The organism is Cellulosimicrobium sp. RS (assembly GCF_046159675.1).
In the GTDB taxonomy this organism is placed as follows: Bacteria; Actinomycetota; Actinomycetes; order Actinomycetales; family Cellulomonadaceae; genus Cellulosimicrobium; species Cellulosimicrobium funkei.
On the sequence record NZ_JBJXVU010000002.1, the window covers coordinates 282877 to 338508 of the forward strand.

General features: G+C 75.6%; 53 protein-coding genes (1 of these 53 only partly in view). 23 read left to right on the forward strand and 30 right to left on the reverse strand.

Annotation, left to right across the window (positions count from 1 at the left end):
• The 4 genes in view from ACI769_RS04445 to ACI769_RS04460 are tightly spaced (at most 32 nt apart) and all read right to left on the reverse strand, a layout consistent with a single transcriptional unit that may run on beyond the window.
• Positions 1 to 331, reverse strand: partial view of a VWA domain-containing protein gene (locus tag ACI769_RS04445; RefSeq protein ID WP_085386744.1) — the beginning only. It extends 764 nt beyond the left edge of the window; only the first 331 of its 1095 coding nucleotides appear in the window; the start codon lies at positions 329 to 331; the stop codon falls past the left edge of the window.
• Positions 325 to 828 carry a hypothetical protein gene (locus tag ACI769_RS04450; protein ID WP_034654434.1) on the reverse strand — a complete coding sequence of 168 codons (504 nt, stop codon included), beginning with the start codon at positions 826 to 828 and terminating at the stop codon, positions 325 to 327. Before ACI769_RS04450 ends, ACI769_RS04445 begins: the two co-directional genes overlap by 7 nt.
• Positions 815 to 1702: a DUF58 domain-containing protein gene (locus ACI769_RS04455; protein WP_085386743.1), complete on the reverse strand. Its 888-nt coding sequence runs from the start codon at positions 1700 to 1702 to the stop codon at positions 815 to 817. Before ACI769_RS04455 ends, ACI769_RS04450 begins: the two co-directional genes overlap by 14 nt.
• Positions 1703 to 1734: 32 nt before the next feature.
• Positions 1735 to 2733 carry a MoxR family ATPase gene (locus ACI769_RS04460; RefSeq protein ID WP_043659061.1) on the reverse strand — a complete coding sequence of 333 codons (999 nt, stop codon included), beginning with the start codon at positions 2731 to 2733 and terminating at the stop codon, positions 1735 to 1737.
• A gap of 204 nt (positions 2734 to 2937) precedes the next feature.
• Here ACI769_RS04460 and ACI769_RS04465 point away from each other — a divergent pair, with 204 nt between their 5' ends.
• From ACI769_RS04465 to ACI769_RS04480, 4 genes are all read left to right on the forward strand, one after another.
• A complete protein-coding gene (locus ACI769_RS04465) occupies positions 2938 to 3447 on the forward strand; it encodes a PPOX class F420-dependent oxidoreductase (protein WP_085386742.1) in 510 nt (169 codons plus the stop codon).
• Between the two features lie 41 nt (positions 3448 to 3488).
• Entirely contained in the window at positions 3489 to 5597 is a 2109-nt protein-coding gene (locus ACI769_RS04470; protein WP_085386741.1) for a cytochrome c oxidase assembly protein, read from the forward strand.
• 214 nt (positions 5598 to 5811) lie between these two features.
• The gene (locus ACI769_RS04475; RefSeq protein WP_198163118.1) at positions 5812 to 6753 is read left to right on the forward strand and encodes a type IV toxin-antitoxin system AbiEi family antitoxin domain-containing protein; all 942 of its coding nucleotides are present in this window, start codon (positions 5812 to 5814) and stop codon (positions 6751 to 6753) included.
• A gap of 137 nt (positions 6754 to 6890) precedes the next feature.
• Positions 6891 to 9254 (forward strand): prolyl oligopeptidase family serine peptidase, encoded by a 2364-nt coding sequence (locus tag ACI769_RS04480; RefSeq protein ID WP_085388563.1) that lies wholly within the window; start codon positions 6891 to 6893, stop codon positions 9252 to 9254.
• A 176-nt stretch (positions 9255 to 9430) separates the two neighbouring features.
• On the opposite strand, the gene ACI769_RS04485 is transcribed toward ACI769_RS04480, so the two are convergent.
• Positions 9431 to 9637: a hypothetical protein gene (locus ACI769_RS04485; protein WP_061267027.1), complete on the reverse strand. Its 207-nt coding sequence runs from the start codon at positions 9635 to 9637 to the stop codon at positions 9431 to 9433.
• 131 nt (positions 9638 to 9768) lie between these two features.
• Positions 9769 to 10506 carry an alpha/beta fold hydrolase gene (locus tag ACI769_RS04490; protein WP_085386739.1) on the reverse strand — a complete coding sequence of 246 codons (738 nt, stop codon included), beginning with the start codon at positions 10504 to 10506 and terminating at the stop codon, positions 9769 to 9771.
• Between the two features lie 61 nt (positions 10507 to 10567).
• Here ACI769_RS04490 and ACI769_RS04495 point away from each other — a divergent pair, with 61 nt between their 5' ends.
• Positions 10568 to 11458: a YafY family protein gene (locus ACI769_RS04495; protein ID WP_157446520.1), complete on the forward strand. Its 891-nt coding sequence runs from the start codon at positions 10568 to 10570 to the stop codon at positions 11456 to 11458.
• Between the two features lie 7 nt (positions 11459 to 11465).
• On the opposite strand, the gene ACI769_RS04500 is transcribed toward ACI769_RS04495, so the two are convergent.
• Positions 11466 to 11831, reverse strand: coding sequence for a VOC family protein (locus ACI769_RS04500; protein ID WP_085386738.1), 366 nt, complete (start codon positions 11829 to 11831; stop codon positions 11466 to 11468).
• Positions 11832 to 11873: 42 nt separating this feature from the next.
• On the reverse strand, positions 11874 to 12575 hold the full coding sequence (locus ACI769_RS04505) for a TetR/AcrR family transcriptional regulator (protein WP_157446519.1): 702 nt from the start codon (positions 12573 to 12575) through the stop codon (positions 11874 to 11876).
• A gap of 129 nt (positions 12576 to 12704) precedes the next feature.
• Between ACI769_RS04505 and ACI769_RS04510 the strand changes: the two genes are divergently transcribed.
• The 4 genes from ACI769_RS04510 to ACI769_RS04525 all read left to right on the forward strand — a co-directional run bounded on the left by ACI769_RS04510 (position 12705) and on the right by ACI769_RS04525 (position 19720).
• The gene (locus ACI769_RS04510; protein ID WP_085386736.1) at positions 12705 to 15716 is read left to right on the forward strand and encodes an MMPL family transporter; all 3012 of its coding nucleotides are present in this window, start codon (positions 12705 to 12707) and stop codon (positions 15714 to 15716) included.
• The gene (locus ACI769_RS04515; RefSeq protein ID WP_085386735.1) at positions 15713 to 18142 is read left to right on the forward strand and encodes a YhgE/Pip domain-containing protein; all 2430 of its coding nucleotides are present in this window, start codon (positions 15713 to 15715) and stop codon (positions 18140 to 18142) included. The genes ACI769_RS04510 and ACI769_RS04515 overlap by 4 nt, the downstream gene beginning before the upstream one ends.
• A gap of 106 nt (positions 18143 to 18248) precedes the next feature.
• On the forward strand, positions 18249 to 19337 hold the full coding sequence (locus ACI769_RS04520; RefSeq protein ID WP_085386734.1) for a hypothetical protein: 1089 nt from the start codon (positions 18249 to 18251) through the stop codon (positions 19335 to 19337).
• A 122-nt stretch (positions 19338 to 19459) separates the two neighbouring features.
• Positions 19460 to 19720 (forward strand): hypothetical protein, encoded by a 261-nt coding sequence (locus ACI769_RS04525; protein WP_085386733.1) that lies wholly within the window; start codon positions 19460 to 19462, stop codon positions 19718 to 19720.
• Between the two features lie 46 nt (positions 19721 to 19766).
• On the opposite strand, the gene ACI769_RS04530 is transcribed toward ACI769_RS04525, so the two are convergent.
• The 3 genes from ACI769_RS04530 to ACI769_RS04540 are packed head-to-tail and all read right to left on the reverse strand — an operon-like array spanning position 19767 to position 23228.
• Positions 19767 to 22031 (reverse strand): cation-translocating P-type ATPase, encoded by a 2265-nt coding sequence (locus ACI769_RS04530; protein WP_085386732.1) that lies wholly within the window; start codon positions 22029 to 22031, stop codon positions 19767 to 19769.
• 46 nt (positions 22032 to 22077) lie between these two features.
• Positions 22078 to 23049, reverse strand: coding sequence for a heavy metal-binding domain-containing protein (locus ACI769_RS04535; protein ID WP_085386731.1), 972 nt, complete (start codon positions 23047 to 23049; stop codon positions 22078 to 22080).
• Positions 23046 to 23228, reverse strand: coding sequence for a heavy-metal-associated domain-containing protein (locus tag ACI769_RS04540; protein ID WP_369824959.1), 183 nt, complete (start codon positions 23226 to 23228; stop codon positions 23046 to 23048). Before ACI769_RS04540 ends, ACI769_RS04535 begins: the two co-directional genes overlap by 4 nt.
• A 124-nt stretch (positions 23229 to 23352) precedes the next feature.
• Between ACI769_RS04540 and ACI769_RS04545 the strand changes: the two genes are divergently transcribed.
• Positions 23353 to 24531, forward strand: coding sequence for an FAD-dependent oxidoreductase (locus ACI769_RS04545; RefSeq protein WP_085386729.1), 1179 nt, complete (start codon positions 23353 to 23355; stop codon positions 24529 to 24531).
• Positions 24532 to 24574: 43 nt separating this feature from the next.
• The gene (locus ACI769_RS04550; protein WP_085388561.1) at positions 24575 to 26605 is read left to right on the forward strand and encodes an NHL domain-containing thioredoxin family protein; all 2031 of its coding nucleotides are present in this window, start codon (positions 24575 to 24577) and stop codon (positions 26603 to 26605) included.
• Here ACI769_RS04550 and ACI769_RS04555 read toward each other — a convergent pair.
• Positions 26583 to 27005, reverse strand: a complete 423-nt coding sequence (locus ACI769_RS04555; RefSeq protein ID WP_051028499.1) for a helix-turn-helix domain-containing protein — start codon at positions 27003 to 27005, stop codon at positions 26583 to 26585. The two genes, ACI769_RS04550 and ACI769_RS04555, sit on opposite strands and share 23 nt — an antisense overlap.
• 73 nt (positions 27006 to 27078) lie before the next feature.
• Between ACI769_RS04555 and ACI769_RS04560 the strand changes: the two genes are divergently transcribed.
• Complete coding sequence (locus ACI769_RS04560; protein WP_034650926.1) at positions 27079 to 27474, forward strand: RidA family protein; 396 nt, start codon at positions 27079 to 27081, stop codon at positions 27472 to 27474.
• 54 nt (positions 27475 to 27528) lie between these two features.
• Here the strand turns inward: ACI769_RS04560 and ACI769_RS04565 are convergent, their stop codons facing one another.
• From ACI769_RS04565 to ACI769_RS04580, 4 genes are all read right to left on the reverse strand, one after another.
• Positions 27529 to 27993, reverse strand: coding sequence for a PTS glucose transporter subunit IIA (locus ACI769_RS04565; protein WP_085386728.1), 465 nt, complete (start codon positions 27991 to 27993; stop codon positions 27529 to 27531).
• Positions 27993 to 28223 carry a PTS transporter subunit EIIB gene (locus ACI769_RS04570; protein WP_061267010.1) on the reverse strand — a complete coding sequence of 77 codons (231 nt, stop codon included), beginning with the start codon at positions 28221 to 28223 and terminating at the stop codon, positions 27993 to 27995. The genes ACI769_RS04565 and ACI769_RS04570 overlap by 1 nt, the downstream gene beginning before the upstream one ends.
• Positions 28224 to 28349: 126 nt before the next feature.
• A complete protein-coding gene (locus ACI769_RS04575; RefSeq protein WP_021482555.1) occupies positions 28350 to 28595 on the reverse strand; it encodes a glucose PTS transporter subunit EIIB in 246 nt (81 codons plus the stop codon).
• Positions 28592 to 29446 (reverse strand): GntR family transcriptional regulator, encoded by an 855-nt coding sequence (locus ACI769_RS04580; RefSeq protein WP_085386727.1) that lies wholly within the window; start codon positions 29444 to 29446, stop codon positions 28592 to 28594. The genes ACI769_RS04575 and ACI769_RS04580 overlap by 4 nt, the downstream gene beginning before the upstream one ends.
• A gap of 360 nt (positions 29447 to 29806) precedes the next feature.
• On the opposite strand from ACI769_RS04580, the gene ACI769_RS04585 reads away from it, so the two are divergent.
• Both ACI769_RS04585 and ptsP read left to right on the forward strand, forming a co-directional pair.
• A complete protein-coding gene (locus tag ACI769_RS04585) occupies positions 29807 to 31201 on the forward strand; it encodes a PTS transporter subunit EIIC (RefSeq protein WP_085386726.1) in 1395 nt (464 codons plus the stop codon).
• Positions 31198 to 32931, forward strand: coding sequence for a phosphoenolpyruvate--protein phosphotransferase (gene ptsP / locus ACI769_RS04590; protein WP_085386725.1), 1734 nt, complete (start codon positions 31198 to 31200; stop codon positions 32929 to 32931). Before ACI769_RS04585 ends, ptsP begins: the two co-directional genes overlap by 4 nt.
• Before the next feature lie 44 nt (positions 32932 to 32975).
• On the opposite strand, the gene ACI769_RS04595 is transcribed toward ptsP, so the two are convergent.
• The gene (locus ACI769_RS04595) at positions 32976 to 33245 is read right to left on the reverse strand and encodes an HPr family phosphocarrier protein (protein ID WP_021483009.1); all 270 of its coding nucleotides are present in this window, start codon (positions 33243 to 33245) and stop codon (positions 32976 to 32978) included.
• A 154-nt stretch (positions 33246 to 33399) separates the two neighbouring features.
• Between ACI769_RS04595 and ACI769_RS04600 the strand changes: the two genes are divergently transcribed.
• Positions 33400 to 34353, forward strand: coding sequence for a sugar phosphate isomerase/epimerase (locus tag ACI769_RS04600; protein WP_081600354.1), 954 nt, complete (start codon positions 33400 to 33402; stop codon positions 34351 to 34353).
• Between the two features lie 10 nt (positions 34354 to 34363).
• On the opposite strand, the gene ACI769_RS04605 is transcribed toward ACI769_RS04600, so the two are convergent.
• Complete coding sequence (locus ACI769_RS04605; RefSeq protein ID WP_157446518.1) at positions 34364 to 35728, reverse strand: hypothetical protein; 1365 nt, start codon at positions 35726 to 35728, stop codon at positions 34364 to 34366.
• On the reverse strand, positions 35725 to 36297 hold the full coding sequence (locus tag ACI769_RS04610) for a SigE family RNA polymerase sigma factor (RefSeq protein ID WP_085386723.1): 573 nt from the start codon (positions 36295 to 36297) through the stop codon (positions 35725 to 35727). Before ACI769_RS04610 ends, ACI769_RS04605 begins: the two co-directional genes overlap by 4 nt.
• Before the next feature lie 200 nt (positions 36298 to 36497).
• Between ACI769_RS04610 and ACI769_RS04615 the strand changes: the two genes are divergently transcribed.
• Genes ACI769_RS04615 through ACI769_RS04625 form a run of 3 tightly spaced genes read left to right on the forward strand, consistent with a single transcriptional unit; the run spans position 36498 to position 39397 of the window.
• Entirely contained in the window at positions 36498 to 37826 is a 1329-nt protein-coding gene (locus ACI769_RS04615) for an MFS transporter (protein ID WP_253705747.1), read from the forward strand.
• A 42-nt stretch (positions 37827 to 37868) separates the two neighbouring features.
• Positions 37869 to 38534: a pentapeptide repeat-containing protein gene (locus ACI769_RS04620; protein ID WP_085386722.1), complete on the forward strand. Its 666-nt coding sequence runs from the start codon at positions 37869 to 37871 to the stop codon at positions 38532 to 38534.
• The gene (locus tag ACI769_RS04625) at positions 38534 to 39397 is read left to right on the forward strand and encodes a carbohydrate kinase family protein (RefSeq protein WP_085386721.1); all 864 of its coding nucleotides are present in this window, start codon (positions 38534 to 38536) and stop codon (positions 39395 to 39397) included. Before ACI769_RS04620 ends, ACI769_RS04625 begins: the two co-directional genes overlap by 1 nt.
• Positions 39398 to 39441: 44 nt before the next feature.
• On the opposite strand, the gene ACI769_RS04630 is transcribed toward ACI769_RS04625, so the two are convergent.
• Both ACI769_RS04630 and ACI769_RS04635 read right to left on the reverse strand, forming a co-directional pair.
• Positions 39442 to 40185: a response regulator transcription factor gene (locus ACI769_RS04630; RefSeq protein ID WP_232322641.1), complete on the reverse strand. Its 744-nt coding sequence runs from the start codon at positions 40183 to 40185 to the stop codon at positions 39442 to 39444.
• Positions 40182 to 41558, reverse strand: coding sequence for a sensor histidine kinase (locus tag ACI769_RS04635; RefSeq protein WP_085386720.1), 1377 nt, complete (start codon positions 41556 to 41558; stop codon positions 40182 to 40184). The genes ACI769_RS04630 and ACI769_RS04635 overlap by 4 nt, the downstream gene beginning before the upstream one ends.
• A gap of 171 nt (positions 41559 to 41729) precedes the next feature.
• Between ACI769_RS04635 and ACI769_RS04640 the strand changes: the two genes are divergently transcribed.
• Positions 41730 to 42641 (forward strand): GAP family protein, encoded by a 912-nt coding sequence (locus ACI769_RS04640; RefSeq protein WP_085386719.1) that lies wholly within the window; start codon positions 41730 to 41732, stop codon positions 42639 to 42641.
• 94 nt (positions 42642 to 42735) lie between these two features.
• On the opposite strand, the gene ACI769_RS04645 is transcribed toward ACI769_RS04640, so the two are convergent.
• From ACI769_RS04645 to ACI769_RS04675, 7 genes are all read right to left on the reverse strand, one after another.
• Positions 42736 to 44205 (reverse strand): flotillin family protein, encoded by a 1470-nt coding sequence (locus ACI769_RS04645; RefSeq protein ID WP_034652746.1) that lies wholly within the window; start codon positions 44203 to 44205, stop codon positions 42736 to 42738.
• 120 nt (positions 44206 to 44325) lie between these two features.
• Complete coding sequence (locus ACI769_RS04650; protein WP_034652748.1) at positions 44326 to 44796, reverse strand: NfeD family protein; 471 nt, start codon at positions 44794 to 44796, stop codon at positions 44326 to 44328.
• Positions 44797 to 44940: 144 nt separating this feature from the next.
• Positions 44941 to 45960, reverse strand: a complete 1020-nt coding sequence (locus tag ACI769_RS04655) for a phosphotransferase family protein (protein ID WP_157446517.1) — start codon at positions 45958 to 45960, stop codon at positions 44941 to 44943.
• Positions 45961 to 46025: 65 nt separating this feature from the next.
• Entirely contained in the window at positions 46026 to 47648 is a 1623-nt protein-coding gene (locus ACI769_RS04660; protein WP_085386718.1) for an ATP-dependent DNA helicase RecQ, read from the reverse strand.
• Positions 47645 to 49453, reverse strand: a complete 1809-nt coding sequence (locus tag ACI769_RS04665; protein ID WP_085386717.1) for a pyruvate dehydrogenase — start codon at positions 49451 to 49453, stop codon at positions 47645 to 47647. The genes ACI769_RS04660 and ACI769_RS04665 overlap by 4 nt, the downstream gene beginning before the upstream one ends.
• Before the next feature lie 155 nt (positions 49454 to 49608).
• Positions 49609 to 50595: an NAD(P)/FAD-dependent oxidoreductase gene (locus ACI769_RS04670; RefSeq protein WP_085386716.1), complete on the reverse strand. Its 987-nt coding sequence runs from the start codon at positions 50593 to 50595 to the stop codon at positions 49609 to 49611.
• An 8-nt stretch (positions 50596 to 50603) separates the two neighbouring features.
• A complete protein-coding gene (locus tag ACI769_RS04675) occupies positions 50604 to 51485 on the reverse strand; it encodes a trans-aconitate 2-methyltransferase (RefSeq protein WP_085386715.1) in 882 nt (293 codons plus the stop codon).
• A gap of 47 nt (positions 51486 to 51532) precedes the next feature.
• Between ACI769_RS04675 and ACI769_RS04680 the strand changes: the two genes are divergently transcribed.
• Genes ACI769_RS04680 through ACI769_RS04690 form a run of 3 tightly spaced genes read left to right on the forward strand, consistent with a single transcriptional unit; the run spans position 51533 to position 52797 of the window.
• Complete coding sequence (locus tag ACI769_RS04680) at positions 51533 to 52123, forward strand: helix-turn-helix domain-containing protein (protein ID WP_034655013.1); 591 nt, start codon at positions 51533 to 51535, stop codon at positions 52121 to 52123.
• A gap of 33 nt (positions 52124 to 52156) precedes the next feature.
• Positions 52157 to 52483 carry a hypothetical protein gene (locus ACI769_RS04685; RefSeq protein WP_232322640.1) on the forward strand — a complete coding sequence of 109 codons (327 nt, stop codon included), beginning with the start codon at positions 52157 to 52159 and terminating at the stop codon, positions 52481 to 52483.
• On the forward strand, positions 52480 to 52797 hold the full coding sequence (locus tag ACI769_RS04690; protein WP_157446516.1) for a type II toxin-antitoxin system PemK/MazF family toxin: 318 nt from the start codon (positions 52480 to 52482) through the stop codon (positions 52795 to 52797). Before ACI769_RS04685 ends, ACI769_RS04690 begins: the two co-directional genes overlap by 4 nt.
• Before the next feature lie 66 nt (positions 52798 to 52863).
• On the opposite strand, the gene ACI769_RS04695 is transcribed toward ACI769_RS04690, so the two are convergent.
• Positions 52864 to 54204, reverse strand: coding sequence for an MFS transporter (locus tag ACI769_RS04695; protein ID WP_369824926.1), 1341 nt, complete (start codon positions 54202 to 54204; stop codon positions 52864 to 52866).
• Positions 54205 to 54331: 127 nt separating this feature from the next.
• Here ACI769_RS04695 and ACI769_RS04700 point away from each other — a divergent pair, with 127 nt between their 5' ends.
• Positions 54332 to 54637, forward strand: coding sequence for a GNAT family N-acetyltransferase (locus ACI769_RS04700; RefSeq protein WP_061266992.1), 306 nt, complete (start codon positions 54332 to 54334; stop codon positions 54635 to 54637).
• 57 nt (positions 54638 to 54694) lie between these two features.
• Here the strand turns inward: ACI769_RS04700 and ACI769_RS04705 are convergent, their stop codons facing one another.
• A complete protein-coding gene (locus tag ACI769_RS04705) occupies positions 54695 to 55423 on the reverse strand; it encodes a hypothetical protein (protein ID WP_061266991.1) in 729 nt (242 codons plus the stop codon).
• Positions 55424 to 55632 lie beyond the last annotated feature (209 nt).

Sequence of the window (55632 nt, forward strand, 5' to 3'; positions counted from 1 at the left end):
CGACGACGTCCGTCTCCACCGGGCGGGCCGCGACCGCGCCCGCCCCGACGACCGCCACGAGCAGCCCCGCCGCGGTGAGGCCCTGCAGCACGCGGTAGCGGCGCACCCACGCGGCGAACGCCGGGACGCGCGCGAGGTAGTCGGAGTTCGCGACCCAGAGCACGGCGTCGTCCGCGTCGCGCGACCGGCGCCGCCGCGCGAGCCACCACGCCACCGCCGCCGCCGCGAGCACCGCGACGACGAGGACGACCCACAGCCACGGCCACAGGATCGACGGGCCCTGCGGCCCCGGGACGACGGCGGTGCTCGCCGCGACGGAGCGATTCACCATCCGCGCACTACCGCCCGGGCGCGGTCGATCGAGTCCTCGCCGTCCGTCGAGCGCGCCGCCGGGTCGTTGTCGTGGTCCGCGAACGACGGCCGGTAGTAGCGCGCGATGAGCTGCGTGAGCCGCCCGGCCTCGGCGAGCTGCTGGATCTCCGAGAGCGTCATGGACGACGCGTCCTGGCCGAGCCGACCGGTCGCGAAGCCGCGCATCTCCGCCGAGAGGGCGAGGTGCAGGGTGCGCTCGTCGAGCTCGCCCGCGCGGAACCGCTCGGCGACGGCGTCGAGACGCCGCTCGTACTCCGCGCGCAGCGACGCGTACGGGTCGTGCGGGCCGGTGGGGAGCAGCGGCGCGGGACGCGGGGCGTTCTTCTCCTCCGCGCTCGCGCGCGTCAGCCAGATCACGAGGAACACGACCGCGGCGGCCGCGAGGACCAGGACGATCCCCAGGGCCGTCCACCACCCCGAGTAGCCGACGGGGTCGACGAGCTCATCGACGGGCACGCTTCTGCCTCCCCAGGAGCTCGACGAACCGTTGCAGGACATCGTCGGACCCCTCGACGAGCACGCCCTCGACCTGGAGGGCGCGCAGCCGCTCGGCCACCTCGGAGCGCCGCGCGGCCAGCGCCTCGGCGGCGGGCGCCGCGAGCGCGGCCCGCCCGCGCAGGAACGGCGGCAGGCGCAGCGTGCCGTCGACGTCGGCCACCTCCCCGACCCCGGCGCCCACCGGCGACAGGTCCGCGACCTGCACGACCATCACCTCGTGGCGCACGCGCAGCGAGCGCAGGAGCTGCTCGTGCTCGGCGGCGGGGCGGGCCTCGTCGGTGACGACGACCACGAGCGAGCGGCGCCGGAACGCCGTCTGCGCGCGGTCGAGCGGACGGGACAGGTCGCTCCCGGGAGCGTCCGGGCGCCACAGCCCCTCCACGGTGCGCAGCAGCACCTCGAGGTCGCGCGTGCTCGCGCGCGGCGGGAGCTGGACCAGGCGCTCGGCGTCGCCCGCGACGAGCGCGACGCGGTCGCCCCGGTCGCGGGCGAGGTAGGCGACGAGCGCGCAGCAGAAGCTCGCGATCTCCGCCTTCGTCTCCCCGCTCGGCGCCGTCGCGCCCATGGTGCGCCCCGTGTCCACGACGAGCACGAGGTTGAGGTTCGACTCGCGCACGAACCGGCGGATGATCGGCAGCCCGGCGCGCGCCGAGGACTTCCAGTCGATGTCGCCGACGTCCTCGCCCGGCGCGTACAGGTGCAGGTCGTCGAAGTCCTGCCCGTGCCCCTTGAACACCGAGCGGTGCCGGCCCTCGAGCAGGCCGGACGCCCGGCGCGCGACCGGCAGGTCGAGCCGGGCCCGGACCTGGGCGAGACGGGAGACGTCGGGCACGTGGTGCTCTCTCGGGACGGTGGGCGGACCGGTCAGGGCGTGGGGACGGCGTCGAACACCGCGTCCACGAGCTGCTCCGGCGGCACGTTGTTGGCGAGCGCGTCGAACGTGCGCACGAGGCGGTGGCGCAGCACCGAGTACCGCACCGCCTTGATGTCGTCCGGGATGACGTACGCCCGGCCCGCGAGGATCGCGAGCGCCTGGCCCACGCGCATGAGCGCGATGCCGCCGCGCGGCGACGCGCCCACGCGCACGTGGCGCTCCAGGCCCGGCACCGGGCGGGGGCCCGAGAACCGCGTCGTGTTGATGAGGTCGACGACGTAGCGCTTGATCGAGTCGTCCACGTACACGTCGTCGACGAGACCACGCAGGAAGCGCACGTCGTCGAGCGAGATCGGCTGTGCCGTGAGGGGGCGCGTCATCTGCCCGGTCGCGATGCGCTGGAGGATCTCGAGCTCCTGCGGCGGCGTCGGGTACGTGAGCACCTCCTTCATGAGGAAGCGGTCCATCTGGGCCTCGGGGAGCACGTACGTGCCCTCCTCCTCGATGGGGTTCTGCGTCGCGAGCACCATGAACGGGTCGGGGAGCGCGTAGTTCTCGCCGCCGATCGACGTCTGCTTCTCCTGCATCGCCTCGAGCATCGCCGACTGCGTCTTGGCCGACGAGCGGTTGATCTCGTCGAGCAGGACGACGTTCGCGTGCACCGGGCCGAGCTGGGTCGTGAACTGGCCGGTCGCGTAGTTGAAGATCTGCGTGCCGACGATGTCGTTCGGCATGAGGTCCGGCGTGCACTGGATGCGGTGGAACGAGCCGTCGACCGCCGCGGCGAGCGTCTGCGCCGCGGTCGTCTTGGCGAGGCCCGGGACCGACTCGAGCAGGATGTGCCCGCCCGCGAGCAGCGTGCTCACGAGCGCGGTGCGCAGAGCCTCCTGCCCGACGACGCGCTGGTCGAAGACCTGGCCGACGCGCTTGAGCAGGTGGCTCGCGCGGTCGAGGTCCTGCGTCGAGATGCTGCCGTGCCCTGCGGCCATCGGTCGTCCTCCGGGTGGTGCGGGTGGTGTGGTCCCGTGCGCGGCCGGAGGGCGGACGGAGCCTCGCGAGCCCCCGGCGAACCCGGCCCAGTATGCCAGCGCGGACCCCGCCGGACCGGGCGTCGTCCACAGGTCCGGGTGGGGAGAGGTCCCCACGTGCGGCGCGCCGGGAATGCCCCGCGAGCCCGCGACGGTTGCCCCGGCATGAGCACCGACGCCCGTGACATCTCCCGTGACACCGCCCGCGACGTCCCCGGCCGCGCGCCGCGCGCCCCGCTCGGGGACCCCGCGCTCCTCGACCTCGTCGCCGCGCGCCGCCAGGGCGTCCTCGCGACCGTGAAGAAGGACGGGCGGCCCCAGCTCTCCAACGTGCTCTACGTCTGGGACCCGGAGGACGGGCTCGCGCGCGTCTCCGTCACCGCCGACCGCGCGAAGACCCGCAACGCGGCGCGCGACCCGCGCGTCTCGCTCCACGTGAGCGCGGAGGACTTCGCGGGCTACGCCGTCGTCGAGGGCGACGCCGAGCTGAGCGCCGTCACGCTCGACCCCCACGACGCCGCCGCCGACGAGCTCGTCGCGACCTATCGCGCGGCCACCGGGGGCGAGCACCCGGACTGGGAGGAGTTCCGGCGCGCCATGGTCGCGGACCGCCGCCAGGTGCTGCGCGTGCGCGCGACGAAGGTCTACGGGATGGCCCGCCTGTCCCGGCCCTGAGCCGTGACCGGAGGGGCCCGCGCGGTCGATACCCTGGTGGGGTGACCACCACTGCCCTGCGCCGCGCGCCCTCGGACGCCCGACCCGCGAACCCGTGGTGGCTCGTCGTCGCCGGGCCGTTCGCCGTCGTCGTCGCGGTCGTCGCCGTGCTCGCCGCCGGCGCGTTCTCGGCCGCGTTCACCGTCCCCGCCGGGTTCCCGGACCCGGGCGCCCTCGCGCGCCTCGGCACCCCGGTCGTCACGGTGCTCACCGAGCTCGCCGTCGCGCTCACGCTCGGCTCGCTCGTCCTCGCGGCGTGCGTGCTGCCCGCCGGGACGCCCGTGCGCAAGGCGCTCGGCGTCGCGGGGGCGGCGTCGGCCACGTGGGCGGTGCTCACCGTCCTGCAGGTCGTGCTGCGCTACTCCTCCATCTCGAGCACGCCGGTCACCAACCCGACGTTCGGCGACCAGCTCGGCCTCTTCGTCTCGCAGGTCAGCCTCGGCCGGAACTACCTCGCGATCGTCGTCGTCGCGGCCCTGACGTCCGCCGTCGCGCTCGCCGTGCGCAGCGCGACCGGGGCGATGTGGACCGCGGCCCTCGCCCTCGTCGCCCTCGCGATGCAGGCCAACACCGGCCACGCGGCCGGCGCGGTGAGCCACGAGCTCGCCGTCTCCTCGATGTTCCTGCACCTGGCCGGCGCCGCGCTGTGGGTCGGCGGGCTCGGGACGCTCGCCGTCGTGCGCGTGCGCGGTGGCCTGGGCCGCGCGGACTTCGCGTCGTCCGTCGCGCGGTACTCCGCGATCGCGCTGTGGTGCTACGTCGCCGTCGCCGTCTCGGGCATCGCGAACGCGAGCATCCGGGTCGACTCCCTCGCCGGGCTGACCACCGACTACGGCATCCTCCTGCTCACCAAGCTCGCGCTCCTGCTCGTCCTCGGCGCGGTCGGCTTCGCGCACCGGGAGCTCGTCGTGCGCCGCCTCGCCGGCCCGACGGCGGCCGCCCGCCCGGCCGGGGACGGCGCCCCGGCGAGCGGTGCCGGGAAGGGCGGGACGTCGTCGTCCACGAGCGCACGGGCCGCGGCCGCGGAGGGCACGCGCTGGCTGTTCTGGCGCCTCGTCGCGGTCGAGCTCGCGATCATGGGCGCCGTGTCCGGCGTCGCGGTCGCGCTCGGGTCCACCGCCCCGCCGGTGCCGCAGGAGGAGCCGCTCGACACCTCCGCCGCGTACCAGGTGACGGGGCACGCGCTCCCGCCGGAGCCGACGCTCGCCCGCTGGTTCACCGAGTGGCGCTGGGACCTGCTGCCCGCGTTCGCGTGCGTCGCGGCGATCGTCGTGTACCTGCGCTGGGTGCGCCGTCTCGCGCGGCGCGGCGACTCGTGGTCGGTGGGGCGCACCGTCTCCTGGTGCCTGGGGATCGTCATCCTGTTCTGGGTCACGTCCGGCGGCCCGGCGATGTACGGCCACGTGCTGTTCAGCGCGCACATGGTCCAGCACATGATCCTCGCGATGGTCGTGCCGATCTTCCTCGTGCTCGCCGCCCCCGTGACGCTCCTGGTGCGCGCGGTGCCGCCGCGCAAGGACGGGTCGCGGGGACCGCGCGAGTGGGTGCTCGCCCTCGTGACGTCGCGCGTGGGCCAGTTCTTCGCGAACCCGATCGTCGCGGCGGTGAACTTCGCCGGCTCGATGATCGTCTTCTACTACACGCCCGCGTTCGAGTACGCGCTCACGACGTACGCCGGCCACCTCGTCATGCTGGTGCACTTCACGCTCGCGGGGTACCTGTTCGCGAACGCGCTCGTCGGCATCGACCCCGGCCCGCACCGCCCGCCCTACCCGCAGCGTCTGCTCCTGCTGTTCGCGACCATGGCGTTCCACGCGTTCTTCGGCGTCGCGCTCACCTCGGGCGAGGAGCTGCTCGTGCCCGAGTGGTTCGGCCTCCTCGGCCGCGAGTGGGGCCCGAGCGCCATCGCCGACCAGCAGCGCGGCGGCGCCGTCGCGTGGGGCATCGGCGAGCTGCCGACGCTCATCCTCGCGATCGTCGTCGCCGTCATGTGGACGCGCTCCGACGAGCGCGAGGCCAAGCGCCGCGACCGCCAGGCCGACCGCGACGGCGACGCCGAGCTCCAGGAGTACAACGACATGCTCGCCCAGATGTCGAAGCGGAACGACTGACCGACCCCCTCCCGCCCCCGTTCCGCCGCTCCCTCTCCCGCCGAACACGGGGTCGTCGACCGAGAATCCGTGATTTCGGTCGCTGATCGCGTGCTCGCGGGGCGGTGATGGGGGGCGACTCTTGTTGTGCACAGGGTCGGTGCCGGGCCGGGTGTCCACAGGGGGCGAAGGCTCGTGCCGCAGTGGACGAGGGCGTCGTGGTGCCATGCCGGCCATGGCGTTCTCATCGGAGCTGGACCGGCTCGTCGCTGCGCAGGCCGGGCTCGTGTCGATCGACCAGCTGCTCGCCTTGGGGGTCTCCTCGCGCGTCGCTCGTCGTCGCGTCGACTCGGGTGCCTGGGCGCGCGTCACGCGGGGTGTCTACGACCTCCGGCCGCCGGGCGGTCAGCGCCTGGACTGGGACGATAGGCGGCGAAGATCGGCGTGGGCGGGCCTGCTCGCCTTCGGCCCGGAGGCCATCGCCGTCGGGACGACGGCGCTCGTGCTGCACGGCGTCCAGGGGATCCCCGTCGGGGTCGCCCCGGAGGTCGCCCTGCCCCGTGCGAGCGACCGCACCATGCGCGACGGCATCCGCCTGCGGCAGTTCGACGACGGGATGACGACCGTCCAGATCGGTGGGCGAGCCGTCGCGACCGTCGAACGCGCCCTCGCCCAGGCGGTGCCCGAGCTGCCTCGCGCGCACGCGCTGGCCGTCCTGGACTCCGCGCTGCACCGGCGGTCGACCGACCCCGACGGGCTCGCGAGGGCGCACGACCTGGCACAAGGGCGCCGTGGCGTCGCCGCCACGCACGCGCTCTGGGGAATGGCGGACGGCCGCGCGGAGTCGCCGTTGGAGTCCTTCGGGCGGCTCGACTGCGTGGATGCGGGCGTGCCGCCCGACGTCCTCCAGCTGCCGGTCCTCAACGCGGACGGTCGCGTCGTCGCGCGGGGAGACATGGGTTGGCGCCTCGGTGGCGGGCGGTGGCTGGTGGCGGAGATGGACGGAGCGGACGTGCACTCCGACCCTCAGGCCGTGTACGCCGATCGCACGCGCCAGAACCGTCTCGCCGCCTCGGGCACGATCGAGCTGCTCCGGTTCACGGGTCGTGACGTGCCGGGCGGCGTCGGCCCCGCGGTACGAGCCTTCCTCGGCCATCGCGGCGCCCTCCCCGCGTGACAGAGGCCCGAACACGGGAAAGGCGACGGTCGAGCACGGGGTTGAAGACCCGAATCGGCGGATTCCGGTCTCTGATCCCGTGTTCGGCGGGAGCCGTTTCCGGGGGAGGGGCGTGATAGGACGTACGGGTGAGCAATCTGGCTGGCACGCCCGGTACACCCGACCCGACCGTGGGACCGTTCCACGATCTCGACCGATATCTCGCGATCCCGCGCGTCGGGGGCCTCGCGCTCTCGCCCGACGGGACGCGCCTCGTCACGACCGTCCAGACGCTCGACCCGCAGCGCACCGGGTACCGGGCGGCGCTGTGGGAGGTCGACCCGGCGGGCGAGGCGCCCGCGCGTCGGCTGACGCGCAGCACGAAGGGCGAGTCGAGCGCGACGTTCACCGGCGCGGGCGACGTGCTGTTCACGTCGGCGCGGCCCGACCCGGACGGTGGCGCCGACGACGACGCGACGTCGGCGCTGTGGCTGCTGCCGGCGTCGGGCGGGGAGGCGCGCGTGGTCGCCACGGCGCCCGCGGGCGTGAGCGGGCCGCTCGCGGCGACGGACGCGCCGGTCGTGTCGGTCGCGGCGTCGGTGCTGCCGAGCGCGCGCGACCTCGCGCACGACGCCGAGCTCCGGTCGGCGCGCAAGGACGCGAAGGTCGCGGCGATCCTGCACCGCGCCTACCCGGTGCGGCAGTGGGACCACGACCGCGGTCCCGACGAGGCGCACCGGTTCGTCGGTGACCTCACGACGCTGGTCGACGCGCCCGCGCAGCCCCTCCTGGCTCCGGCCCCGGCCGCCCCGACCGCCCCGACCGACGCGCCGGCGGGCTCGGCCAGCACCGCGCCGCACGCCGCAGCGACGCGGGGCACCGCAGGGGAGCATGCCGCCGCCGAGCATGACGCGCGGCTGCTCGACCTGCGCGACGTGAGCCGCGGCGTCGGGCACGACGGCACGGCGCCGGGGCGCGCGCTGCACGAGCACTCGGCAGACCTGTCCGCCGACGGCACGACGCTCGTCACGACGTGGCAGGTGCCGGGTCCCGGCCCGCAGGTGCGCAGCACGCTCGTCGCGATCGACACGGCGACGGGCGCGCGCCGCACGCTCGTCGACGAGCCGCGCGCGGAGGCGCACTCGCCCCGGATCTCGCCCGACGGCGCGTGGGTCGCGTTCGTGCGCGAGACGATCTCGACGCCGCACCAGGCACCGGAGGAGAGTCTTGCCGTCGTGCCGCTGCACGCGCCGGACGGGCCCGCCGGGACCGCGGAGGGCCACGACGACTCGGCGACGACGCGCGCCGAGAACCACGCGTCGCCGCGCACGCTCGTGCCGCACTGGGACCGCTGGCCGACGTCGCTGCGCTGGCTGCCCGACGGCTCGGGCCTGCTCGTCACCGCGGACGACGACGGCCGCGGCCCGGTCTTCCTCGTCCCCTTCGAACCCGCGGGCAACGGTGCGGCCGAGCACGGCACGGCCGAGCGCGTGACGAGCGACGACGCGACGTTCACGGACGTGCAGGTCGCGCCCGACGGCCGGACGCTCTACGCGCTGCGGACGAGCTACCTGGAGCCCGCGCACCCGGTGCGCGTCGACCTCGGGGCGTTCCTCGACTCCGGCACGCCGGGCGGCCGCACGCCGGTGCCCGCGACGCCGCTGCGCGGCCCGGTCGCGACGCCCGACCTGCCGGGCACGCTCGTCGACGTCGAGACGGCGGCGGGGGACGACGTGCGCGTGCGGGGCTGGCTCGCGCTGCCGCACGGTGCGTCCGCGGAGGACCCGGCACCGCTGCTGCTGTGGATCCACGGCGGCCCGCTCGGGTCGTGGAACGCGTGGAGCTGGCGCTGGAACCCGTGGCTGATGGTCGCGCAGGGCTACGCGGTGCTGCTGCCGGACCCGGCGCTGTCGACCGGGTACGGGCAGGACTTCGTGCAGCGCGGGTGGGGCGCGTGGGGCAAGGCCCCGTACACGGACCTGCTCGCGATCACGGACGCCGTGGAGGCGCGCCCGGAGATCGACGCGACCCGGACGGCCGCGATGGGCGGGTCCTTCGGCGGGTACATGGCGAACTGGGTCGCGGGCCACACGGACCGCTTCCGCGCGATCGTCACGCACGCGAGCCTGTGGGCGCTGGACCAGTTCGGCCCGACGACCGACCACGCGTACTACTGGGCGCGCGAGATGACGGACGAGATGGCGCTGGAGAACAGCCCGCACCGGTTCGTCCAGGACATCGTGACGCCGATGCTCGTCATCCACGGCGACAAGGACTATCGCGTGCCGATCGGCGAGGGCCTGCGGCTCTGGTACGAGCTGCTCGAGTCGTCCGGGCTGCCCGCCGGCCCGGACGGCGACACGGTGCACCGGTTCCTTTTCTACCCGGACGAGAACCACTGGATCCTCCAGCCGCAGCACGCGAAGGTCTGGTACCAGGTGGTCCTGGCCTTCCTCGCGGAGCACGTGCTGGGGGCCGCCCCGGGCGAGGGCGACGCCGCGCTGCCGACGACGCTCGGCTGACCGGACCGCCGCCCGCGGGCGGCGGCCCGCAGGGCTTGTCCGCCGTCCGACGGTCGCCGTCCGCCGTCCGACGGTCGCCGTCCGACGGCCGACGGTCGCCGTCCGACGGCCGACGGTCGCCGTCCGACGGCCGACGGTCGCCGTCAGACCGCCGTCAGACCGCCGTCAGACCGCCGTCAGGCGACGGTCGACGGGAGCCCTGCGGCCGCCGCGCGCCAGCGCCGCACGAGGCGCCGGTCGGCGGCGCCGCGCGCGGCCGCCCACAGGCAGTGCTGGGTCGTCTCGCGGTGCTCGAGGAGCGCGTCGCGGTCGTTCTCGAGCGCCCAGAGCAGGGCGGTGCGCACCTCGGTGCGCGAGGGGGCGGAGGGCAGGGTGTCGTGCATGGTCCGTCTCGTCGTCCGTCGTTCTGCGGCGGCCGGTCGGCCGTCCACACGAGGAGACGGCAGAAGTCTCCGTCTGTGACGCGACTTCGGGGACTTTTTTTCCGGAACGCGCACGATGTCTCACCCGGAGGTCAGGAGAGGGCGTCGACGATCACGGCCGCGAGGTCCCGGGGGCGCGAGAGCATCGGCCAGTGGCCGGTCGGGAGGTCGACGTAGGTGACGTCCTCGACCTCGCCCAGCTCGGTGTGCAGGGGCGGCCCCGGGTGCGCCATCTCGGCGAGGACGGCGGACGGGATCGACGAGCAGACGGCGGTCGCGGGCACCCGCAGGCGCCGCGGGTCCGACACCCGCACGGCCCCCCGCGCGACGGGTCCCGGGGTGGGCACCGCCCGCTCGCGGAAACGCGCCAGCGCGGCCTCGTCCAGCCCGTCGACGCTCGACCCGGCCTCGGCGAGCTCCTCCCACGTCGGGAGCGGGACCTCTGCGGCATCGGCCGGAAGCTCCGGCGACAGCGCCGCGCCGTCGACGAGCGGGCCCGTGTCGACGTAGACGACGCGCTCGATGCGCGTGGGGTCCCGGTCGAGGGCCTCCTGCACGACCGGCCCGCCGCCGCTGTGCCCGACGAGCACGACGCGGCCGTCGAGCTCTTCGATGAGGCGCGTGACCGCGGCGACGTGGTCCGCGCGCGTGACGTGCGCGCGGTCGGCCGCGGTCGCGCCGGGCTCCAGGCCCGGCAAGGTCACCGGGTGCGGGACGAGGCCGGCGGCCTCGAGGTGGGGGACGACGTCGTCCCAGGCCCACGCGCCCAGCCAGAAGCCGGGGACGAGGACGACGTGGACGGGCTGTTCGGGTGTTCCGTGGGTGCTCATGCAGCCACCCTCGCAGGGTGTCGGTGACACCTGTCTGTCACCTGTCTGTCACCATTCTGGGGTGAACAGGACGGAGCGCCTCTACGCGCTCGCGGAGGAGCTGCGCCGCGCGGGCCGGACGGGCACGACGGGGCCGCGCCTCGCCGCGGCGCTCGAGGTGAGCGAGCGGACGATCAAGCGCGACGTCGCCGCGCTCCAGCAGGCCGGGCTCACGATCTGGGCGCAGGCGGGGCCCGGGGGCGGGTACCTGCTCGACCCGAGCGCGTCGCTCCCGCCGGTGAACTTCACGCCCGGCCAGGCCGTCGCCGTGGCCGTCGCGCTCGCGACGCTCCCGCCCGGGAGCCCGTTCGCGGTCGACGCCCTCGCCGCCCGCGGCAAGGTGTGGGACGCGCTCGGCGCGGGCGACCGCGCACGGGCCGAGGCGCTCGCCGCGCGCGTGTGGGTCCGTCACGCCGCGCCGGACCCGGACCGGCCCGACGCCGTCCCGCCCGAGAGCCCGCCCGACGCCGTCCCGCCCGCGAGCCCGCCCGACGTCGTCCCGCCCGCAGCAGGCCCGCCCGCCGTCCCGGCCGACGCCGTCCACCCGGGAGAGCCGTACGGCGACACGACCCCGCCGGGCCGGGGCGACGTCGTCGGGCGTGCGCGGACCCACCTCGGGGTGCTGCGCGCGGTCGAGCAGTCGATCGCGGGCGGGCGCGTGCTGGCGATCCGCTACCGGGACGGGCGCGGGGCGACGTCGACGCGTCGCGTCGAGCCCGTGCTGCTCGCGCACACCGACGGCCGCTGGTACCTCGTCGCCTGGTGCCGCACGCGCGAGGCGATCCGCTGGTTCCGGCTCTCGCGCGTCGAGCGGGCGGACCTCACCGCGGAGGCGTACGACCCGCGCCCCGTCGCGGACGTGGGGGAGCCGCCCCCGGGCTCGGCCGCGGTGTACCGCCCCGACCCCGCGTGACCCGGGGTCAGTCGCCGCGCAGGACGCAGAACTCGTTGCCCTCGACGTCCGCCAGGACGACGAACGTCTCGTGCTCGCCCTGCCCGACGTCGACGCGGCGCGCGCCGAGCTCTTCGAGCCGTGCGACGTCGGCGGCCTGGGTCGACGACGAGAAGTCGAGGTGGAGGCGGTTCTTCACCGTCTTGCCCTCGGGGACGCGCTGGAAGACGAGGCTCGGTGGCCCGAGGATCGTCTCGCCGTCGCGCGGGAAGAGCACGGCCTCGCCGTGCGGCCCGGTCTCGCGCCCCGTCCACCCGAGCGCGGCCTGCCAGAAGTCCGCCACGACGGCGGGGTCGGCGCAGTCGACCACGGCGCCGCTGAAGGTGAGTGTCATGCCGCCAGTGTGACGCGCGCCACCCACACCCAGGGAAGCGGGTCAGCCCGCGGCGGGCAGCGGCTCGACGAGCCGTCCGACGAGCGCCGGGAGCCAGTCCGCGGTCTGCGCGCGCTGCACGGCGTCGTCGCCCGCGGGGCTGAGGAACGCGTCGCGCGCCGCGCTCGTGTACGCGCTGATGAGCACGCGCGTCGCGGCGGCCGGGTCGATCGCGAACCGCATGCCGACCTCCGTGAGGACGCGCGTGAGGATGTCCGCGAGCTCGGTGCGGAACGACTCCTCCTGGTCGGCGAACCGCGCCGCGACCTGCGGGTCGCGCAGCGCGAGCAGCTCGAGCTCCGCGCTCATGAGGCACCAGCGGCGCTCGTCGCGCGGGTCGGCCATGACGGCCGCGACGATCGCGGCGATGGTGTCGGGCGCGATGACGCCGTCCCGGACCGGGTCGTCGGGCAGGTGCTCGACGGCGGCCTCGAGGTTGCGCATGCGCGTCCGGATCTCGCGCTCCGTGAGGGCGAGGAACAGCGACTCCTTCGACTCGAAGTTCGAGTAGAACGCGCCGCGGGTGAAGCCCGCGGCCTCGCACACCGCCTCGATCGAGGTGCCGTTGATGCCGTGCTCGGCGAAGAGGCCGTAGGCGGCGTCGAGCAGGCGCTCGCGCGTGCGCTCGCGGCGCCGCGAGAGCGGCGCGTCGCTCTCCGCGCGGTCGACTCGGGTCGGGTCGAGGTCCGTCGTCACGCCGGACATGCTCCCACTGTCGGACGGCGCCGCCCGAACCGGGCGGCCTTGCGATGCACGAGTGTATCCGATACGTTCGCGCATCGGATACAGCGGCGTATCCTCGAATCCGTCTGCACTCTCCCCGGGAGGCCGCTCGTGTCCTCAGCGCTGTACTCGCTCGGCCGTTGGGCGGTCGGGGCGCGCCGGCTCGTCCTCGTGGCCTGGATCGGCATCCTCGTGCTGGCCGGAGGGCTCGCCGGGCTCGTCGGCCAGGGCCTCGACGACGAGGTGACCATCCCCGGCACCGAGTCCCAGGCGGCGCTCGACCGTCTCGCCGCCACGTTCCCGCAGGTCAGCGGGGCGTCCGCGCAGGTCGTCGTCGTCGCTCCCGACGGGTCGACCATCGAGGACGACGCCGTCCGCGGCCCCGTGGAGGACGCCGTCACCGCGCTCGGCGACATCGACGGCGTCGCCGCCGTCACCTCCCCCTACGACGACACCATGCCCGCGTCGGTCAGCGACGACGACGTCGCGACCCTCATGACCGTCCAGCTCGACGAGGGCCAGAGCGAGGTCACCGACGCCACGAAGGACGCGCTCGGCGACGTCGTCGACGACCTCGCCGCGGCCCTGCCCGACGGCGCGCAGGCCGCGCTCGGCGGGCAGCTCTTCAGCACCGAGTTCCCGACCCTCACCGTCACCGAGGCGCTCGGCCTCCTCGTCGCGCTCGTCGTGCTCGTGCTCACGTTCGGCTCGTTCGTCGCCGCCGGTCTGCCGCTCCTCAACGCCGTCGTCGGGGTCGGCGTGAGCATGGGGCTCCTGTTCGCCGCGACCGCCGTCGCGCAGATCAACTCCACGACCCCGATGCTCGCCGTCATGCTCGGCCTCGCCGTCGGCATCGACTACGCGCTGTTCATCGTGTCGCGGCAGCGCGACGAGCTCGCGACCGGCCTCAGCGTCGAGGAGGCCACGGCGCGGGCCGTCGCCACCGCCGGCTCGGCCGTCATCTTCGCGGGCCTCACCGTCATGATCGCGCTCGTCGGCCTCGGCGTCGCCGGCATCCCGTTCCTCACCGTCATGGGCGTCGCCGCCGCCGTCGGGGTCGGGCTCGCCGTCCTCGTCTCGATCACGCTGCTGCCCGCCATGCTGGGGTTCGCGGGCGAGCGGCTCCGCCCCAAGGCGCCGCGCCGTCGCGGGCGTGGGCGACGCCGTGCGGCCGCGGGAGCGGACGGCGGAGGGCCGGCCGGGGCGACCGGGTCGCCCGGGCGACGGACCGGACGAGCGGCGGCTGCGCCCGAGGATGCGAAGGGCGTGGCGGGCCTGGCGGGAGCATCGCGAGGAACGAGCGATGCGGATGGTAGCCCGAGCACCTCGGGCGCAGCCGCCGCGGACCCGACCACGGACGCCGTGAGCTCGACGACGACCACAGAGCACCGCAACCGGTTCTTCGCGGGATGGGTGCGCGCCGTCACGCGGATCCCGCTGCTGACCATCGGGCTCGTCGTCGCCGCGATCGTGCTGCTCACGCTGCCGGCGCGCGACCTGCAGCTCGCGCTGCCCGACGCGGGGACGCTGCCCGAGGACAACCAGGCGCGCGTCACGTACGACCTGGTGTCGGAGCACTTCGGCCCGGGCTTCAACGGGCCGCTCATCGTCACGGGCACGATCGTCACGTCGACGGACCCCGTCGGTCTCATGAACGACCTGGGCGACGAGATCGCGGACCTCCCGGGCGTGGCGGACGTGCCGCTCGCGACGCCGAACCTGACGGCGGACACGGGCATCGTGCAGGTCGTCCCGACCGGCGCGCCGGACTCGGAGGAGACGAAGGACCTCGTCACGGAGATCCGCGCGCAGCACGACCACTTCCTCGCCGAGTACGGCGTCGACCTCGCGGTCACGGGCTTCACGGCGGTGGGGATCGACGTCTCGGCGAAGCTCGGGGCGGCGCTGCTGCCGTTCGCGTTCGTCGTCGTCGGCCTGTCGCTCGTGCTGCTGACGATGGTGTTCCGGTCGGTCGCGGTGCCGATCAAGGCGACGCTCGGCTACCTGTTCTCGGTCGGCGCGGCGTTCGGCGTCGTGACGCTCGTGTTCGAGCACGGGTTCCTCGCGGACGCGCTGCACGTGACACGGCTCGGGCCGGTCATCTCGTTCATGCCGATCGTCCTCATGGGCGTGCTGTTCGGCCTCGCGATGGACTACGAGGTGTTCCTCGTGGCGCGCATCCGCGAGGACTACGTGCACTCGGGCCAGGCCCGACGGTCGATCTTCACGGGGTTCCAGGCGTCGGCGAAGGTCGTCACCGCGGCCGCGGTCATCATGTTCGCCGTGTTCGTGGCGTTCGTGCCCGAGGGCGACATGAGCCTCAAGCCCATCGCGCTCGGCCTCGCGGTGGGCGTCCTCGTCGACGCGTTCGTCGTGCGCATGACGCTCGTCCCGGCCGTGCTCGCGCTGCTCGGCGACAAGGCGTGGTGGATGCCGCGCTGGCTCGACCGGGTGCTGCCGTCGTTCGACGTCGAGGGCGAGGGGCTGTCGAAGGAGCTCGCGCTCGCGGACTGGCCGGAGCCGGGCAGCACGGACGCGGTCGTCGCGCACGACCTCGTGGTCGCCGGCGCGCGCGGCCCGCTGGCCGAGCCGGTCACGGTCCGGGTGCCCGACGGCGGGTCGCTCGTCGTGCACGGGGAGTCGCCCGCGGCGGTGTCCGGGGTCGTGCTCGCGCTCGCGGGGCGCCTGCGCCCGACGAGCGGGGCGCTCAAGGTCACGGGCCTCGTGCTGCCGGAGCGTGCGCTGACCGTGCGGCGGCGCGTCGCGCTCGTGGACCTCGCGGCGGACGTCGCCGCGCTCCCCGGCGACGCCCCGGCGCCCGCGGCGCACCGCGTGCCGGCGGCGGCGAGCGTCGCCGAGGTCCTGCGCGAGCGGCCCCGGCTCCTCGCCGTCGTCGGGACCGACGCCGTCACGTCGCCCGCCGAGCGGGCCGCGCTGGCCGAGGTGCTCGCCGACGCGGCGGGGCGCGGCACGGCGGTGGTGCTCGGCGCCGTCGGCCCGGCACCGACGGACCTCGCCCCGCCCGGCACGCCCGTGCTCGACCTGCACGACCCGCACGACCCCGACCGCACCGTCCCCGCCGCGCCCGTCGTCGGCCCGCGCACCGAGGAGGTGCCCGCATGAGCGTCTTCCCGCCCGAGCCGGTCCCGACCGACCCGACCGCCGACCCGACCGCGCCGGACGCACGGACCGGCGGCGCGCGTCCCCGCCGCGTCGACGCCCGGCGCGCGTGGACCGTGGCCGCCGCGGTCGCGCTGCCCCTCGCCGTCCTCGGCCTGCTCCTGTGGGCGCTGTGGAACCCGCAGGAACGGCTGGACACGGTCAAGGCCGCGGTCGTGAACCTCGACGAGCCGGTCGAGGTGGACGGCCAGACCGTCCCGCTCGGCCGTCAGCTCACCGCCGGGCTCGTCAGCGGCGGCGCCGCCTCGACCGACACCGGCGCGGTCGCCGTGCAGCCCGACCCGGGGACGACGAACTACGACTGGGTCATCACCGACGCGGACGACGCCGCGGCCGGGCTCGCCGACGGCACGTACGCGGCCGTCGTGACGATCCCGGAGAACTTCTCCGCGGCGGCCACGTCGTTCGGCGGCGACCCGTCGGCCGCGACGCAGGCCACGCTGTCCGTCGAGACGACGCCGGGCGGGCGGGTCGTCGACGAGGCGCTCGCGCGCATCGTCACCACGACCGCGACGTCGGTGCTCGGCACGACGCTCACCGAGAACTACGTGGACGGCGTCCTCACCGGCTTCACGACGCTCCACGACCAGCTCGGCGAGGCGGCCGACGGCGCGGACCAGCTCGCCGACGGCGCCGCCCAGGCGAGCGACGGGGCGACGCAGCTCGCGTCGGGCGCGGGCGAGGTCGCCACCGGGGCGAGCGCGCTCGCGTCCGGCGTCGGCGAGCTCGGCACGGGCGCGGACGGCCTGGCCGCCGGGGTCGGGGAGCTCGGCAGCGGCGCGGACCAGCTCGCGTCGGGCGCGCAGGGCGTCGCGAGCGGCGCCCAGGGCCTCGCCGCGGGGTCGCGGCAGGTGGCGGACGGCGTCGGGCAGAGCGCCGCGGGCGCGGGGCAGCTCGCCTCCGGGGCGCAGAGCCTCGCGGGCGGCGTGGGGGAGCTGTCCACCGGGGCGTCGGACCTCGCGAGCGGGCTCGGCGCGCTCGACGCCTCGATCGCGGACGTGCGGCTGCCCGACGGCACGTCGACGGGCCGGTCGCTCCCGGAGACCGCGACCGCGCTCGCGACGGGCTCGCGCGACGTGGCGGGCGGCCTCGCCCAGGTCGTCGCCGGTCTGGAGCAGCAGAAGGTCGCTGCCGGGTGCGCGCAGGACCCGGCGAGCCCGACGTGCCAGGCGCTCGACCAGCAGCTCGCCGCGCTGCGCCCGCTCGCCGCGGGCGCGGCGGGCGTCGCCGCGGGGAACGCGGCCCTGGCGGGCTCGCCGTCGGGCCAGGGTGGCGCCCCGACCGGCCTGTACGCGCTCGCGGCGGGCGTCGACCGGCTCGCCACGGGCGCCGACGATCTCGCCGCGGGCGCGGCGCAGGCGTCGACCGGGGCCGCCGGCGTGGCCCAGGGCGCGGCCGCGCTCTCCACCGGGCTCGGGCAGCTCGCGCCCGGGGCGGACCAGGTCGCGGACGGCGCGGCGCAGCTCTCCGGCGGCGCGGGCCAGCTGTCCACCGGGGCCGACGGCCTGGCCGCCGGGGTCGGGGCGCTCGGCAGCGGCGCCGACCGGCTCGCCGACGGCGTCGGCGCCCTCGGGACCGGCGCGGACCAGCTCGCCACCGGCACCGAGGAGCTGGCGACGGGCGCGGGCGACCTCGCGGGCGGCGTCGGGCAGCTCGCGGGCGGCACGTCCGACCTCGCCGACGGTCTCGGCGAGGCGACCGGGCAGATCCCCTCGTACACCGACGCGGAGCGCGAGAACCTCGCGAGCGTCGTGGCCGACCCCGTGGCCGCGCCCGGCGTCGACGACCTCGGGACCGGCTCGACCGGCCCGCTGTTCGCGGTGCTCGCGCTGTGGCTGGGCGCGCTCGCGATCTTCGTCGCGTTCCCGCCGGTCCCGGCGCGACTCCTCGGGTCGACGCGCGGCCCCGGCCGGCTCGCGCTCGCGGCGCTCGCGCTCCCGGCCGGGATCGCCGCGGCGACCGGTCTCGTGGTCGGCGGCGTGCTCGCCGCGGTCGAGGGGGCGAGCGTGGGCGGCTGGATCGGTCTGCTCGCGTCCGGGGCGCTCGCGTCGGTCGTGTTCGTCGCGCTCAACCAGGCGCTCGCCGCGCTCCTCGGGAACGTGGGGCGCGCGATCGGCCTGCTCGTCGCGGTGCTGCTCGTCGCGACCGGCATCGTCGCGACCGTCCCGGCCGCGCTCACGAGCCTGCGCGACGTCCTGCCGGTGGGCTCGGCGCTCCGCCTGCTCACGTCGATCGTCGACCCCGGCGCGGCCGGGGGAGCGGGCGACGCCGTGGCCCTGGTCCTGTGGGGCCTCGTGTCCGTCGCGGTGACGACGCTCGTCGTCGCGCGCCGCCGGTCCGTCCGGGTGGAGCAGCTCCTGCGCGCCTGACGCGGGTGCGGCGCGCCGCGGTGCGCGTGTGGGCGGCTGCCGCCAGACTCGCTCGGCAGGACGCGGGCGGCGGGAGCCGTCCGCCGGGCGAGGGGACGGTGCACCGATGGACCAGCAGAAGGCACGGGAGATCAAGTCGCAGCTCGCGGACTACGCGCGCGAGCTCGCCGAGCGGTCGGGCCTGCCGGGCCGGTCGGACACGGCGATCGAGGCGCGCGACGTGCCCGACGCCGCGGAGGCCGTGCGCGCCCCCACGCTCGCGATCGGGCTCGCCCCGCACGACGACGGCGGGTACGCGATCGCGGTCCGGTACCGCCTCGGGGTGCCCACCGCGCGCAGCATCGCGCGCAAGGTCGCCTCCGAGGCGGGCGACACGGTGGACGTGCGGCGCACGGGACGCATCCGTCCGCTCGCCGCCGCGCCGGGCGCCGGGCGTGCCCGCGGCGACGGCCCGGGCGTCCGCCCGCCCGTCGTCACCGCGTACGCGACCGGCGAGACCGGCCGCGTCCGGCCGCTGCGGCCCGGGGTCTCCGTCGCGCACGTGGACGTCACCGCGGGGACGCTCGGGGCGTTCGTGCGCGTCGCGCCGCCCGCGGACGACGGCGCCGACGAGGCCTCGGTCTACGCGCTGTCCAACTGGCACGTGCTCGTCGGCTCGCCGGCCGCGCGGGTGGGGGACGTCGTCGTGCAGCCCGGCCCGGCCGACGGCGGTCGCGCGCCCGACGACCGCGTGGGCACCCTCGCCGGGCTGGTTCCGCTGGAGGCGGGGGTCACCCAGACCGTGGACGCTGCGGTCGCGCTGCTCGACGACCCGGACGTCGACCCGGAGTACCCGGTCGGCCGGATCACGACGACGGCGGTCGCGCTGGGCGGCGAGGTCGTGGGCAAGTCGGGCCGGACCACGGGCGTCACCGCGGGGCGGGTCACAGCGATCGAGCTCGACGACGTCGTCGTCGGGTACGGCGACGGGCTCGGTGCGCTGCGCTTCGACGACCAGATCGAGGTCGAGTCCACGGGAGACGGGCCCTTCTCGCGCGGCGGCGACTCCGGGTCGCTGGTGTACCGCGAGGACGGCGTGGCGCTGGGGCTGCTGTTCGCGGGGTCGGAGACCGGCGGTGCCAACGGCACGGGGCTCACGTACTGCAACCCCATCGGGACCGTGCTCGATCGGCTGGGCGCGACGCTGCTCGGCTGAGCCGGCGCGACGCTGCCCGGGCCGTCCGGACGGGTCTGCTCGCCCGACCCCTCGGGGGCGGGACGCTCGTCCCTGCCTTCCGGCCGCCGTCGGGCGCACAATGGGTGCGGGAGGTGGTTGCCGTGGCGACCCTCGAACGAGCCCGGGAGGCCAAGGCCGCGCTGCGCGACGAGCTCGCGGGCCTCGACGGCGTGACCGGCGTCGGCATCGCGCGCGCCGACCTGAACGGCGCCCCGGTGCGCGGGGCCGGGACGTCCGGCGTCGGCGACGACTGGCTGCTGCGCGTGAACGTGACGTCCGACGACGTCGCGGTCCCCGAGACCGTGGACGGCGTCGACGTGGAGGTGCGCGTCGTCGGCGACGTGACGGCGTCGCGCGCCTGAGCCTCCACCGCTCGACGCGTCCGGGTGTGAGGGACCGCTCCGGCGGTCAGCCCGTCGCGCGGCTGGAGGACGACCGCAGGCGCAGGCTGTTGCCCACCACGAAGACGCTCGAGAACGCCATGGCGGCACCGGCGAGCATCGGGTTGAGCAGGCCGAGGGCCGCCAGGGGGATCGCGGCGACGTTGTAGGCGAAGGCCCAGAAGAGGTTCACCTTGATCGTCCCGAGCGTCCGCCGCGCGAGGCGGATCGCGTCGGCCGCGGAGCGGAGGTCGCCGCGCACGAGCGTGATGTCGGCGGCCTCGATCGCGACGTCCGTGCCCGTCCCCATGGCGAGGCCCAGGTCTGCCTGCGCCAGGGCGGCGGCGTCGTTCACGCCGTCGCCGACCATCGCGACGACCTTGCCCTCGCCTTGGAGCCGGCTGACGACGTCGACCTTGTCGCTCGGCATGACCTCCGCGATGACCTCGTCGATGCCGACCTCGGCCGCGATCCGTCGGGCGACGGTCGCGTTGTCCCCGGTGAGGAGCACCGGGGTGAGGCCGAGGGCGCGGAGCTGGCGGATCGCCTCGGCGCTCGTGGGCTTGACCGCGTCGGCCACCACGAGGACGCCGCGAGCCTGCCCGTCCCAGCCGACGATGACGGCCGTGCCGCCCTGCTCCTCGGCGCGGGCCTTGGCGTCGGCGAGCTCGCGCGGGAGGTGCTGCGCCCACTCGGCGAGGAGCGTCTCTCTGCCGACGAGCACGGCTCGCCCGTCCACGACGCCCTGCACGCCCTTGCCCTCGACGTTGGTGAACTCCGTGGGCACGGGGAGCGGGCCCACCTCCTGCGCCGCACCGCGGGCGATCGCCCGGGCGACGGGGTGCTCGGAGGCGTCCTCCAGCGCGCCCGCGAGGCGCAGGAGCTCCGCGCGGTCCGTGCCCGTCCCGGTGACGACGTCGGCGAGCGTCATGACGCCCGTCGTCACGGTGCCGGTCTTGTCGAGCACCACGGTGTCCACGGAGCGCGTGGACTCCAGGACCTCCGGTCCCTTGATGAGCACCCCCATCTGCGCGCCGCGTCCCGTCCCGACGAGCAGCGCCGTCGGGGTGGCCAGGCCGAGCGCGCACGGGCACGCGATGATGAGGACCGCGACGGCGGCCGTGAACGCCGCCGAGGCGGGGGCGCCCGCCCCGAGCCACGCGCCCAGGGCGCCGACGGCGATCGCGATGGCGATGGGGACGAAGATCGCGGAGACCCGGTCGGCGAGGCGCTGGACCTGCGCCTTGCCGGACTGCGCGTCCTCGACGAGGCGCGCCATCTGCGCGAGCTGGGTGTCGCCGCCGACGCGCGTCGCGCGCACGACGAGCCGCCCGCCGGCGTTCACGGTCGCCCCGGTGACGGCGTCGCCCTCCCCGACCTCGACGGGCACGGACTCGCCCGTGAGCATCGAGGCGTCGACGGCGGACGTGCCGGCCACGATGGTGCCGTCCGTCGCGATCTTCTCGCCCGGGCGCACGACGAACTCGTCGCCCACGGCGAGGTCGGTGATCGGGATGCGGGTCTCCGCGCCGTCGCGCAGCACCGCGACGTCCTTCGCGCCGAGCTCGAGCAGGGCGCGCAGCGCGGCGCCCGCCTGCCGCTTGGACCGCTTCTCGAAGTAGCGGCCCGCGAGGATGAACGTCGTGACGCCCGCGGCGACCTCGAGGTAGATGTTCGCCGCGCCGTCGGTCCGGGCGACCGAGAGCGTGAACGGGTGCGTCATGCCCGGCTCCCCGGCCGTGCCGAGGAAGAGCGCGTACAGCGACCAGAGGAACGCGGCGCTGGTCCCGACGGAGATCAGGGTGTCCATGGTGGCCGCACCGTGGCGCAGGTTGGTCCACGCGGCCCGGTGGAACGGCCACGCCGCCCACACCACGACGGGCGCGGTGAGCACGAGGCTCGCCCACTGCCAGTACGTGAACTGGAGCGCGGGGACCATCGCCATGGCGATGACCGGGACCGACAGCACGACGGCGCCGATCAGCCGGTGCCGCAGCGCGGTGAGCTCGGGGTCGTCCGTGTCCGTGCCCGCGTCCTCGTCGGCGGTGGGGGCCTCGGCGCGCGGGACCTGCGCCGTGTAACCCGTCTTCTCGACCTCCGCGATGAGCGTGGCGGCGTCGACGCCGTCCGGGACGGTGACCCTCGCCTTCTCGGTCGCGTAGTTCACGGTCGCGGTGACGCCGTCGAGCCGGTTGAGCTTCTTCTCGATCCGCATGGCGCACGAGGCGCAGGTCATCCCCCCGATCTCGAGCTCGACGAACGTCCCCGGCGACGGGGCGGCCGATGCCGTCATGAGGTGCTCCTTCCGGCCGGGCAGCGCGCTGCCCGGTGCAGGGTGGTCAGTGGTCGTCGTGCGGGGCGGGGTCGTCGCCCGCCGGGGCGTCGTCCGGGGAGTCGTCGGGGGTCGACGTGGCGCCGGTGGCCTCGACGGTGAAGGCCGCGGTGCGCACCTGGCCCTCGACCTGGAAGTCGAGGTACAGGAGGTACCGGCCCGCGGTCGGTGCCTCGACGGCGAACGCCACGGTCGGGCCCGAGGCCTCGCCCGGCGCTGCCTCGGCGCCCTCGGGGTGGGCGTGCAGGTAGGCGAGGTCGCCGTCGCGAAGGGCGACGAGGTGGCCGAACGCGCCGAGGTAAGGCTCGAGCGTCGTCACCGGCTCGCCGTCCCGCGTGACCTCGAGCGCCAGCCTCGAGACCGTACCGGCCTCGAGGCTCCCCTCGAGCGCGACGTCGTACCCGTCCACCGAGGCGGTGGTCGTGGGGGCGTCGGCCCGCACGGGCACGACCTCGCCCGCGACCTCGACGGTGCGGCTCAGGGTGAGCGGGTCGCCCCCGGTGGGGACGGCGTCGGCGTACACGCGGTAGGTGCCCGCGGCGTCCCACGTCCAGGGCACGGACCAGCGGCCGGCCTCGTCCATCTCGGGGTGGGCGTGGCGGTAGTGCGCCCCGTCGGAGCGCACGACGACGAGGTGCAGGCGCTGCTCGTGCGCGACGGCGAAGTCGGTCACCGGCTCGCCCGCGGGGTCGGTCAAGGTGAAGGCGAGCTCGCCGGGCGTGCCCGGCGTCTGCGGCGCCTCGATCTCGCCGAGCGTGTAGCCGCCCTGCTCCAGGGACAGTCCGCCGACCATGTCCGCTCCTCTCGTGGTCTCCTGCGGGGGGTCGTCGCTCGCGGCGGCGTGCTGCTCCGGCGCGTGCGCGGCGGGCTTCCCCGAGAGGGCGCCCTCGGGGACGACGGCGCCCGCCACCGCGGCCGAGGCCACGAACACGACCCCGAGCCCGGCGACGTAGAGCCCGATCCGGGCGGGCGCCCTCATCGCACCCGCTCCGCGGTGTAGCCGGCCTCGTCGACGGCGGCGAGGACCGCGGCGTCGTCGAGGGGCTGGTCGGCCGTGACGATCAGCCGACCGGTGGTCGCGCTCACGTCGATCGCGGTAACGCCGGGCACCTGCCCGACCTCCTCGCGCACCGACATCTCGCAGTGGCCGCACGTCATCCCGGTCACCTGGTACTCGATCTCGACGATGCTCACGACGTTCCTCCTCCGTGCTGATACCCCCATGGGGTATGGCTAGGATGGCGAATATACCCACAGGGGGTATTGAGGTCAAGGAGGAGAGATGGGCGACGTGGACGGGCCGGACGTGGTGGTGGTCGGCGGCGGAGCAGCCGGGCACGCCGCCGTGACGACGCTGCGCGGCGAAGGTTTCGACGGTCGCGTCGTCCTCGTGCACGGCGAGGAGGGGGAGCCGTACCTGCGCACCCTCGTCGACAAGGCGATCCTCCAGGGTCTGCTCACTGCGGAGCAGGCCGCCCTGCCGGTGCCGCCCGACGTCGAGCTCGTGCGGGCACGCGCGATCGGCCTGGACCCCCAGCGGCGGGCCGTCGTCCTCGCGGACGGGCGCGAGCTCACCGCCGCCGCCGTCGTCCTCGCGACGGGCGCGGTGCCTCGGCCCGGCCCGGCCGTGGACCGCGTCCCGGCGCTCGCGGGCGCCGACGGCGGGGAGCCCCGCGTGGTGCACCTGCACACCGCACGGGACGCCGAGCGGCTGCGTGCCCTGCTCGGCCCCGATCCCGCGCGGCGCACGGTCACCGTGCTCGGCGCCGGGTTCGTCGGTTCCGAGACCGCCGCCTGGCTCGCCGAGGTCGGCGCGACCGTCCACCTCGTCGCCCGCTCCCGGCTCCCGCTCGCGGGGGCGCTCGGGACCGCGGTCGCGCGCGCCGTCGCCCAGCGCCACGAGGAGCACCTCGACGCCCACCTCGGCCGCCGGGTCGAGGCGGTGACCGAGCGTCCGGGCGGCGTCACCGTGCGCCTCGCGGGCGGGGCGACCCTGGAGTCCGACCTCGCGGTCGTCGCGCACGGCACCGCGCCCGCCGCGCCCGGCACCGGCGGTGGCGTCGACGTCGACGACCGCCTCGCCGTCCCCGCCGCGCCCGGCCTGTTCGCCGCCGGGGCGGTCGCCGTCCACCGGGACCGGCGCGGACGACGGTTCCGGACCGACCACTGGGACGCCGCGGTCGCGCAGGGAGCCCACGCGGCGCGCGCCGTCCTGCGTCGTCTCGTCGGCGGCCCGGATCTCGGCCCGTACGTGCCGGACGCCGGCTTCTCCCTCGTGCTGCACGGCGCCCAGGTCGCCGGGTTCGGCGTCGCGGTGCCCGGCGCGACCCCGGAGCACCGCACGCTCGACGGCGGCGGGCTGCTCACCGAGCTGCGTGTCGCGGGCGACCTGGTCGCCGTGGTCGGCCTCGGCGCGACGCGGGAGCTCCACGCGCTGCGCCGAGACCTGCGCCGGCCCTGAGGCGTCGTCGGTCCACAGCGCGCCGGCGCGCGAGAATGGCCGCGTGACCACCGAGCGACTTCCCCGTGTCCGCGCGTCCGAGCTCGTCGGGCACGGCTGGCTCAACACCGGCGGCCGCGACCTGACCCTCGCCGACCTGCGCGGCAAGATCGTCCTGGTCGACTTCTGGACCTTCTGCTGCGTCAACTGCCTGCACGTCCTCGACGAGCTGCGCGAGCTCGAGGAGCGGCACCGAGACGTCCTGGTCGTCGTCGGCGTGCACTCGCCGAAGTTCGAGCACGAGGCGGACCCGGCGGCGCTCGCGGCCGCGGTCGAGCGGTACGAGGTCCACCATCCCGTGCTCGACGACCCGGAGCTCGTCACCTGGTCCGCGTACGCGGCGCGCGCCTGGCCGACGCTCGTGGTCGTCGACCCCGAGGGCTACGTCGTCGCGCAGATGGCGGGGGAGGGGCACGCGTCCGCGATCGCCGCGCTCGTCGAGGAGCTCGTCGCGGAGCACGACGCGAAGGGCACGCTGCACCGGGGCGACGGCCCGTACGTGGCGCCCGAGCCGTCGTCGGGCACGCTGCGCTTCCCCGCGAAGGCGATCGAGCTGCCCGGTGGCAACATCCTCGTCGCGGACGCCGGGCACCACGCGCTCGCCGAGCTCCTGCCCGACGGCGAGACCCTCGTCCGGCGCATCGGGTCCGGCGAGCGCGGGCTCGCCGACGGCGGCCCCGAGGACGCGCGGTTCGCCGAGCCGAACGGGCTGTGCCTCGTCCCGGAGCGCGAGCGTGCGACGTACGGGTTCGACGTCCTCGTGGCGGACACCGCGAACCATGCGCTCCGCGGGGTACGGCTCGCCGACGGGCACGTGACGACGGTCGCGGGCACGGGCGACCAGTTCATGGTGGGCGGGGTCGAGAACGTGGTCGTCCCTGACGACGAGGGCACGCCCCGGTTCGGACCGTTCGATCCGGGCTCCACCTACGACCCGCGCGACGTGCGGCTCTCCTCGCCGTGGGACGTCGCCTGGTCGGACGAGCTGGCCGGCTTCGTCGTGGCGATGGCGGGCCATCACACGTTGTGGGCCTTCGACTGGTGGAAGCTCGGGCTGCTGGCCGGGACGACGAACGAGGGTCTGGAGGACGGGCCGGGAGCGTCGGCCTGGTTCGCCCAGCCGTCCGGGCTGGCGGTCGCACCCGACGGCGCCGTCTGGGTCGCCGACGCCGAGACCTCGGCGCTGCGCCGCGTGTCCGGGCTGGGCGGTGGCGTCGCCGTGGTGCCCGAGGGCGTCGAGGTGCGGACCGCCGTCGGGCAAGGGCTGTTCGACTTCGGCCACCGCGACGGCCCGGCCGAGCAGGCGCTGATGCAGCACCCGCTCGGGGTCGCGACGCTGCCCGACGGGAGCGTCGTCGTCGCCGACACCTACGACGGCGCGCTGCGCCGGTTCGCGCCCGCGGCCGGTGACGCCGGGAGCGTCGGGGACGACACCTTCGGAACCCGCCTCGCCGGCGAGGTCACGACCCTGGCGACGGGCCTCGCGGAGCCGAGCGGCGTCGTCGTGCAGGTGGGCGAGGGGCCGGACGGCGAGCCGCAGGTCCACCTGCTCGTCGTGGAGTCCGCGGCGCACCGCCTGACGCGCGTCGCGCTCCCGGCGTCGCTCGCGGGCGAGGTGCTCGACGGCGGCGCGCACCGCACGCAGCGCCCCGTCACCGACATCGGGGCCGGGCCGCTGTGGCTCGACGTGCCGTTCGTCCCGGCGCCGGGGCAGAAGCTCGACGACCGGTTCGGTCCGTCGACGGAGCTGCGCGTGAGCGCGACGCCGCCCGAGCTCCTGCTGTCCGGGGAGGGCGTCGGCGTCGAGCTCGGGCGCGACCTGGTCATCAACCCCGCGGTCGGGGAGGGCGTGCTGCACGTGACGGCCCGGGCGGCGTCGTGCGACGTCGTCCCGCTCGGCCCCGACGGCGAGCCCGACCCGGACGTGTTCCCCGCGTGCCACCTCGCGCAGCAGGACTGGGGCGTGCCGGTCCGCGTGGTCGACCGCGGCGAGCCGGGCGACGTCCCGTCCCTCACGCTCCCGCTGCGCGGCTGACGAGGTAGTCCGGCTCGCCGTCGTCGAGCTCGTCGTCGAACCGGCGCTGGGCCGCCTCGACCTCGCGGCGGTGCGCGTCGACCCAGGCGAGCAGCGCGTCGACGGGCTCGCGGAGCGACTTGCCGAGCGGGGTGATGCGGTACTCGACCGCGACGGGCCGGGTGCGGACCACGCGACGGTCGACGATGCCGTGGCGCTCGAGGCGCCGCAGCGTCGCCACGAGCGACTTCTGCGTCACGGCAGGGATCGCGCGCCGGAGCTCGTTGAACCGTGCGGGGCCGTCGCAGAGGGTCTCGAGGACGTGGACGGACCACGTGTCGAGCACCTGGTTCAGCAGGCGCCGGTGGTCGTCGCCGATCTCCAGACGGTGCGACGCGGGTGGTGGGGCGGTATCGGGCACGACACCTCGTCTCGTTGAAGTGCGTTCGGGCGATCAAGTATCCATGGGATACCCGACCGGAAGGAAGGTCCCCATGGCCGTCCAGCGCCTCACCCCCGAGGGCATGCTCCAGCCCGCCCCCTACCACCACGTCGCGGTCGCGACGGGGAGCCGCCAGGTGCACGTCGCCGGCCAGGTCGGCGGAGACCCCGACCGCGACGACCTCGCGCGCCAGGTCGCTGCGGCCCTCCGCAGCACCGCCCGGGGGCTCGCGGCCGCGGGTGCCACGTTCGACGACGTCGTGCGCCTCACGTTCTTCGTCGTCGGGTGGGAGCCGACCGCGATGGCGGACTTCCTGGCCGGCATCGAGAGCGTCTCGGACGAGCTCGCGATGCCGCGGCCGCTCCCCCCTGCCTCGCTGATCGGTGTCCAGGCGCTCTTCGCGCCGGGGGTGCTCGTCGAGGTCGAGGCGACCGCCGTGCTCGACTGACACACGGCGCCCCGCCCGGCCTCGCCGGGTCGCGCCGGCAGGGCGGGCCGGGCGTCAGCCCCAGGTGAGCAGCTCCTCGCCGTGGGCGGCCCACGCGCCGACCTCGGTGAGCGAGGTCACGTCGTCGGGCGCCGCCTCGAGCGCGACCACGGGGCACACGGCCGACCGGCCGCCGGCGCGCACGGCCTTCGGGTCCCACGTGACGAGCACCGTGCCGCGCTGGACGTGGTCGCCCTGCGCGACGTGCGTCGTGAAGCCCTCGCCGCCGAGCTGGACGGTGTTGATGCCGAGGTGTACGAGGACCGCGCGGCCGTCGTCGTGCTGGACGACGAACGCGTGCGGGTGCAGCTTGACGACCGTGCCCGTGATGGGCGCGACGGCCTCGCCGCCCTGCGCGTCGTCGGGCTCGACCGCGAGCCCGGGGCCGACGAGCCCGGCGGAGAAGACGGGGTCGTCGACGTCGCCGACGTCCACGACCGTGCCCGTGACGGGGACGAGCACCGTGAGCGGCGCCGCCATCAGCGGAGGTCCTCGATGTCGGAGGCGATGTTGTCCGCCTCGGGGCCGACGATGACCTGGATCGCGGCGCCCGACCGCACGACGGCGATCGCCCCGGCCGCGGTCAGCGTGGCGTCGTCGACGAGCGCCGGGTCCTCGACCTCGACGCGCAGGCGCGTGATGCACGCCTCCAGGTCGAGGACGTTCGCGTCGCCGCCGAGGCCTCGGAGGATCTGCTCTGCCTTGCTCACGGGTGCTCCTCGTGGTCGGGGTCCGGCCGGGGCCGGGTCGGGGGGCCGGCCGGCAGCCGTGCCGGTCGGGGTGCGCGGGGTGCGCGGAGAAGGGCGGTGGCCCGGGTCGCGCCCGGGCCGGGTTCCTCACATGAGGTCGGCGAGGTCGGACGCGATGGTGTCGACCTGCGGGCCGACCACCACCTGCACGACTCGCCCGTTCACCATGACGCCGAACGCGCCGGCGCGGCGCAGGAGCGCGGCGTCGACGAGCGCGGGGTCCTTGACGAGCGACCGGAGCCGCGTGGTGCACGGGTCGATCTCCTCGATGTTCCCCACCCCGCCGAGGCCGGCGAGGATCGTCGCGGCGCGTTCCGCGTCGGACTGTGTCATCGGTCGTTCCCTTCGGTCGCCCGTGCCGGCACCGGCACGGGGGCGAGCTGGTCGGTCGGCGCGTCGTCGGTGACGGCTCCCCCGTCCGCGGCGGCGTCGTCGGCGGTGGTGCTGCGGGGCACGAGCGTCGGGCGCGCCTCGCGCAGCGGGACGAAGACGCTGTACCGGTCGCCGCGGTAGCTGGAGCGGGAGTACATGAGGGGCGAGTCGCCCGCGAACGTGCGCCGCACGGTGCGCATGACGGCTCGCGAGGCGCGGAGCCCGAGGAGCTTCTGCTCCTGGACGGTGGCGTCGGACGCGGTGATCGTGTCCTCGCCCCACGTCGGCGCGAGGCCGCGCTCGCGCAGGGCGCCGTAGAGGCTCTCGGGCACGCCGTCGTCGAGCAGCTCGGGGGCGAGGTCCACGGGGATCCAGGCCTCCTCGACGCTCATGGGCGACCCGTCCGCGGTGCGCAGGCGCACGACGTGGTGCATCGGGTCGCCGGTCGCGCGGCCGAGCGACTCGGCGACGGACGCGGGCGCGGGGACGGTCCCGACCTCCAGCACCTCGGTGCCCGGCTCCATGCCGCGCCGTCGTGCCTCCTCGCCGAACGTCGTGAGGCGCATCTCGAAGTCGGCGCGCGGCGGCGCGACGAAGGTGCCCCGCCCCTGCGCGCGCTCCAGCACGCCCTCCGTGACGAGCGCGTCGACGGCCTGGCGCACGGTCATGCGCGAGACGCCGAACTTCTCGGTGAGGCTGCGCTCGGACGGCACCGCGTCGCCGACGGAGAGCTCGCTCGCCACGAGGTCGGCGAGGTAGGCGCGCACCGTGAGGTACTTGTGCTCGCTCGCCTGCGATCGTGACCTGCTCATCGTCGTGCCGCGTCCTCGTCCTCGTGCCGTCCCTGGTCCCGGTCGTCGCCGACCGTCCTGCTCCGGTGCCGCGTTCTCCACGGCTGCATTCTCGTTGCCCGGCCGTGGTGCGACCTGCGGCGACGCGCCCCGCGGGGCCTGCCGTGTGTCCCGGGTCACCCTCGGGGGTTGACACATCATGAGGTCTAGACCACTCTTCCTGCAAGTGGTCCAGACAACCTGGACCGACAGCCCGGGCACGACGACCCCAGGTCTTCTCGTCGCGCCCCGGGACCGGCAACGACGCCGCTCGACGTCGCGCCACAGCCGCCGCACGACGCACCTCGCCTGCGCCCCAGGCCTGCCCAGGAGGAGAAGGACATGACGACCGTCGCCGAACCGACGAGGACCAAGAGGGGGGTGCCCGGCTTCGCGCAGCTCCAGCGCGTCGGGCGCTCGCTCATGCTGCCCATCGCGTCGCTGCCCGCCGCCGCGCTGCTGCTGCGCCTCGGCCAGCCGGACATGCTCGGGGCCGACGGCGTCGCCGGCACCTTCGCGTGGATGCAGCCCGTCGCCGACGTCCTCGGCGCCGCCGGGAACGCGCTGTTCAGCAACCTCCCGATCATCTTCGCCCTCGGCGTCGCGGTCGGGTACGCGAAGAAGTCGGACGGCACGACGGGACTCGCCGCCCTCATCGGCTACCTCGTCTTCAAGGGCGTCAGCGACTCGCTCTCGCCCTACGTGCTCGGCGAGGCGGCGGAGGGCGAGACGCAGGCGCTCATCAACTACGGCGTGCTCGGCGGCATCGTCATCGGCCTGACGGCCGCGCTCCTGTACCAGAAGTACTACCGGATCAAGCTGCCGCAGTACCTCGCGTTCTTCGGCGGCCGGCGGTTCGTGCCGATCGTCACGGCGGGCGTCTCGGTGCTCATCGCCGTGGTGGGCGCGCTGATCTACCCCGCGTTCGACTGGCTCATCAACGAGCAGATCGGCGGGTTCGTCACGGGCTCGACCATCCTCGGCGCGTTCGTCTTCGGCACGCTCAACCGCCTCCTCGTGCCCATCGGCCTGCACCACCTGCTCAACTCGCTGCCGTGGTTCCAGTTCGGCGAGTACACCGCCGCCGACGGCACGGTCGCGCAGGGCGACATCTTCCGGTTCCTCGCGGGCGACCCCACCGCGGGCACCTTCCTCACCGGGTTCTTCCCCATCATGATGTTCGCGCTCCCGGCCGCCGCGCTCGCGATCGTCCATACCGCCAAGCCGGCGCAGCGCAAGGTCGTCGCGGGCATCATGGGCTCGGCCGCGCTCGTCTCGTTCGTCACGGGCGTCACCGAGCCGCTCGAGTTCGCGTTCGTGTTCGTCGCCTACCCGCTGTACGTCATCCACGCGGTGCTCACCGGCACGTCGATGGCGCTCGTCAACGCGCTCGGCATCCGCGACGGGTTCGGGTTCTCCGCGGGCGCGATCGACTACCTGCTGAACTTCCGGATCGCCGAGATGCCGCTGCTCCTCATCCCCATCGGGCTCGGGTACGCGGTGCTCTACTACGTCCTCTTCCGCTTCGTCATCACCCGCTGGAACCTGCGGACGCCGGGTCGTGAGGACGACGACGCGGAGGGCGCCGTCCGGGCGACCGGCGCCGTCGACACCACCGAGGACGCGCGGCCCGACGCCTCGGCGGCGGAGGTCTCGTCGGTGCGACGCGACGCCGACGCAGCGGAGGCGGGCGCCCGGGGCCGAGCGGGTGCGTCCGGCAGCGGGGGCACGGCGTGACGCTCGCCGACGGCGCGACGCGCGCCCCGGCGCGGGCCGCCGACTCGGGGCTGACCGGCGTGCCGGTCAGCCCCGGGCGGGCGGCGGGGCCGGTGGCCCGGATGTCCGGCTCGGTCGCGGAGCCGGGGCCGGCGCCGCTGCCCGCCGACGCGTCGGACGCCGACGTCGACCTCGCGGTGACGCAGGTCCTCGCGGCGGTGACGACGGTCCAGGAGGACCTCACCGCCCGCGCGGCGCGGGCCGAGGGCACCGCGGCGGAGGTCCTGGGCGTGACCGCCGCGATGGCGGCCGACCCCGCCCTGGCGCGCGACGCCGTCGGGCGGGTGCGCGAGCAGCGGGCCACCCCGGCCCGTGCCGTGTGGGACGCGGCGGGGGTCGTCGTCGGGCGGCTCGAGGCGCTGGGCGGCCTCCTCGCCGAGCGGGCGCGCGACGTGCGGGACGTGCGCGACCGGATCGTCGCGACCCTTCTCGGCCTCCCCGTGCCGGGTGTGCCCGACCCGGGTCATCCCTTCGTGCTCGTGGCCGACGACCTCGCGCCCGCGGACACGGCACAGCTCGACCCCGAGCGCGTGCTCGCGGTCGTCACGCGCGGCGGCGGGCCGACGTCGCACACGGCGATCCTCGCGCGCGCCCTGGGCATCCCGGCCGTCGTGGCGGTCGAGGGCGCGCTCGCGCTGCGCGACGGCGAGACCGTGCTCGTGGACGGCGGCCTCGGCACGGTGGAGCGCGACCCGGCGGAGCACGACGTGGCGGCGGTCGTCGCGGCCCGGGGCGCGCGCCGCGCCCGGCGGCGCCTCGACGGTCCCGGGCGGACGGCGGACGGCCGCCGCGTGGAGCTGCTCGCCAACGTTGCGGACGGCGCGGACGCGCGCGCCGCCGCCGAGGCGGGCGCGGAGGGCGTCGGGCTGTTCCGCACCGAGGTCTGCTTCCTCGGTCGCACCGTCGAGCCGACGGTCGACGAGCAGGTCGCGGCCTACCGCGAGGTGCTCGCCGCGTTCCCGGGCCGCAAGGTCGTCGTGCGCACGCTCGACGCGGGCGCCGACAAGCCGCTCCCGTTCGTCACGCCCGACGCCGAGCCGAACCCGGCGCTCGGGGTGCGCGGCCTGCGGACCGCGCGCCGCCACCCCGACGTGCTCGACCGCCAGCTCACGGCGGTCGCGCGCGCGGCAGAGGCGGAGACGGCGGACGTGTGGGTCATGGCGCCGATGATCGCGACGCCGGACGAGGCGGAGTCGTTCGTCGCGCTGTGCGCGGACCACGGCCTCGCGACGGCGGGCGTGATGATCGAGGTGCCGGCCGCGGCGCTCGGCGCGCGCTGGGTGCTGGCCAGGGCGGCGTTCGCGAGCATCGGCACGAACGACCTCACGCAGTACACGATGGCGGCCGACCGCGAGGTCTCCGACCTCGCGCGCCTGTCCACCGCGTGGCAGCCGACGGTTCTCGCGCTCGTCGGGGCCACGGGCTCGGGCGCGGCGCTCAACGGGCGACCGCTCGGCGTGTGCGGGGAGGCCGCGGCCGACCCGGTGCTCGCCCCGGTGCTCGTCGGGCTCGGCGTGACGTCGTTGTCCATGACGCCGCGCGCGCTCCCGGACGTCGCCGCGGTGCTGGCGGCCACGACGTCGGAGGAGTGCGAGGAGCTCGCGTTCCTCGCGCTGCAGCAGCCCACGCCCGACGCCGCGCGCGCGGCGGTGCGCGCCCGGCTCCCGGTGCTCGACGAGCTGGGTCTGTGACGAGCGCCGTGCCCGGCCCCGCGACGACGGGGCCGGGCACGGCGTCAGGAGACCTCGGTCTGCTCCAGGAAGGCGACGAGCGCGTCGATCGAGGCGCTCGCGTCGTCGCCGTCGGCGTCGGTCGACAGCACGACCTCGTCCCCGGCGGACACGCCGAGCGTCATGACCCCGAGGATGCTCGCCGCCTCGACGGCGTCGCCGCCGGGCTTGGCGATGCGCACGGGCGCGGGCTGGGCGGCGGCGGTCTTGACGAAGAGCGCGGCCGGGCGGGCGTGCAGGCCCTCGGTGATCGCGACGACGACGGCACGGTCCATGGTGTTCCTCCGGCAGACAAGTGGTCTGGACCAGTGCATCCTAGGCGATCCGGCCCGGAAAGGGGAGGGTCGGAAGCCCTCCGTGCGCCGCGGCGTCGTCGACGACGGCCGCCCGCTGGTGTGGGCCACAGCGGACGGGTCTAGGGTGACCGGCATGTCAGACGCGACGACGCCGCGAGAGGCCCCCCGGTCACCGGGGGAGCAGCCGCGCATCCACGTCACGCTGTCCACGGCGAGCGTCTACCCGCGCAAGGCCCAGTACGCCTTCGAGGCGGCGGCCGACCTCGGGTACGACGGCGTCGAGGTCATGGTGTGGTCCGACGAGACGACGCAGGACGCCGCGGCGCTGCGCCGGCTCTCCGCCGAGCACGACGTGCCGATCCGCAGCATCCACGCGCCCACGCTCCTCGTGAGCCAGCGGGTGTGGGGACGGTCGCCCGGACCCAAGCTGCGGCGCAGCGTCGAGCTGGCGCAGGAGGTCGGGGCGAGCACCGTCGTCGTGCACCCGCCGTTCCGCTGGCAGTACCGGTACGCGCGCGAGTTCGAGGACCTCGTCGGCGAGCTCGACGAGACCGAGGGCGTCACCATCGCGGTCGAGAACATGTACCCGTGGCGCAGCCGCAAGCGCGAGATGCAGGCGTACCTGCCCGGCTGGGACCCGTCCGAGCACGGCTACGAGCACGTCACGCTCGACCTGTCGCACGCCGCCGTCGCGCAGCAGGACGCGCTCGCGCTGCTCGACGTGTTCGACGGCCGCCTCGCGCACGTGCACCTCGCGGACGGGTCGTCGTCCATCACGGACGAGCACCTCGTCCCCGGGCGCGGCGACCAGCCGTGCGACCTCGTCCTCGCCGAGCTCGTGCGCCGCGGCTGGGAGGGGGACGTCGTCGTCGAGATCTCGACGCGGCGCGCCCGCACCGCGGCCGAGCGGCGCGAGGACCTCGCCGCCTCGCTGTTCTTCGCGCGCACCTACCTCACGCCCGGGCCGCACCCCGGGTACTCGCCGCCGCCCGGACCTCCGCACCGCCACGTCGACGCGTGGGGCGAGGCGGAGGCGCGCGAGATCGCGGCGGCGGAGGACGCCGCGGGCAGCGCCGGCACCGGCTGACGGCGGAGCGTCAGAACCGTAGCGAGCCGAGGATCCCGCGCAGCGTCTCGAGCCCCGCGTCGTCACCGGGCAGCGAGATCATCAGCATGAGGTTCTCTCCGCCGTCCGCGCCGTGGACCCGGACGTCCGCGCTGAGCTCCGACATCCCGTCGTCCGCCCAGAACGGCCCCTGGGACAGGAGCAGCTCGGCGAAGTCGGCGCCCGGGACCTCGATCCGCTGCCCGTGCCACCCCTCGCCGGAGTAGTCGAACGCGCGCGCCCCGGAGCCGCCTCGCTGCACGAACATGTTCCAGTGCACGTCGGGGGACGAGCCGTCCTGGATGGGCCCGGGGTTCGTGGCGAACGGGCCCGTCCACTCCACCCCGGGACCGTAGTTGCCCTCGACGTCGGCGACGGTCCATCCCGGCGGCACGGCGTAGGAGAGGGTGCCCGTCGTGGCCGTCTGCCACCCGGCGGGCGTGCCCGTGGTGAGCGGGCCGATCTCCGGGTACGTGTACGTCGGGCTGAACCACTCCGGCGCGCCCTCGGCCTCGAACCACAGGTTGCCGAGGAAGTTGCGGGCGAGCTCGTCGCCCACGGCGTCGTCCGTGAAGTCGAGGCGGATCGTCCAGCCCGTTCCCCCGTACCGGACCCGGGCCTCCCAGCGGGCGAGGTCCGGGTCGTCGGACGGGCCCCGCGTCACCACGACGAAGTCCGAGCCGGGGACCTCGACCGTCCAGGCCCCGGAGTCCCGGGCCGGCACCACCCACGACGCGGCCCCGGGATCGACGTCGATGCTCACCGTGGCGCCGGAGTCGACCATGGGCGGCGGGACCGCGTCCGCGGGGATCTCCGACCCCTGGAGGGCCCAGTGCTCCGGGCCCTTCCAGCGGACCGACGCGGGCTCGCCGAACGCCTCGCCCTCGACCTCCCACCCCCCGGGGGGCAGCGTGTACGTGAGCCCGCCCTGCACGGTGTAGTCCCCGTGGTGCGTGCCGACGACGCCGTGCTCGACACCCGGCAGCGCCGGAAGCTCGCCGTCGCCCACCGGCAGGTAGCGTGCGGGCTCCTGCGGCGGCGCCGCGGGAGCGGGGGCCGGTCCCTCCGACGCCGGTGCGGTGGTCCGCGCGGGGGCCGCCGCGAGGGCGGGCGCCGGCGCCGACCCGCGGGACAGTGCCCCGGGGAGGATCGCCGCGACCGCGACCAGCGCCGCCACGGCGACGGCCGACCCGCTCGCGGCGACCACGCGCCGTCGTGCCCGCACGCGCCGGACCGCGCGGTGCGCCAGAGCGTCCGGGTCCAGCGTGGGCGGCACCTCGACGGCGGTCTGCGCGGCGCGCACCCGCTCCACGAGGTCCTCGTCGTCCGGGGTCCTGCGTTCCGGCCTCGTGCTCATCGCTCGGTCTCCGTCCCGTGCTCGGGTGCGATCAGGGTGCGCAGGCGGGCCAGGGCCCGGGACCCGGTCGACTTCACGGTGCCGACCGCGATCCCGAGCTCCGCGGCGGTCTCGGCCTCGGACCGGTCGAGGACGTAGCGCAGCAGGACGACCCGCCGCTGCTTGACGGGGAGGGCGAGCAGGGCCCGCACGACCCGGTCCCGGTCCTCGATCCCGGACGAGTCGCCCGTCGCCGGGACCTCGAGACCCACGAGCGTGTCGTGCTCCACGGAGACCTCCCTCCGGGTGCGCCGCCACGAGTCGATGCGAGCCGTCATCACGACGCGCCGCGCGTAGGCGAACGGCTGCCCGTCGCCCACGCGCGTCCACGCGCGGAACGTGCGCTCGAGCGCGAGCTGCACCAGGTCGTGCGCCCGGTGGGCGTCCCCGCACAGCAGGTACGCGTACCGGTACAGGTCGGCGGAGCTCGTCCGGGCGAACTCGGTGAAGCGCTCCTCGGCGGTCAGGCCGACGCGCACGACCTGCACCTCGGGCGCGCCGCCCCACCGCTCGGTCGCGACGTCCGTCATCGCCGACCGCCCCCCTGCTGCGGTCGGCACCTCGGCCGACGTCGGTTCCTCACGACTGCTAGACGCAGCGGAGGGTGCCACGGGTTCCACCTTTCTCCGGGAGCTCGCAGGGATCGCCCAGGATGCCACCGTCGACGCCCGGGGCGGTCGCGCGCCCGGTCTGCCCGCGCGGCCGGCCGGCTGACGTAGGCTCGGCGGTCGTGGCTCGAGTCAACGGTCTTCTCGCCGACACGACCCCGCTGCGCATCTCCCCGCCGTTCCGCCGCCTGTGGTGGGGGCTCGGGATCTCCAACCTCGGCTCGCAGCTCACGGTCGTCGCCGTCGGCCTGCAGGTGTACGCGCTCACGGGCTCGTCGCTCGCGGTCGGCGTGCTCGGCCTCTGCGCGCTCGTGCCGCTCGTGGTGCTCGGGCTCTACGGCGGCGCGCTCGTCGACGCGTACGACCGCCGCAAGGTCGCGCTCGCGGCCTCGACGGCGCTGTGGGTGGTCACCGCCCTCATCGCCGTCCAGGCGTGGCTGCACCTGAACTCCGTCGGCGTGCTCTACGCGCTCGTCGCGGCGCAGTCCGCCGCGTTCGCGATCAACAACCCCGCGCGCTCCGCGATCATCCCTCGCCTCGTCGAGCCGCGGCTCCTGCCCGCGGCGAACGCGCTCCAGACGATCGCGTGGAACGTCGCGCTCACCGTCGGTCCCCTGGGGGGCGCGTTCCTCGTCGCGCTGTGGGGCTACCAGGTCGCGTACACGATCGACGCCGTCCTGTTCACGGCCGCGCTGTGGGCCGTGTGGCGGCTCCCCGACATCCCGCCGCTGCCCGCCGGGCCCGGCGCCCCGGCCGTAGCCGCCGCCCCCGCAGGGCGTCGGCGCCGCGTCGTGGGGTGGCGGTCCGTCGTCGACGGCCTGCGGTACCTCGCGACCCAGCCCAACGTCCGCACGACGTTCCTCGTCGACCTCGCCGCGATGGTGCTCGCCTCGCCGCGCGTGCTCCTGCCCGCCGCCGGCGTCGTGTTCCTCGGGGGCGGCGAGGCGACGACGGGCGTCCTCACCGCGGCGTTCGCCGTCGGGGCGGTGCTCGCGGGCGTGTTCTCCGGCGGCCTGTCGCGCGTGCGGTGGCAGGGCCGCGTCATCGTGTGGGCGATCACGGCCTACGGGCTGTCGATCGGGCTGTTCGGCGTCGTGCTCCTCGGCGTGGGCGCGACGACCCCGACGACCGTCCTCGTGGGCGGCGTCGTCGCGGCGAGCGTCGCGCTGGCGCTTGCGGGCGCGTCCGACGCCGTGAGCGCGGTGTTCCGCCAGACGATCCTCCAGACCGCGACGCCCGACGACATGCGCGGCCGTCTCCAGGGCGTGTTCATCGTCGTCGTCGCGGGCGGGCCCCGCCTCGGCGAGCTCGTGCTCGGCGCGCAGGCCACCTGGGTGGGGGAGGCGTGGGCCGCCGTCGCGGGCGGTGTCGCGTGCGTCGTCGTGCTGTGGCTCGTCGTGCGGGCCCAGCGCCGGTTCTGGCGCTACGACGCCCTGCACCCGGAGCCCTGAGCCGCTCCTCGCCGCGTGGGCGGCCCGGCCTAGGCTCGGGGCGTGCCCCCGAAGAAGCCGACGACCGAACCACCTGCGATCGACCCGGTCGTCCTGGACGACCTCCAGCCCGGTGACGCCTACGACCTCGAGGCGGAGGCCGACCTCGAGGGGTTCGAGATCACGGACCTCCGTCTCGACCGGCTCGACCTGCACGGCGCGACCGTGTTCTCCACGCGGCTCGACCAGGTGCGCGCCGACGAGGCCGACCTGGGCGCGGTGACGCTCACGGAGGTCGTGCTGGGGCGCCTCGACGTCCCGGTGGTGCGCGGGACGCGCGGCCGGTGGCGCGAGGTCGAGGTGCGGGGCGCGCGCCTCGGGTCCGCCGAGCTCTACGAGTCGTCGTGGGCCGGGGTGCGGTTCGTCGGCTGCAAGCTCGGGTTCGTCAACCTGCGGGGCGCGTCGCTGCGCGACGTGGTGTTCACCGACTGCACGATCGAGGAGCTCGACCTCGTCGCGTCCGACGCGCTGCGCGTCGCGCTCGAGGGCACGCGCGTGCGCCGGCTCGACGTGCAGGGCGCCACGCTCGCCCACGTGGACCTGCGTGGCGCCGAGATCGACGAGCTCGGCGGCATCGAGTCGCTGCGCGGATCGACCATCGACTCGATGCAGCTCGCCCGCCTGGCCGCGACGTTCGCCCACAGCCTCGGCATCACGGTGACGGACTGATGGCGGCCCCGCAGGCCGAGGTCCTCGTGGCCGGGCCGGCGTCGTGGAACCTCCTCGTCCAGCTCGACGAGCTGCCCGCCCCCACGCCGCACACCGTGTTCGCGCGGTCGCACCGGCACACGGTCGGCGGCACGTCCGCGGGCAAGGCGCTCAACCTCGCGCGCCTCGGCCGGTCGGTGCTCCTGCGCACCGTGCTCGGGACGGACGACGACGGCGCGCGCGTCCGGTCCGTGCTCGAGGGCGCGGGCGTGCGGGTGCTCGCGGAGCCGTCGCCCGACGGCCGCACCGAGAGCCACCTCAACCTCATGGACGACGACGGCGGCCGGGTCTCGGTCTACCTGCGCGCACCGGGCGAGGTCCCGGCCCAGGGCGAGGCGTGGGACGCCACGGTCGCCGCGCTCGACGCGGCGCGGGCCGTCGTCGTCGACCTCGCGGTGCCCGCGCTCCCGGTGCTCGACCTCGCGGTGGTTCGCGGTCGCGACGTCTGGGTCGACCTGCACGACTACGACGGGGAGTCCGCGTTCCACCGGCCCTGGGTCGACGCGGGCACGCACGTGTTCCTCAGCGGGGACCGGCTCGACGACTGGCGCGGCTTCATGGCCGCCCGGGTCGCGGCGGGCGCGCGCCTGGTGGTCTGCACGCACGGCTCGCGCGGCGCGGTCGCGCTCACGCCGGAGGGCGGCTTCGTCGAGGTCCCGGCACAGCCCGTGCCGCACGTCGTCGACACGAACGGCGCCGGCGACGGCTTCTTCGCCGGGTTCCTCGACGCGCACCTGCGCGGGGCAGGCGTCGAGGAGGCGATGCGCGCGGGCGCCCGGCACGCCGCCCTTGTCGTGCAGAGCCCGGACCTCGCCCCGGCCTGACCTCGGCCTCGGTCGCGTGGTCGGCGGTCGGGTGCAGGGGGCGGTCAGGCGAGGCCGGAGTCCCGCGCGACGATCGCCGCCTGCATGCGGGTCGCGACGCCCAGCTTCGCGAGCACGCGTGAGACGTGCGTCTTGGCCGTGGCCTCGGTGATGTAGAGGTCGGTCGCGATGCCCTGGTTGGACAGGCCCCGGCCGAGCGCCGCGAGCACGTCGACCTCGCGCGGCGTGAGGTCGGCGAGCCGCGGGTCGGGCCGGTCGTCGACGACGCCCCCGCCGCCCGACGCCGCGGGGTCCGCGGGACCGTCCGTGCCGCCCGGGCGCGATCCCGCGTGGAGCGGGGGGCCGGCGTCGGGCACGGGACCGCGCGCGAACGCGGCGAGGAGCCGGCGGGTGACCTCGGGCGCGAGGACGCCGTCCCCGTCGGCGACGCGTCGCACGGCGTCGATCAGCGCGGCGGGCTCGGCGGACTTGAGGAGGAACCCCGCGGCCCCGGCGCGCAGCGCCCCGTCCACGTACTCGTCGAGGTCGAACGTCGTGAGCACGAGCACCTCGGCGAGGTGCTCGCCGGTGATCACGCGCGTCGCCTCGATGCCGTCGACGCCCGGCATGCGCAGGTCCATGAGCACGACGTCGGGCCGCAGCGCCCGGGCGTTCGTGACGGCGGCGGTGCCGTCCGCGGCCTCGCCGACCACCTCGACGTCGGGCGCGGCGTCGAGCAGCAGGCGCAGGCCCGCCCGGATGGCGGCGTGGTCGTCGGCGAGGAGCACCCGGACCGGTCGTCGCGTCACGCGTCCTGCCTCTCGACCGGGAGCCCGGCCACGGGGATCTCGGCGCGCACGGACCATCCGCCCGCGGGCAGCGGGCCGGCGCTGCACGTGCCACCGAGCCCGTCGGCGCGCTCGCGCATCGTGAGCAGGCCGGTGCCCGCGCTCAGCGGCGCCTCGACGGGCCCGGAACCGGGGGCGCCGTCGTCGCGCACCTCCAGCACGACGGCCGCCCCGTGCCGGGAGAGCTCGACGACGACCGGGGCGCCCGGCGCGTGCTTGAGCGCGTTCGTCATGGCCTCCTGCGCGATGCGGAACAGCGCCTGGTCCGCCGCCGCGGGCAGGGGCGACCCGGCGACGCCGTCCGGGTCGCGGAGCGTGACGGTCGTCGTCGCGCGCGCGGCGTCGAGGAGCGTGTCGAGGCCGGCGAGGCGGCCGGGGGCGACGACGGCGTCGGACGCACCGCCGTCCTCGCGCCGCCCTTCCGTGCGCAGCAGCAGGATCATGGACCGCATCTCGTCGAGCGACGCGACGGCGCTCGCGCGCACCTGCTCGAGCGCGGCGCGGTCCTTCGCGGCGTCGGGCGGGAGGGCGAGCGCGGCGCCGGAGTGGATGGCGATGGTCGACAGGTGCGACGCGATGACGTCGTGCAGGTCGCGCGCCATCGCGGCCCGCTCCGCACGGACGGCCTCGTGCCGGTCGAGCTGCGCGATGCGCTCGAGGTCGCTCGCGCGCTGGCGCTCCAGGTCGGCCGTGCGGGCCGACGCCTCGGCCTCGCGCGCGGCGAGGTCGGCGCGCTCGCTCGCGACCTCGGCGAGCTCGCTCGTGGTGCGCACGTTGGTGGCCCACCACATCGGCACGAGGAGCAGCGCGCTGAGCTGGAGCCCCATGTACACGAACTCCCGCACGTCCCGCGTGGCCTCGCCCGCCCCGACGGCGCCCACCGCCACGACCGTCGCCGCGACGCCCCAGAGCCACGCGCGCGCCCGGGGCCGCGACCAGAGCGCCGCGGCGTAGAGCAGGTCCCAGAGGACGAGCATGAGGGCGAGGCTCCCGCCCCACCGCAGGTCGACGGCGGTCACGACGACCCCGCCGAGGAGCGCGAGGATCGGGTGCGCGCGCTTGACGAGGATGAGGAGGCACCCGACGCCGAGCAGCGCGACCCGCCACCAGGCGTGTGGGGGCTCGACGACGAACGACGCGCGGACGATGCCGACGAGCCCGACCTCGAGCAGCACCCAACCGAGGACGAACGTCGTCGCGGCGGAGAACAGGTCGTTGCGCCGGTCCTCTATGCGCCACACGCCGCGCAGGGAACCGGCCGCCGCGCGCCAGCGCCCGGAGCGCCCGGGCGCGGCCGCGCGCGCGTCCTGCGTCCCGTCGTCGTGCGTGCTCACGCCCCCATCCCAGCACAGCCCGCCTGGCGACGGATCCGTCGAACGGTGTACGACCCCCGCGCCCGCCCCCGGCACCACGCCCCTCTTCCGTCTCCGCGGCCCCGCGACGGGGAGCACAGATCGGTCGTTCGCCGGACGACGCGCCGGTCGCCGGACGGGAGGCTCGGGGGCATGGACCTCCCCCTCGACCTCGACGCCGTCGGCGGTCCGGGCCTCGGCCTGGCCGCGATGGCCGGCGTGCTCGTCGTGCTGGCGCTCATCGACTCCACGAGCTTCGGCACGCTGCTCATCCCCGTGTGGCTCCTGCTCGCGCCCGGGCGGCTACGTGCGGGGCGCGTGCTCGTGTACCTCGGCACGGTGGCGGGGTTCTACCTCGCCGTCGGGATCGTCGTGCTGCTCGGCGCGGGCGCGTTCCTCGACCGGTTCGGCGACGCGCTCGACACACGCGCCGCCGCGATCGTGCAGCTGCTCCTGGGCATCGGGCTCTTCGCGCTGAGCTTCCGGTTCGACAGCAAGCGCGCGGCGCGCAAGGCCGCGCAGTCCGACGCTGCCCCGTTCGGTGCCACCCCGCCCGGCGCCGGCCGGGCCGACGCCGTGGGGCCCAGCCCGTGGACCGGTGCCGGTGCCGAGACTGCCGGGCCGGGCGCGCCGTCGTCGCCCCCGCGGCCGGGCCGGCTCTCTCGGTGGCGCGAGCGCGCGCTCGGGATCGAGGCGGACGCCGTCGGGACCGGGGTGGTGCGGACGCGCTCGTCGGTGCTGCCGCTCATGGGGCTGGCCCTCGGGGCGGTCGCCATCGAGGTGGGGACGATGCTGCCGTACCTCGCCGCGATCGGGATCGTCACGACGTCGGACGTCGGCTGGCCCGCGAACGGTGCGATCCTCGCCGCGTACTGCGTCGTCATGGTCGCTCCCGCGCTCCTGCTGCTGCTCGGCCGGCTCGTCGCGGCGCGTGCGGTCGACCCGGTGCTGCACCGTCTCGACCGGTGGCTCACGAAGAACGCGACGGACATGACGGGCTGGGTGCTCGGGGCGCTGGGCGTGCTGCTCGCGCTCAACGCGTTCGGGCGCCTCGGCTGGGCCTGACCGGCCCCGGTTCTGCCGGCCAGCTCGCCGACCAGACGGCCGTGGCCCGCCCGGAGGTCCGGACGGGCCACGGCCGCATGCTCGGCGGGGTGGGTCAGTGCGACGTGCCGTTGGTGGGCGCGTCCCCCGAGCCCGCGAGCTGCGTGCCCGCGAGGTTGGCGATGAGCTGGTTGATGTCGACGCCGGTGAGCTGCTTGATGACGCCCTGGCCCTCGCCCAGGACGGACGCGACGTTCTTCGTGAGCGCGGACGCGCCGTCGGTCGAGACGACGGTCATGCCCTGGATGTTGCCGATCGGCTCGGCCGCGGCCCGCACGATCTCGGGCAGGCGCTCGATGAGCTCCTGGACGAGCGCCGCCTCGCCGTACTTCTGCAGCGCGTCGGCCTTGGCGTCGGTCGCCGCCGCCTCGGCGCGACCCTCGGCCTCGATCGCCGCGGCGCGGGCCTCGCCCTCGGCCCGGATACCGGCCGCGAGGGCGACCTGGCGGTCGCGCTCGGCCTCACCGGCACGACGCACGGCCTGCGCGGACGCCTCGGCGTCCTGGATGGCCGCGGTCTTGTTCGCCTCGGCGATGACGGTGCGCTTGTACGCGTCGGCCTCGGTGGCGGCGTTCGCGGCGTCACGACGCGCGTTGGCCTCCTGGACCTCCGCGTACGCCTTGGCCTCGGCGGGCTTGCGGACCTCGATGTCGAGGCGCTCCTGCGTCACGCGCGCCTGCTCGGCGAGCGCCTCGCGCTCCTGCTGCGCGACGAGGCGGTCCTGCTCGGCGCGCGCGAGCTGGCCCGCGGCCTCGGCCTCGGCGTTGGCGCGGTCGGTGTCGGCCTTGATCGCGGCGCGCTTGAGGTCGAGGGCCTTCTGGCGCTCGGCGATCTGCTCGGCCGCCTCGATGACGGCGAACTCCGAGGCGCGCTGCGCCTCGGCCTCGGAGACCTCGGCGACCTGGCGGGCGCGAGCCGACTCGGCGCGCCCGAGGTTCGCGAGGTAGTCCGACCCGGGCGTCGAGATGTCGGAGATGTTGAGCAGGTCGACCTGGAGGCCCTGCTCCGAGAGGTCGGCCTTCGTGGACTCGACGACGCGGTCGGACAGGCCCTTGCGGTCGGAGATGATCTGCTCGATCGTCATGTCGCCGACGATGGAGCGCAGCGAGCCCTCGAGCGACTCCTTGATGATCTCGGTGAGCGTGCCCTGCTGGGAGAGGAAGCGCTGGGCCGCGCGGCGCACGCCCTCCTCGTCGCCACGCACCTTGAAGTTGATCGACGCCTTGATGGCGATCTTGATGCGGTTCTTGTCCACGCCCTCGACCGTGATGCCGATCTGGCGCTGCTCGAGCGAGATGGAGAAGCCCTGCTGGAGGATCGGCCAGACGAACGTGCGGCCGCCGACGACGACCTTCTGCCCGCTGCCCCCGGCCTCCTTGCGGCCCGCGCCGCGGCCGACGATGACCAGGGCCTCGTTCGGCGGGACGCGGCGGATGCGCTTGCTGATGAAGATGACCACCGCGAAGAACGCGATGACCAGGGCGACGATCGCCAGGGTCGTGATGAGGTTCGTGTCGTCGAACATGGTCCGCGCCGGGGCGCGTCTCCTTCCGTGGGTGCGGGCAGGTCAGGACGTGCGGCAGTCGTGCGGGTGCGCGGCACCCACGGGACGACGCGCGGGGCGTCGTGGTCGGTCCGTCGGACCTCAGTCGTTGGGGTAGTGCCGCTGGACGCGTACGCGGCTCCCGGACTGCTCGAGCACGACGACGCGCGCGCCCTCCGGGATCGGTTCGTCGGACCACGCGAGGCGGCGCTCGAGCTCGTGCGCCGCGTCGAGCGAGACCTCGCCGCGCGCGGGGTCGATCGCGGTGGTCGCGGTGCCCTGGACGCCCACGAGGGACACGGGGACGCCGTCCTCCGTCGCGCGCAGGTTCTTGACCAGCAGCTGGACGAGGACCATGACGACGAGCGCCACGACGAGGGACCCGACGTACGCGAGCCAGGTCGGCAGGTCGTTGGAGGCCACGATCACGCCGACGGCGCCGAACACCACGCCACCGACGCCGAGCGTCGTCCCGGACACCGCGCCGTCACCCAGGTCGACGATCTCGCCGACGAGCAGCGAGAGGAGCAGGAGGGCGAGTCCGGCGATGCCGATGACGATGAACGCGATCATGCGAGGTCCCCTCGGACGGGTGGCCACGGCGCGGGAGTGGCGTGTGGAGTTGTCGTGAACGTACGCACACCTTACCGTGACCCGACCGTGCCGTGGGGCGATCCGGGGGTACGTCACATGGGGAGGACTCCCCACGGGGGAGTCTCAGACGCCCAGCTCGTCGAGCATCCGCAGCAGGTTGGCGCGAGCCGTGCCGGCGTACCCCTCGACCCAGTCGCCCTCGTAGCCCCGCGGCACCACCTCGACCGCGAGGAGGCACGACAGGTAGGTGCGGTACAGGCGCAGGCGCGTCCACGCGGCGGGGTCGCCGCTGCCGGGCGTGCCGTCGCCGAGGGCCAGGTCGCCGCCCTCGGCGGCGTAGCCCGCGAGGAGGTCCGCGTCGACGGGCCCGGCACCGAGCTGGTCGGCGCCCGCGAGCTCGAACAGCGGGTCGCCCCAGAGCGACCGCTCGGCGTCGAGCACGCCGACGATCCGCGGGGCGTCCGGCGCGAGCAGCACGTTCCCCGGCCACAGGTCCGCGTGCACGAGCCGCGGGACCTCGACGCGGGCGAGAACCTCGCGGTGCCGGGCGACGGCGTCGCGCACCCGGGCCTCCGGGAGCTCGACCCCCCACGTGCGCGCGTCGTCGAGCACGGCGTCGACCATGTGGGCCAGCGCGTCGGGCCAGGTCGCGGCCGCGAGGCCCGACGCGGGGGCCGGGTAGCCGAACCGGTCGCCCGCGATCCGGTGCAGCCGCGCCATGAACGACCCGAGCCCACGGCGGACGGCGGCGGACTCCGCCGCGTCGTCCTCGCGCGCGCTCCACAGGGTCCCGTCGAGGAACGTCACGACGAGCGCGTCGCCGTCCACGTGCTCGCGCGTGAGGTCGGCGTGCAGCACCCCCGGGACGGGCAGGCCCGCGGCGTGGGCCGCCCGGTAGGCCGCCGCCTCGGTGCCGAGGATGCCGTGCTCGTAGCGCAGGAGCCGGGACGTGTCGGCGCCCGTGACCTTGACGACGACGCGGCCCGGGACGTCGTCGGGCGTCGCGCCCGGCCGCGGGGCGAGGTCGACCGCGAAGACGCTCGCGAACATCCCGCCGCTCAGCGGCTCGGACCGCAGCGCGTCGCCGAGCGGCGCCACGAGCGCCGCGAGCTGGTCGTCCGTGACCGTCGTCCTGGTGAGCACGCGGCGATGCTACCGCCCGGGCAGGCGGCGCCGGACGCGCGCCCGCGCCGACCACCGGCCGCGGGTCAGGACGCCGTGAGCAGGCCCTGGTCCGTCACCGCGTCGAGGCTCAGGGTCCGGTACCCGTGGGTCTCGAAGAGCACCGTCACGCGGTCGTCGCCCTCGTAGCCCATGACGGTCCCCTCGCCGAACTCCGGGTGACGCACCGTCGTGCCCGTCGACCACGGCGCGGACGCGTCGTCGGCGGCCCTCTCCTCCGCGGTCCCGGCCCAGCAGCTGTCGCAGCGCCCGCACGGCTCGGGCAGCTCCTCGCCGAGGTAGGCGAGCAGGAACTGGCGGCGGCACTGCGGGGTCTCGGCGTACGCGCGCATCATCTGCAGGCGCGAGTCGTCGACCCGGCGCCGGGCCTCCGCGAGCTCGTGCGCGACGTCGGCCACCGCACCCGGGCGCGCGTCCTCACCGGCGAGCGCCCGCGCGTCCTCCACGAGCGCGCGCAGGCGTGCGAGACGCCGCGGCAGCCGGGCCCGCCCTCCTGACGACGACGTGCCCGACGCCGGGCCGCCCCGGCCCAGGGCGCGCGCGACCTCGCGGAGGTCGTCGCGGTCGGGCACGCCGACCGCGAAGTAGCGCTGGAGGCCCAGGTCCTCCGGCCGGTAGAAGAGCACCGCGACGGCGGGCTCGCCGTCGCGGCCCGCGCGGCCGACCTCCTGGTAGTAGGCGTCCGGGGAACCGGGGACGTCCGCGTGGACGACGAACCGCACGTCCGGCTTGTCGATGCCCATGCCGAACGCGGACGTCGCGACCACGACGTCCACCTCGTCGTCCGTGAACCGCCGCTGGGCCTCGTCGCGCTCGGCCCGCCGCAGCCCGCCGTGGTAGGCCGCGGTGCGCAGGCCCGCCTCCGCGAGCGCGTCGGAGACCTCGGCCGTGCGGCGTCGCGTGCCGACGTAGACGATCCCGACGCCGTGCTCGGTCTCCGCGCGGACGCGTTCGACGACCGCGCGGTCCTTGTCCGCCGCCTCGACGGTGCGCACGACCTCCAGCGCGATCCCCGGGCGGGCGAACCCGCGGACGATCACCGCGGCGTCGTGCAGGTGCAGGCGCTCGGCGACGTCCTCGCGCACGGGCGGGGACGCCGTCGCGGTGAGCGCGAGCACGGGCGGTCGCGGGTCGAGCGTGTCGAGGCGCTCGCCCACCCGGAGGTACTCGGGCCGGAAGTCGTGCCCCCAGGTCGAGACGCAGTGCGCCTCGTCGACCGCGACGAGGCTGGGCCGGGCCGCGCGGACGGCGTCGAGCACCTCCTCGTTGGCGAGCTGCTCGGGCGAGAGGAAGAGGAACTCCAGCTCGCCCGCCGCGGCGGCCTCGAGCGCGGCGCGGCGCTCGGCCGCGGGCACGGCCGAGCTCACGGCGGCGGCCCGCGCGTCGTCGTCGCCGAGCTCGAGGAGGGAGCGCACCTGGTCCTGCTGGAGCGCGATGAGCGGCGAGACGACGAGCGTCGGCCCGGGCAGCTCGAGGCCGGGGAGCTGGTAGACCGCGGACTTGCCGGCCCCCGTGGGCAGCACGAGCAGGACGTCGCGGCCGTCGAGGAGCGCGGTGATCGCCTCGCGCTGCCCGGGGCGCAGGTCGCGGTAGCCGAAGACCTCCCGGGCGGTGTCGCGGACGTCGGCGAGGGTGGGCTCGTCGGTCACGGGCGGGGCACGTTGCGCAGGTTGGCGCGGGCCATCGAGACGACCTCGCCCATGCCGCCGCCGAGGACCTCCTTGCTCATCGCGACCGCGAACCCGCGGACCTGGCCCGCGGTGATGTTCGGCGGGATCGAGAGCGCCCGGGGATCGGTGACGACGTCGACGAGCGCCGGTCCCGGCCGGTTCAGCGCCTCCTGGAGGGCGCGGCGCAGGTCCTTCGGCTTCTCGACGCGCACCGCCGGGATGCCGATCGCGTTCGCGACCGCGGCGTAGTCCACGGGCGGCGACTCGGTGCCGAACATCGGCAGGCCGTCGACGAGCATCTCGAGGCGCACCATGCCGAGGCTCGCGTTGTCGAACAGGACGACCTTGACCGGCAGGTCGTAGTGCTTGAGCGTCACGAGCTCGCCGAGCAGCATCGAGAGGCCGCCGTCGCCGGCCATGGCGACGACCTGGCGTTCGCGGCCCCCTTCGCGCCCGGCGGCCGCGGCGCCGATGGCGTGGGGGAGCGCGTTGGCCATCGAGCCGTGGATGAACGACCCGATGACGCGGCGCTTCCCGTTGGGCGTGATGTACCGCGCGGCCCACACGTTGCACATGCCCGTGTCGACGGTGAACACCGCGTCGTCGGCGGCGACCTGGTCGAGCGTGTCGGCGACGAACTCGGGGTGGATCGGCGTCGTGCGCTCGACCTTCTTCGTGTACGCCCCGACGACGCCGGTCATCGCCTTCTCGTGCTTGGCCACCATCGAGTCGAGGAACTTGCGCGACCGCGCCTTCTTCACGAGCGGCAGGAGCGCGCGCACCGTCTCGCCGACGTCGCCCACGACGGCGAGGTCCAGGCGCGTGCGCCGGCCGAGGTGGGTCGGGTCGACGTCGACCTGCGCCGTACGGACCGACTCCGGGAGGAACTGGTCGTACGGGAAGTCGGTGCCGAGCAGCACGAGGAGGTCGCAGTCGTGCATGGCGTCGAACGCGGCGCCGTAGCCGAGGAGGCCGGACATGCCGACGTCGAACGGGTTGTCGTACTGGATGAACTCCTTGCCGCGCAGCGAGTGGCCCACGGGCGCGGCGATCTTGTCGGCGAGCGCGATCACGTCGTCGTGCGCGCCGCGCACGCCCGCGCCGGCGAAGATCGTGACCTTCTTCGCGGCGTCGATCGCGTCCGCGAGCTGCTGGACGGCGGTCGCGTCGGGGACGACGCGCGGGGGCGCGGGCCGGCACGCGACGTCGGGCACGGCGGCCGGGGCGTCGAGGTCGGCGACGTCGCCCGGGAGCGTGAGGACGGAGACGCCGCGGGCGCCGTACGCGTGGTGGATCGCGGAGTTGATGACGCGCGGTGCCTGCTCGGCGCTCGAGATCATCTCCGAGTAGACGGAGCACTCGGTGAACAGGCGGTCGGGGTGGGTCTCCTGGAAGAACCCGGTGCCGATCTGCTTGCTCGGGATGTGGCTCGCGATGGCGAGCACGGGCACGCGCGACCGGTTGGCGTCGTACAGGCCGTTGATGAGGTGGAGGTTGCCCGGCCCGCACGACCCCGCGCACACCGCGAGGCTGCCCGTGACCTCGGCCTCGGCAGCCGCGGCGAACGCGGCGGCCTCCTCGTGGCGCACGTGGATCCACTCGATCCCCTTGCCCGCGTTCTCGCCCGCGTTGGACCGGTGCACGGCGTCGACCACGGGGTTGAGGCTGTCGCCGACGATGCCGTAGATCCGGCGCACCCCCGCCTCGATGAGCTGCGCGACGAGCAGGTCGGCGACCGTGCGGTTGCGCTTGTCCTGCGGGGAGCGACCGATTCCGAACGGCATGACGTACCTCCACGGTGGGCTGGGGTCGTCCTCCATCGTGCGACGGGCCGCCCGGCCGCGCAGCGCGAGCGGGCGTCTCGTGCGTCACCCTCCGCGCGGCCGGGCCCGCGGTCGTTCCCGGCCGCGGGCCCGGCCCGGTGTCTCGGGCCGCCGCCTCAGACCGCGGGCTCGGCGTGCGCCGCGAACGGCGTCCGGCGTCGTGCGACGGCCGCCGCCGCGTCGGCCTGCGCGAGCTCCCCGTGGATCCCCGCGCCGGCCATGACCCCGGCCGCCGCCGACGCGCCGACCTGCGCCATGAGGTCGCTCGAGTTGCCCGCGGCCCACACGCCCGGCACGGCGGTCGCGCCGCGCGGGTCGGCGGGCACGAACCGGCCCGCCGGGTGGTCTTCCAGGGTCCCGCCGAGCTGCTCGAACAGCTCGCCGCGCGCGACGAACCGCGGCCCGACGACGACCGCTTCCACGGGGAACGACGTCCCGTCGGCGAGCACGACCGCCCGCACCGACCGGCCGTCGACGTCGAGCCGCGCGACCTCCCCCTCGACCACGCGCACGCCGAGCGCCGAGAGCTGCTCCCACGTGGCGTCGTCGGGCTCGGGGGCGGTGTGCTGGAACAGCGTGACGTGCGGGGTGAGCTGGCGGAACAGCAGCACCTGGTGGGCCGCGGCGGGCCCGGTCGCGAGCACCGCGATCCGCTGCCCCCGCACCTCCCACCCGTGGCAGAACGGGCAGTGCAGCACGCTCGACCCCCAGCCCTCGCGGACCCCGGGGACGTCGGGCAGCTCGTCGACCAGGCCGGTCGCGAGCAGCACGCGGCGCGCGCGGACCGTCCCGCCGTCGTCGAGCGTGAGCGTGAAGCCGGACCCGGCGTCGCCCTCGGCGCGGGCGACGCGCGCGTCGCGGACCTCGGCGCCGTAGCCCTCGGCCTCGGCGCGGCCCGTGGCCAGCAGCTCGCGCGGCGGCACGCCCTCGCGCCCGAGCAGGTTGTGCGCGCCCTCCGCGGGCGCGTTGCGGGGTTCGCCGGCGTCGAGCACGACGACGGACCGCAGCGACCGCGCGAGCGTCACCGCGGCGCTCAGCCCGGCGGGGCCGCCGCCGACGATCGCGACGTCGTAGGGGGCGTTCTTCTCGGTGGTGGTGTCCATGACTCTCCTCAGCGGGGGCGGCGGGCGGCCCAGACGACGCGGCCGCCCCGGGCGCGGACGGTGTGGTCGGTCGTGCCGGGCGCGGTCGCCGCGAGCACGGCGTCGAGCGCGGCGAGGTCGGCGGGCTCCAGCCGGTCCGCCAAGTGCTCGCGCTGGCGCAGCGCGGTGGCGTGCGCCCAGCGGGACGTGTCCGGCCCCGGCGGCACGACGGCGGTCGGCTCGCGCCGGTCCACCACCTCCAGCCCGGCGTCGGTCAGGTACGGGGTCCAGTCGGGGTAGCGGTTCCAGCCGGCGTGCGCCATGGCGCGCTCGAGGCGCGCGGTGAGGTCGGCGTGGTCCGCGCCGTCGGGCAGGACGGGCGACGTCGCGGTCATCTCCACGACGATGAGCAGGCCGCCCGGGGCGAGCGCGTCGCGGGCGTCGTGCAGGACGCGCGCCGGGTCGGCGACGTGGTGCAGCGAGGCCGACGCCCACACGACGTCCGCGACGCCGACCGGAGGCCAGCCGGCGTCGAGGTCGGCCGCGACGGTGCGCACGCGGTCTGCGAGACCCGTCCCGGCGAGCCGGGCGCGCAGACGGTCGAGCATCGCGGCGTCCGCGTCGACCGCCACGATCTCGGCGTCGGGGAACGCCCGCGCGAGCGCCCGGGTGCCGGTGCCGGTCCCCGCGCCGAGGTCGACGACGGCGCGCGTCGGGGCCGGGGCGTGCCCGACGGCGACCGCGACGGCCTCGTCGAGGAGACCGTCGAAGACCAGCGCGTCGAGCTCGAGCAGCTCGGCCAGCCCGGCGCCGTCGTGCGGGCCTTGGGCGTGGCCGTGGGTGTGAGTGTGGCCGTGCCCGGGCGCGTCGCCGGGGGTGGGCGCGGGGCGCCCGGGGGCGGGGAGGTCCATGACTCCACCGTAGGACGACCATGCGTGCTGAGCATAGGATCTTGCTCATGACGCAAGAACCGGATCTCGACGCCGTCGTGCGGCAACGCATCCGCGGGCTGCGGCTCGCGCGCGGATGGACGCTCGACGCGCTCGCCGCGCGCTGCTTCCTCAGCCCGTCCACGCTCAGCCGCATCGAGACCGGGCACCGGCGCATCGCGCTCGACCAGCTCGTGCCGATCGCCCGCGCGCTCGGCACGACCCTCGACCAGCTCGTCGAGCCCGTCGACGACGAGGACGTCGTGATCCGGCCCGAGCCGCAGCGCCGCCCGGGGGAGACCACGTGGCTGCTGTCGCGCGAGCGGACCGGGACGATGGTCGCGAAGATGCGCCTCACGCCCGAGCGCGCCGTCGGGCCGGAGCACCAGCGCGTCCACCCGGGGCACGAGTGGTTCACCGTGCTGTCGGGGACGGCCGTCGTCTACCTCGCGGACCGCCGGATCCTCGTCCACGAGGGCCAGGCGGCGGAGTTCTCGACGATGGTGCCGCACTCGTTCGGCGCGCACGACGGCCCGGTCGAGATCCTCACGATCTTCGACCAGGAGGGCGAGCGGGCCCACCTCTCGGGCGCGGCGTCAGCCGCGCCGGGTCGTGTCTGACAAATGTGGGACACGCGGCGTAGTGTCGTGACCATGGCGACGACAACCCGCAGCACCACGCACGAGAGAACGACCCGCCGAGGCTCGACCTCGCGGGGCGGGAAGAACGTGCCTGCCGGGGGGACCCCGCGGGGCGAGAAGGGCGAGGGCGCCTCGACGAAGCGCGACTCCGTCACGTTCCGACCCACCCCCGAGGAGCGCCGGATCCTCGACCGCCTCCGCGACGAAGGCGTCACCGCCAGCGATGCCGTCCGTCGAGGCCTGCACCTGGTCGCGCACGAGAAGTGGGTCGACCAGGCCCGCGTCGATGCGGAGAGTCTCGCCCACGAGAACCTCGACGACGAGCCGGACGCCTGGTGATCCGCGGCGCCGTCTACCGCGTCGACCTCGGTGACCCCCGGGGCCACGAGCAGGGCGGTCGGCGGCACGGGGTGGTTCTGTCCCCGACGAACATGCCGTGGTCCGTCGCGACGATCGTGCCGACCTCGACGAGCGCGCAGCGTGCGATCTTCCGGCCCGTCCTCGAGATCGCCGGCCAGGAGACCGTGCTCCTGGTCGACCAGCTCCGTGTGATCGACACCGACTACGTCGTCGGGGAGCCGGTCGACTTCCTTCTTCGAGACGACCTGGACGCGCTCGAGCGGGCCGTGCAGAGCTACCTCGGCATCATCTGACCCCGAGGCGTCCCGTCCGTCGTCCTCGGGCGGCTCGACGTCGACCGTCGCGCGGCGTGCCCCGCGTCAGTGGGCGGCCGTGCCGTCCGTGACGTCCTCACGGTCGGCGCTGCGCCGCAGCGACCGCAGGGCCACGAGCACCAGCACGACGGCGAGCGCGGCCGCCGCGACGACGACCTCGAACCCGGCGTGCGCGCCGCCCGCGTCGATGCGGGACCCGGCGACGGACGACCCGATCGACACCCCGACGCCGAGCGACGTCCCGACCCATGCGAGGCCCTCGGTGAGCTGGGTCGGGGCCACGAGGTTCTGCACGAGGTTGTTGCCGTTGATGAGCGTCGGCGCGATGGCGAACCCGGTGACGAACATGACCGCCGCGAGGACGGGGATCGACGTGACGAAGAAGAACAGCGAGACGCCCGCGGCGAGCGCGACGATCCCGATGACGAACCGGCGCCACAGCGGCGACACCCAGTGGCGGGCGCCGTAGACGAGGCCGGAGATGAGCGACCCCAGGGCGAACACGGCGAGGATGACGCCGGCGGCGCCCTTCTGGCCCTCCTCCTCGGCGAACGCGATGGTCGAGACGTCGGTCGCGCCGAACACGATGCCCATCGCCACGAAGATCACGGCGAGCACGACCATCCCCGTCGACCGCATGGCCGAGCGCTGCTTGACCCCGGCCTCGGGCACGACGACGGGCGGCTCGGTCGCGCGCTGGGACAGGAACCACAGCCCGCCCACGACGGCCGCGACCAGGGGGACGACCAGACCGGCCGACGGCGACACGCTCGTCGCGAGCACGGTCGCGAGCACGGGCCCGACGACGAACACGAGCTCGTCGAGCGCGGACTCGAGCGAGTACGCGGTGTGCAGGCGCCGCGCGTCGGGCACGACGTGCGTCCAGCGCGCGCGGACCATCGAGCCGTACGACCCCTGCGTCGCGCCGGAGACGGCGGCGAACACGTAGAGCGTCCACTCGGGCGCGCGGAGCACGGCGCACAGGATGAGCCCGCCGAGCCCGAGCGTCGCGGCGGCGAGCAGCGGCAGCATGACGACGCGCTGCCCCGTGCGGTCCACGAGGCGCGCGATCTGCGGCGACACGACCGCCTGCGCCACGACGAGCGCGGCCGCGACGCGTCCCGCGAGCGCGTACTCGCCGTAGATGCCCTGGATCATGAGGATCGTGCCGATGCCGACCATCGACATCGGCAGGCGCGCGACGAGCGCCGCGGCGGAGAACCGCCACGCGCCGGGCAGCGTGAGCACGGCGCGGTAGGGGTTGCGGGAGGCCCGGACGGGGGCCTCGGGCGCGGTGCCCGACGTCGTCCCCTCGGTCGTCAGGTCGTCCCGCCGGTGCTCGGGGTTCTCGGGGTCGTCAGCGCGCGACGGGGAATCCTGGACCACCGTCCCAGTGTCGCACCCGGAAGCCGTCCGGCCGGTAGCGAATTCGCGTCGCCACGCCCGACGTGACCGCCGTCTCAGGCGTGGCGCCGCGGTTGTCCGGGGGCGCCGGGCCGACGACGATGGCGGCATGACCGACAGCCCCGCACCCCGCACGCCCACCGTCACCGTCACCGACGAGGGCGACCGCTTCGAGGCCCGCACCGACGACGGCGTCGTCGCCGGCTTCGCCGCCTACGTGCGGGAGCCGGGCGCGGTGATCTTCACGCACACCGAGGTCGACCCCGCGTTCGAGGGGCGCGGCGTCGGGTCCGCGCTCGCCGCGGGCGCGCTCGACAGCGTGCGGGAGTCGGGCGAGCGCGTCGTCGCGCTGTGCCCCTTCATCCGCGCGTACGTCGAGCGGCACCCGGAGTACGAGGACCTGACCCGGCGCTGAGCACGCGAGAGCCCCGGTCCGTCGGGACCGGGGCTCTCGCGGCAGGCGCGGGCGGCGTCAGGAGATCGTGCCGGTGCCCTCGCCCTCGATGCGCTCGTCGTGCAGGAGCTCGCCCTCCGCGTCCACGGGCGTGATCACGGCGTCGAACGTGATCGGCGAGCCGGGCTGGTAGCGGAAGTTCGTGGCGTACGAGTACGACTGGCCCGTCGCGAACGGGTACACCGACGGCTCGCGGTACGCCTGGTTGTGCATCGCGTCGTCGTGCACGCCCTGCGCCTCGTACAGCGCGTCGTCGACGATCGTGTCCATGCCCTGCATGTACGGCCAGTCGTCGTAGCGCTCGTCGATGCTCACGAGGCTCGAGCCGAGGTCGATCGGGTCGCCCTCGTTCGTGATGACGTAGTTGATGAAGACGATGTCGTCGCCCGCGGCGATGAGCGGCTGGTTGGTGTCGGGGTCGACGAACAGGCCGTCCTTCGAGGCCTGGGTGACGCCCACCTGGTAGACGTCGACGCGCACGTCGCCGACGTTGAACGTCGAGATCTGCTCGCCCGGCGTCGCGACGGGGTTGGCCCAGTCGGGGAGCTCGCCGTCCGAGCCGGTCTCCGCCGCCGCGTCGTCGGTCTCCTCGGCGTCCTCGGCGGGGGCGGACTCCTCCGTCGTCGTCTCCTCGGGGGCCGACGTCTTCGGGGCGTCCCCGCCGTCGACCGCGACGGTGCACGCGGTGAGGCCGAGCGCGAGCGCGGCGGCGACGGTCAGGCGGGCGGCGGTACGGGCGGGACGCATGAGTGCTCCGGTGGTTCGGGGAGGGGTTCCGCACGGACCTTACCCACAGACGGGTCGCGGGCTCGATGGGGAGCGGTGCCCATGGGGCCCCGGACCGGGACCTTCGCCTGTTGCGCTGCCCCGGCGGCGCGGGGACCCTTCCCCTATGCCTCGGCACGCTCTCCCCCCGCTCCGCCCTGCACGCCCCGGACCGGCCGGCCCCTCCCGCA

What these genes read in the sequence shown, in the direction of transcription:
- ACI769_RS04460 (WP_043659061.1), bottom strand. Translation starts at nt 2,733, where the DNA reads ATGGCCGCAGGGCACGGCAGCATCTCGACGCAGGACCTCGACCGCGCG.
- ACI769_RS04465 (WP_085386742.1), top strand. Translation starts at nt 2,938, where the DNA reads ATGAGCACCGACGCCCGTGACATCTCCCGTGACACCGCCCGCGACGTC.
- ACI769_RS04475 (WP_198163118.1), top strand. Translation starts at nt 5,812, where the DNA reads ATGGCGTTCTCATCGGAGCTGGACCGGCTCGTCGCTGCGCAGGCCGGG.
- ACI769_RS04485 (WP_061267027.1), bottom strand. Translation starts at nt 9,637, where the DNA reads ATGCACGACACCCTGCCCTCCGCCCCCTCGCGCACCGAGGTGCGCACC.
- ACI769_RS04490 (WP_085386739.1), bottom strand. Translation starts at nt 10,506, where the DNA reads ATGAGCACCCACGGAACACCCGAACAGCCCGTCCACGTCGTCCTCGTC.
- ACI769_RS04500 (WP_085386738.1), bottom strand. Translation starts at nt 11,831, where the DNA reads ATGACACTCACCTTCAGCGGCGCCGTGGTCGACTGCGCCGACCCCGCC.
- ACI769_RS04505 (WP_157446519.1), bottom strand. Translation starts at nt 12,575, where the DNA reads ATGTCCGGCGTGACGACGGACCTCGACCCGACCCGAGTCGACCGCGCG.
- ACI769_RS04515 (WP_085386735.1), top strand. Translation starts at nt 15,713, where the DNA reads ATGAGCGTCTTCCCGCCCGAGCCGGTCCCGACCGACCCGACCGCCGAC.
- ACI769_RS04520 (WP_085386734.1), top strand. Translation starts at nt 18,249, where the DNA reads ATGGACCAGCAGAAGGCACGGGAGATCAAGTCGCAGCTCGCGGACTAC.
- ACI769_RS04530 (WP_085386732.1), bottom strand. Translation starts at nt 22,031, where the DNA reads ATGACGGCATCGGCCGCCCCGTCGCCGGGGACGTTCGTCGAGCTCGAG.
- ACI769_RS04535 (WP_085386731.1), bottom strand. Translation starts at nt 23,049, where the DNA reads ATGAGGGCGCCCGCCCGGATCGGGCTCTACGTCGCCGGGCTCGGGGTC.
- ACI769_RS04540 (WP_369824959.1), bottom strand. Translation starts at nt 23,228, where the DNA reads ATGACGTGCGGCCACTGCGAGATGTCGGTGCGCGAGGAGGTCGGGCAG.
- ACI769_RS04545 (WP_085386729.1), top strand. Translation starts at nt 23,353, where the DNA reads ATGGGCGACGTGGACGGGCCGGACGTGGTGGTGGTCGGCGGCGGAGCA.
- ACI769_RS04560 (WP_034650926.1), top strand. Translation starts at nt 27,079, where the DNA reads ATGGCCGTCCAGCGCCTCACCCCCGAGGGCATGCTCCAGCCCGCCCCC.
- ACI769_RS04565 (WP_085386728.1), bottom strand. Translation starts at nt 27,993, where the DNA reads ATGGCGGCGCCGCTCACGGTGCTCGTCCCCGTCACGGGCACGGTCGTG.
- ACI769_RS04575 (WP_021482555.1), bottom strand. Translation starts at nt 28,595, where the DNA reads ATGACACAGTCCGACGCGGAACGCGCCGCGACGATCCTCGCCGGCCTC.
- ACI769_RS04580 (WP_085386727.1), bottom strand. Translation starts at nt 29,446, where the DNA reads ATGAGCAGGTCACGATCGCAGGCGAGCGAGCACAAGTACCTCACGGTG.
- ACI769_RS04585 (WP_085386726.1), top strand. Translation starts at nt 29,807, where the DNA reads ATGACGACCGTCGCCGAACCGACGAGGACCAAGAGGGGGGTGCCCGGC.
- ACI769_RS04595 (WP_021483009.1), bottom strand. Translation starts at nt 33,245, where the DNA reads ATGGACCGTGCCGTCGTCGTCGCGATCACCGAGGGCCTGCACGCCCGC.
- ACI769_RS04600 (WP_081600354.1), top strand. Translation starts at nt 33,400, where the DNA reads ATGTCAGACGCGACGACGCCGCGAGAGGCCCCCCGGTCACCGGGGGAG.
- ACI769_RS04605 (WP_157446518.1), bottom strand. Translation starts at nt 35,728, where the DNA reads ATGAGCACGAGGCCGGAACGCAGGACCCCGGACGACGAGGACCTCGTG.
- ACI769_RS04610 (WP_085386723.1), bottom strand. Translation starts at nt 36,297, where the DNA reads ATGACGGACGTCGCGACCGAGCGGTGGGGCGGCGCGCCCGAGGTGCAG.
- ACI769_RS04625 (WP_085386721.1), top strand. Translation starts at nt 38,534, where the DNA reads ATGGCGGCCCCGCAGGCCGAGGTCCTCGTGGCCGGGCCGGCGTCGTGG.
- ACI769_RS04640 (WP_085386719.1), top strand. Translation starts at nt 41,730, where the DNA reads ATGGACCTCCCCCTCGACCTCGACGCCGTCGGCGGTCCGGGCCTCGGC.
- ACI769_RS04645 (WP_034652746.1), bottom strand. Translation starts at nt 44,205, where the DNA reads ATGTTCGACGACACGAACCTCATCACGACCCTGGCGATCGTCGCCCTG.
- ACI769_RS04650 (WP_034652748.1), bottom strand. Translation starts at nt 44,796, where the DNA reads ATGATCGCGTTCATCGTCATCGGCATCGCCGGACTCGCCCTCCTGCTC.
- ACI769_RS04665 (WP_085386717.1), bottom strand. Translation starts at nt 49,453, where the DNA reads ATGCCGTTCGGAATCGGTCGCTCCCCGCAGGACAAGCGCAACCGCACG.
- ACI769_RS04670 (WP_085386716.1), bottom strand. Translation starts at nt 50,595, where the DNA reads ATGGACACCACCACCGAGAAGAACGCCCCCTACGACGTCGCGATCGTC.
- ACI769_RS04675 (WP_085386715.1), bottom strand. Translation starts at nt 51,485, where the DNA reads ATGGACCTCCCCGCCCCCGGGCGCCCCGCGCCCACCCCCGGCGACGCG.
- ACI769_RS04680 (WP_034655013.1), top strand. Translation starts at nt 51,533, where the DNA reads ATGACGCAAGAACCGGATCTCGACGCCGTCGTGCGGCAACGCATCCGC.
- ACI769_RS04685 (WP_232322640.1), top strand. Translation starts at nt 52,157, where the DNA reads ATGGCGACGACAACCCGCAGCACCACGCACGAGAGAACGACCCGCCGA.
- ACI769_RS04700 (WP_061266992.1), top strand. Translation starts at nt 54,332, where the DNA reads ATGACCGACAGCCCCGCACCCCGCACGCCCACCGTCACCGTCACCGAC.
- ACI769_RS04705 (WP_061266991.1), bottom strand. Translation starts at nt 55,423, where the DNA reads ATGCGTCCCGCCCGTACCGCCGCCCGCCTGACCGTCGCCGCCGCGCTC.